General features: G+C 69.1%; 53 protein-coding genes, 1 tRNA gene and 1 pseudogene (1 of these 55 cut by a window edge). 23 read left to right on the forward strand and 32 right to left on the reverse strand.

What is annotated here, in order from left to right; translation table 11 throughout:
- Positions 1-495 (forward strand): annotated as a pseudogene (locus ON26_RS22830) (hypothetical protein); the annotation flags it as partial.
- Between the two features lie 165 nt (positions 496-660).
- Here ON26_RS22830 and ON26_RS22835 read toward each other — a convergent pair.
- Entirely contained in the window at positions 661-1518 is an 858-nt protein-coding gene (locus tag ON26_RS22835; protein WP_040798404.1) for an alpha/beta fold hydrolase, read from the reverse strand.
- A gap of 53 nt (positions 1519-1571) precedes the next feature.
- Between ON26_RS22835 and ON26_RS22840 the strand changes: the two genes are divergently transcribed.
- A complete protein-coding gene (locus tag ON26_RS22840; protein WP_245545985.1) occupies positions 1572-2180 on the forward strand; it encodes a TetR/AcrR family transcriptional regulator in 609 nt (202 codons plus the stop codon).
- Positions 2181-2267: 87 nt separating this feature from the next.
- On the opposite strand, the gene ON26_RS22845 is transcribed toward ON26_RS22840, so the two are convergent.
- From ON26_RS22845 to ON26_RS22900, 12 genes are all read right to left on the reverse strand, one after another.
- Positions 2268-4103, reverse strand: a complete 1836-nt coding sequence (locus tag ON26_RS22845; protein WP_040798407.1) for an ATP-binding cassette domain-containing protein — start codon at positions 4101-4103, stop codon at positions 2268-2270.
- Between the two features lie 39 nt (positions 4104-4142).
- Entirely contained in the window at positions 4143-5339 is a 1197-nt protein-coding gene (locus ON26_RS22850) for a type III polyketide synthase (RefSeq protein WP_040798410.1), read from the reverse strand.
- A gap of 79 nt (positions 5340-5418) precedes the next feature.
- Positions 5419-6888, reverse strand: a complete 1470-nt coding sequence (locus ON26_RS22855; protein WP_040798413.1) for a fatty acid desaturase — start codon at positions 6886-6888, stop codon at positions 5419-5421.
- Between the two features lie 414 nt (positions 6889-7302).
- Positions 7303-8130 (reverse strand): LppX_LprAFG lipoprotein, encoded by an 828-nt coding sequence (locus tag ON26_RS22860; protein WP_040798525.1) that lies wholly within the window; start codon positions 8128-8130, stop codon positions 7303-7305.
- A 468-nt stretch (positions 8131-8598) separates the two neighbouring features.
- Positions 8599-9606, reverse strand: a complete 1008-nt coding sequence (locus ON26_RS22865; RefSeq protein WP_040798416.1) for a DUF5914 domain-containing protein — start codon at positions 9604-9606, stop codon at positions 8599-8601.
- A complete protein-coding gene (locus ON26_RS22870; protein WP_040798418.1) occupies positions 9603-11180 on the reverse strand; it encodes an FAD-dependent oxidoreductase in 1578 nt (525 codons plus the stop codon). The genes ON26_RS22865 and ON26_RS22870 overlap by 4 nt, the downstream gene beginning before the upstream one ends.
- Complete coding sequence (locus ON26_RS22875) at positions 11180-11893, reverse strand: class I SAM-dependent DNA methyltransferase (RefSeq protein ID WP_040798419.1); 714 nt, start codon at positions 11891-11893, stop codon at positions 11180-11182. Before ON26_RS22875 ends, ON26_RS22870 begins: the two co-directional genes overlap by 1 nt.
- A gap of 409 nt (positions 11894-12302) precedes the next feature.
- Positions 12303-12375 (reverse strand) — tRNA-Ala (locus ON26_RS22880).
- Positions 12376-12455: 80 nt separating this feature from the next.
- Positions 12456-13988, reverse strand: coding sequence for a divisome protein SepX/GlpR (gene sepX / locus ON26_RS31785; RefSeq protein ID WP_051027395.1), 1533 nt, complete (start codon positions 13986-13988; stop codon positions 12456-12458).
- 244 nt (positions 13989-14232) lie between these two features.
- A complete protein-coding gene (locus ON26_RS22890) occupies positions 14233-14883 on the reverse strand; it encodes a GNAT family N-acetyltransferase (RefSeq protein ID WP_040798529.1) in 651 nt (216 codons plus the stop codon).
- Between the two features lie 40 nt (positions 14884-14923).
- A complete protein-coding gene (glp, locus tag ON26_RS22895; protein WP_040798420.1) occupies positions 14924-16180 on the reverse strand; it encodes a molybdotransferase-like divisome protein Glp in 1257 nt (418 codons plus the stop codon).
- A gap of 106 nt (positions 16181-16286) precedes the next feature.
- Positions 16287-17252 carry a UTP--glucose-1-phosphate uridylyltransferase gene (locus ON26_RS22900; protein ID WP_040798421.1) on the reverse strand — a complete coding sequence of 322 codons (966 nt, stop codon included), beginning with the start codon at positions 17250-17252 and terminating at the stop codon, positions 16287-16289.
- Positions 17253-17333: 81 nt separating this feature from the next.
- On the opposite strand from ON26_RS22900, the gene ON26_RS22905 reads away from it, so the two are divergent.
- From ON26_RS22905 to mscL, 4 genes are all read left to right on the forward strand, one after another.
- Positions 17334-17930, forward strand: coding sequence for a 5-formyltetrahydrofolate cyclo-ligase (locus ON26_RS22905; protein ID WP_040798422.1), 597 nt, complete (start codon positions 17334-17336; stop codon positions 17928-17930).
- Positions 17931-17999: 69 nt separating this feature from the next.
- Positions 18000-18320 (forward strand): FmdB family zinc ribbon protein, encoded by a 321-nt coding sequence (locus tag ON26_RS32530; protein WP_083884303.1) that lies wholly within the window; start codon positions 18000-18002, stop codon positions 18318-18320.
- 124 nt (positions 18321-18444) lie between these two features.
- Positions 18445-19089, forward strand: a complete 645-nt coding sequence (locus ON26_RS22915) for an SAF domain-containing protein (protein WP_040798425.1) — start codon at positions 18445-18447, stop codon at positions 19087-19089.
- A 112-nt stretch (positions 19090-19201) separates the two neighbouring features.
- Positions 19202-19609: a large conductance mechanosensitive channel protein MscL gene (gene mscL, locus ON26_RS22920; RefSeq protein WP_040798427.1), complete on the forward strand. Its 408-nt coding sequence runs from the start codon at positions 19202-19204 to the stop codon at positions 19607-19609.
- A 79-nt stretch (positions 19610-19688) separates the two neighbouring features.
- Here mscL and ON26_RS22925 read toward each other — a convergent pair whose 3' ends face one another.
- The 7 genes from ON26_RS22925 to ON26_RS22955 form a co-directional block, all read right to left on the reverse strand.
- Positions 19689-20363, reverse strand: coding sequence for an MspA family porin (locus ON26_RS22925; RefSeq protein WP_040798429.1), 675 nt, complete (start codon positions 20361-20363; stop codon positions 19689-19691).
- Positions 20364-20448: 85 nt separating this feature from the next.
- Positions 20449-21123, reverse strand: coding sequence for an MspA family porin (locus ON26_RS22930; RefSeq protein ID WP_040798430.1), 675 nt, complete (start codon positions 21121-21123; stop codon positions 20449-20451).
- A gap of 511 nt (positions 21124-21634) precedes the next feature.
- Positions 21635-21823, reverse strand: a complete 189-nt coding sequence (locus ON26_RS22935) for a hypothetical protein (RefSeq protein WP_040798431.1) — start codon at positions 21821-21823, stop codon at positions 21635-21637.
- The gene (locus ON26_RS22940; protein WP_218000622.1) at positions 21820-22314 is read right to left on the reverse strand and encodes a MogA/MoaB family molybdenum cofactor biosynthesis protein; all 495 of its coding nucleotides are present in this window, start codon (positions 22312-22314) and stop codon (positions 21820-21822) included. Before ON26_RS22940 ends, ON26_RS22935 begins: the two co-directional genes overlap by 4 nt.
- A 107-nt stretch (positions 22315-22421) precedes the next feature.
- Positions 22422-23813: a S1C family serine protease gene (locus ON26_RS22945; protein WP_040798433.1), complete on the reverse strand. Its 1392-nt coding sequence runs from the start codon at positions 23811-23813 to the stop codon at positions 22422-22424.
- 138 nt (positions 23814-23951) lie between these two features.
- Entirely contained in the window at positions 23952-25421 is a 1470-nt protein-coding gene (locus tag ON26_RS22950) for a HAMP domain-containing sensor histidine kinase (RefSeq protein WP_040798435.1), read from the reverse strand.
- Between the two features lie 12 nt (positions 25422-25433).
- Positions 25434-26120, reverse strand: coding sequence for a response regulator transcription factor (locus ON26_RS22955; protein ID WP_040798438.1), 687 nt, complete (start codon positions 26118-26120; stop codon positions 25434-25436).
- A gap of 436 nt (positions 26121-26556) precedes the next feature.
- Between ON26_RS22955 and ON26_RS22960 the strand changes: the two genes are divergently transcribed.
- From ON26_RS22960 to ON26_RS22985, 6 genes are all read left to right on the forward strand, one after another.
- Positions 26557-29406: a sensor histidine kinase gene (locus ON26_RS22960; RefSeq protein WP_245545989.1), complete on the forward strand. Its 2850-nt coding sequence runs from the start codon at positions 26557-26559 to the stop codon at positions 29404-29406.
- A complete protein-coding gene (locus ON26_RS22965) occupies positions 29403-29813 on the forward strand; it encodes a roadblock/LC7 domain-containing protein (protein ID WP_040798443.1) in 411 nt (136 codons plus the stop codon). Before ON26_RS22960 ends, ON26_RS22965 begins: the two co-directional genes overlap by 4 nt.
- Positions 29814-29820: 7 nt before the next feature.
- Positions 29821-30195: a DUF742 domain-containing protein gene (locus tag ON26_RS22970; protein WP_051027397.1), complete on the forward strand. Its 375-nt coding sequence runs from the start codon at positions 29821-29823 to the stop codon at positions 30193-30195.
- A complete protein-coding gene (locus ON26_RS22975; protein ID WP_174375436.1) occupies positions 30176-30808 on the forward strand; it encodes a GTP-binding protein in 633 nt (210 codons plus the stop codon). The genes ON26_RS22970 and ON26_RS22975 overlap by 20 nt, the downstream gene beginning before the upstream one ends.
- A 13-nt stretch (positions 30809-30821) precedes the next feature.
- Positions 30822-31631, forward strand: coding sequence for an MHYT domain-containing protein (locus ON26_RS22980; protein WP_051027399.1), 810 nt, complete (start codon positions 30822-30824; stop codon positions 31629-31631).
- Between the two features lie 62 nt (positions 31632-31693).
- Positions 31694-32116 (forward strand): hypothetical protein, encoded by a 423-nt coding sequence (locus ON26_RS22985; RefSeq protein ID WP_040798447.1) that lies wholly within the window; start codon positions 31694-31696, stop codon positions 32114-32116.
- 30 nt (positions 32117-32146) lie between these two features.
- Here the strand turns inward: ON26_RS22985 and ON26_RS22990 are convergent, their stop codons facing one another.
- From ON26_RS22990 to mrf, 3 genes are all read right to left on the reverse strand, one after another.
- On the reverse strand, positions 32147-32347 hold the full coding sequence (locus tag ON26_RS22990; RefSeq protein ID WP_040798449.1) for a hypothetical protein: 201 nt from the start codon (positions 32345-32347) through the stop codon (positions 32147-32149).
- Positions 32348-32538: 191 nt separating this feature from the next.
- Positions 32539-32712 (reverse strand): 50S ribosomal protein L32, encoded by a 174-nt coding sequence (gene rpmF / locus ON26_RS32535; protein ID WP_083884304.1) that lies wholly within the window; start codon positions 32710-32712, stop codon positions 32539-32541.
- Between the two features lie 51 nt (positions 32713-32763).
- Entirely contained in the window at positions 32764-34194 is a 1431-nt protein-coding gene (gene mrf, locus ON26_RS22995; protein ID WP_051027416.1) for a ribosome hibernation factor-recruiting GTPase MRF, read from the reverse strand.
- A 102-nt stretch (positions 34195-34296) separates the two neighbouring features.
- Here mrf and rpmB point away from each other — a divergent pair, with 102 nt between their 5' ends.
- The 9 genes from rpmB to ON26_RS23040 all read left to right on the forward strand — a co-directional run bounded on the left by rpmB (position 34297) and on the right by ON26_RS23040 (position 43018).
- Entirely contained in the window at positions 34297-34533 is a 237-nt protein-coding gene (rpmB, locus tag ON26_RS23000) for a 50S ribosomal protein L28 (RefSeq protein ID WP_040798451.1), read from the forward strand.
- A gap of 11 nt (positions 34534-34544) precedes the next feature.
- Positions 34545-34715, forward strand: a complete 171-nt coding sequence (rpmG, locus tag ON26_RS23005; RefSeq protein ID WP_040798453.1) for a 50S ribosomal protein L33 — start codon at positions 34545-34547, stop codon at positions 34713-34715.
- A complete protein-coding gene (rpsN, locus tag ON26_RS23010; RefSeq protein WP_040798455.1) occupies positions 34715-35020 on the forward strand; it encodes a 30S ribosomal protein S14 in 306 nt (101 codons plus the stop codon). Before rpmG ends, rpsN begins: the two co-directional genes overlap by 1 nt.
- Positions 35021-35050: 30 nt before the next feature.
- Positions 35051-35305 (forward strand): 30S ribosomal protein S18, encoded by a 255-nt coding sequence (gene rpsR, locus ON26_RS23015; protein ID WP_011211513.1) that lies wholly within the window; start codon positions 35051-35053, stop codon positions 35303-35305.
- A 405-nt stretch (positions 35306-35710) separates the two neighbouring features.
- Positions 35711-36685 (forward strand): beta-ketoacyl-ACP synthase III, encoded by a 975-nt coding sequence (locus ON26_RS23020; protein WP_281032407.1) that lies wholly within the window; start codon positions 35711-35713, stop codon positions 36683-36685.
- 35 nt (positions 36686-36720) lie between these two features.
- Complete coding sequence (locus ON26_RS23025) at positions 36721-37710, forward strand: AvrD family protein (protein ID WP_040798459.1); 990 nt, start codon at positions 36721-36723, stop codon at positions 37708-37710.
- A 7-nt stretch (positions 37711-37717) separates the two neighbouring features.
- Entirely contained in the window at positions 37718-38347 is a 630-nt protein-coding gene (locus tag ON26_RS23030; RefSeq protein ID WP_040798461.1) for a nucleoside/nucleotide kinase family protein, read from the forward strand.
- Between the two features lie 36 nt (positions 38348-38383).
- On the forward strand, positions 38384-42205 hold the full coding sequence (locus ON26_RS32960; protein WP_085999073.1) for a DHA2 family efflux MFS transporter permease subunit: 3822 nt from the start codon (positions 38384-38386) through the stop codon (positions 42203-42205).
- Positions 42206-42229: 24 nt separating this feature from the next.
- Complete coding sequence (locus tag ON26_RS23040) at positions 42230-43018, forward strand: AAA family ATPase (protein ID WP_040798462.1); 789 nt, start codon at positions 42230-42232, stop codon at positions 43016-43018.
- A gap of 78 nt (positions 43019-43096) precedes the next feature.
- Here the strand turns inward: ON26_RS23040 and ON26_RS23045 are convergent, their stop codons facing one another.
- Positions 43097-43675 (reverse strand): LysM peptidoglycan-binding domain-containing protein, encoded by a 579-nt coding sequence (locus ON26_RS23045; protein WP_040798463.1) that lies wholly within the window; start codon positions 43673-43675, stop codon positions 43097-43099.
- 233 nt (positions 43676-43908) lie between these two features.
- Here ON26_RS23045 and ON26_RS23050 point away from each other — a divergent pair, with 233 nt between their 5' ends.
- Entirely contained in the window at positions 43909-44382 is a 474-nt protein-coding gene (locus tag ON26_RS23050; protein WP_051027401.1) for a hypothetical protein, read from the forward strand.
- Positions 44383-44526: 144 nt separating this feature from the next.
- On the opposite strand, the gene purH is transcribed toward ON26_RS23050, so the two are convergent.
- From purH to sucC, 6 genes are all read right to left on the reverse strand, one after another.
- Positions 44527-46104, reverse strand: a complete 1578-nt coding sequence (purH, locus tag ON26_RS23055; protein WP_040798464.1) for a bifunctional phosphoribosylaminoimidazolecarboxamide formyltransferase/IMP cyclohydrolase — start codon at positions 46102-46104, stop codon at positions 44527-44529.
- On the reverse strand, positions 46101-46775 hold the full coding sequence (purN, locus tag ON26_RS23060) for a phosphoribosylglycinamide formyltransferase (RefSeq protein ID WP_040798466.1): 675 nt from the start codon (positions 46773-46775) through the stop codon (positions 46101-46103). The genes purH and purN overlap by 4 nt, the downstream gene beginning before the upstream one ends.
- A 135-nt stretch (positions 46776-46910) precedes the next feature.
- Positions 46911-48680, reverse strand: a complete 1770-nt coding sequence (locus ON26_RS33555) for a cell division protein PerM (RefSeq protein ID WP_040798468.1) — start codon at positions 48678-48680, stop codon at positions 46911-46913.
- 145 nt (positions 48681-48825) lie between these two features.
- On the reverse strand, positions 48826-49908 hold the full coding sequence (locus tag ON26_RS23070) for a DUF5336 domain-containing protein (protein WP_040798469.1): 1083 nt from the start codon (positions 49906-49908) through the stop codon (positions 48826-48828).
- Between the two features lie 272 nt (positions 49909-50180).
- Positions 50181-51095 carry a succinate--CoA ligase subunit alpha gene (gene sucD, locus ON26_RS23075; RefSeq protein WP_040798471.1) on the reverse strand — a complete coding sequence of 305 codons (915 nt, stop codon included), beginning with the start codon at positions 51093-51095 and terminating at the stop codon, positions 50181-50183.
- 25 nt (positions 51096-51120) lie between these two features.
- Entirely contained in the window at positions 51121-52287 is a 1167-nt protein-coding gene (gene sucC, locus ON26_RS23080; protein WP_040798474.1) for an ADP-forming succinate--CoA ligase subunit beta, read from the reverse strand.
- An 849-nt stretch (positions 52288-53136) separates the two neighbouring features.
- Here sucC and ON26_RS35110 point away from each other — a divergent pair.
- Positions 53137-54267 carry a M23 family metallopeptidase gene (locus tag ON26_RS35110; protein WP_373280957.1) on the forward strand — a complete coding sequence of 377 codons (1131 nt, stop codon included), beginning with the start codon at positions 53137-53139 and terminating at the stop codon, positions 54265-54267.
- Between the two features lie 142 nt (positions 54268-54409).
- Here the strand turns inward: ON26_RS35110 and ON26_RS23090 are convergent, their stop codons facing one another.
- Both ON26_RS23090 and ON26_RS23095 read right to left on the reverse strand, forming a co-directional pair.
- Positions 54410-54838: a hypothetical protein gene (locus tag ON26_RS23090; protein ID WP_040798477.1), complete on the reverse strand. Its 429-nt coding sequence runs from the start codon at positions 54836-54838 to the stop codon at positions 54410-54412.
- An 82-nt stretch (positions 54839-54920) separates the two neighbouring features.
- Positions 54921-57034 carry the 3' portion of a UvrD-helicase domain-containing protein gene (locus ON26_RS23095; RefSeq protein WP_040798479.1) on the reverse strand. 475 nt of this gene lie beyond the right edge of the window, so the window shows 2114 of its 2589 coding nt (coding positions 476-2589); its start codon lies off the right edge, out of view — the gene reads right to left on this strand; its stop codon occupies positions 54921-54923.

Here is a 57034-nt window from a genome sequence, read left to right on the forward strand (position 1 = left end):
CTCGCCGCAGCGGTGGTACCCGCCGTCGATCCGGTCGCCGACGCGCCGGCGACCGCGGAGCAGATCCGCATCGGCAGGGTCGAACTCGCCCGTCCCGGCATCGTCACGCCGGAACAGGCCGCCGAGATCAACGGCGGCGCCGCCGGTTTCGAGAACGCGCTCTCGGATGTCCTGGACAGCACCGGTGTGGAACCCCGGCGTTCGGATGTGATCGCCGAACACGTGATCGGTGATGCCGCGATGGGCGCGGTCATCGGGGGCGTGGCGATCGCCCCGGTGGCGAGCCTGGCCGCGGTCGCGGGCGGCGCGGTCGGGTTCCTCTTCGGGATCCCGTTCCTGCCGACCGGTCTCGTCATCGGCCCCGCGGTCGGCGCGGCCATGGGCTACGCCTTCGCCACCGGACCCGGCATCGTCACCGGCGCGGTCATCGGCGCGGCCGTGGGCGCGGTGGAGGGCTCGCAGATCCCACTCGATCCCGGGCCGCCGGCCGCCTGATCCGCCGGCACCGAGTACGGCTCCGGCCGGTCCGCGTCATCGCGCGGACCGGCCGGAACTCTGTGCGCACCCTCGCCGCCGCGAGCGACGGCGACATGCGGCCGATCGCGAGCACGGCGGGCAGCCCGACTCGCCGGGCAATCGAGGCCTGCGGCGGGTGAGCCCTCAGCGGCGAGCGACGGTGTCGACGAGAAACGACGACATGGCCGCCGCCACCGCGTCGGGACGGTCGATCATCGACAACACCGCGGCGTCCTCGACGACGACCGATCGGGCGCCCTCGATCGTTTTCGCGAGAGCGTGCGCGTGCGCCAGCGGCATCACCCGGTCGTCGGACGACCAGAGAATCAGTGCCGGACCGGAAAAAGCCCGCAGCGCTTCGGTGTTCGCGATCAGCGCGCGGGCGTCGACCTCGCCGCGCAGGTAGGTGCGCAGGTAACTCAGCACATCGCGCCGGATGGCCGGATCGCGCAGGCCGGGCTCGGTCCAGCCGCGGACCATGTCGTCGGAGAGTCCGCGTCTGGTCATCCAGCCGAACAGCAGCGGCGTGCGGCGCAGCCATCGCACCCGCAGTTGCCGCAATGCCAGCACCACGCCGCCGGGCAACCGCGCGGCCAGGGTCGCCGTCCGCCCCGGCAGGCCGGGCGGGAAGTTGTCGAACGCCTCGCACGGCAGCACGATCAAGCTGCCTACCCGCGCGTCGAGGCCATAGGCGGTGAGGAACAGCCCACCGCCCCAGTCGCTGTGCACGAGGGTCACCTCCCGCAGATCGAGCGCGGCGAGGAATTCGGCGATCAACTCGTTCAGCCCGCGCAGGCTCAGATCGGCGCCGGGCTTCATCGGTTCGGGGTGCGCGCCGAGCGGTAGATCGGGCAGCAGGTAGCGGAAACCGGCGGGCAGCCGGTCGATCACCTCGTCCCACACCGTGTGGTTCATCAACAGCCCGTGCAGCAGGACGACCGCGGGGCCGGAACCCCGGTCCACGTAGTGCATCCGTCCTGCGGTGAGATCGACGGTCGGCATCGACGGCCTCCATTCGAGCGATCGCTCTAGAGTGATTGCTCTAGTCTGGAACGGTGAGCGAGAAGATGTCAACGGGTACGCGGGACCGGCTGGTGACCGCGATGACCGAGCAACTACGCACCCGCGGCTATCACGGCAGTCCCGTCAAACAGATCACCGTGGCGGCGAACGCCCCCATGGGCTCGCTCTATCACCATTTCCCGGAGGGCAAGCCGCAGCTCGCGGCCGCCGCGCTGCGCACCGCCGGCGCTGCCTACCTGCAATTGATCCCGCTGCTGCTGGACGAACACGACGACCTGGGCACGGGCATTCCGGCGGTGTTCGCGACCGCCGCCGAGCAGATCGAGCAGTCCGGGTGGATCAATATGTGCCCGGTCGTCACGGTCGCGGGCGAGATCGCCGACAGCGAACCGGAATTGCGCGAGGTGACCGCCGAGATCGTCACCACGTGGATCGAGGAGGGCATCGCCTGCTTCCGCAAGCGCGGCGTTTCGGAGGAGGAAGCTCGCGAACTGATCCTGGCCGTGCTCACCGCGCTCGAAGGCGCGTTCATCCTGTCCAGGACCCTGCGCAGCGGTGATCCGCTGCGCGCGGCCGGGCGGGCGCTCGGGCCCCGATTCGCGCGGATCCCCGTCCGGGCGCCCCGATCGACAGCCGGATAGCGCGCTCCGCCGGGCGGTCCGCGCCCCGCGCAAATGCCGAATGCCCGGCGACACACGGGGTGTCACCGGGCATAGGGCGAACAGTGCTCAGCTCTCGACGGCCACCGGCTCGACCACTCGACCGAGTTCCAGCTTCACCAGCCGGTCGGCGCAATCGAAGTACCGGTCGTCGTGGGTGATCACGATGACCGTCTTGCCGCGCCGCTTGAGCCCGTCGAGGATCTCCTTGTAGAAGACCTCGCGGAACTTGGGTTCCTGGTCGGCGGCCCACTCGTCGAAGACATAGATCGGGCGGTCTTCCAGCAGCGCGGTCAGCAGAGCCAGGCGCTTGCGCTGCCCCTGGGACAGCGCGAGCGTCGTCAGCGTGCCGTCGCGGACATCGACCTTGTCGTCGAGCCGCAGTTCCCGCAGGTACCGGCGGACCTCCTCGTCGATGCCCGGCCGGTCGAACCCCAGATAGTCCTCGAACAGATGGAAATCGGTGAAGACCGCCGAGGTGTTCTGCCGGAACCATTCGATGTTGTTGTGGTCGATCGCCTCGCCGTTGAGCGACACGGTGCCGGTGCGCGCCACGTACAGGCCGGTGATCAGCTTGGCCAGCGTCGATTTGCCGCTGCCGTTGCCACCGACCACGAAGGTGATCTCCCCCGGCTCGAAGACCAGATCCAGCGGGCCGAGCACGAACCCACCGTCCTCGCCGGGCGGGGGGCCGACCGGCCCGCCCGGCGGCGGACCGAGCGGGACGGGCTTGCCGTCGACACCGGCGTGACTGACCGTGCGCTTGCCGTTGACATCCGGCACACCCTGGCGTGGCCCGCCCCCGTGGCCCGGAGGCGGCAGCGGCGGATGCCCGCCCCCGGGATGCCTGTGCGCGCCGGGCGGACCGGGCGGCAGCGCCGAGGGCGCGTCCTGCCGGTAGTGGTAGCTCACCCCGGACAGTTCCAGCCGCGCCGACTCGACGGCCGGTCGCTCGACATAGGGCAGCTGGTCCTCGTCGTGCAGCGTCTCCAGTGACAGGTTCATCGCCCGGATCTTGGCCAGCGCCACATCGCCGCGCAGCAGGTCGGGAATGCGGTGCATGAAGTTCTGCATCGGCATCGCCAGGAAGGTCGTCACCAGGATGTAGCCGACCATGACCTCGCGCGGCATCTCCATCGCCTTGGCCACGCCGAACAGGATCAACGCCATGGTGCCCAGCTGCAGCAGCTGCCCGAGGCTCTGGGCCACCGAGAATTTCGAGCCCGCGTCCACGTTCTGCGCGCGCAGCTGCCCGGCGGTGCCGAGCAGATGCCGATCCATGAAGTCACGCCGCCTGCCGCGATGCAGCTTCAGCTCCTTGATGCCCAGGGTCACCGACTGGAAGGAGCGCAGCAGGGCGTCCTCGTTCTCGCGCGCCGCGTGGTAGATGCGGCGCACCCGGCCGAGGAACGCCTCGACGCAGGCGACGCCGATCAGTGTGCCCGCGATGGTGATCGCGAAGATCGGCCCCGACACGGTGGCCAGGTAGACGAAGCAGCCGACGATGGTCGCGACGTCGATGCAGATCGCCGGGATCGCGGTCACCGCCTGCGACAGCGAGCGCACATCCTCGGTCAGGGTGGCCACCAGCCGGTGCATGCCGAGTCGTTCCAGGTGCTCGAGCGGCGCCGCGACGACGCTCGAGCTCAGGTCCGAGCGCAGCCGGAAGATGGCGTCCTGCGCCAGCCTGATCAGCAGCACCTGCGAGAGCAGGCCGCTGATCAGGACCACCGCGATGGTGAGCAGGAACTGCTCCACGGTGGCCCGCGGCTGCGGGGCGGGCGAGACCACCGCGTTGATCAGGGTGACCAGATAGGTGTTGGCCGCGCCGCAGACCAGGCCGGTGACGATCACCGCGACGATGCGCGTCCAGGAGATCGAGACCAGGAATTTGATGAGTTGCATGATCAGGTGCTCTCTCGAGAGAAGCGATGGGTCGCGAGATCAGCGACGGATGATGTCGAAGATCAGACCTTCGAGCGTGACCCCGGGCGCGAAGGAGAAGGCCACACCGGTCGAGATGGACTCGCCCGCCGTGGACTGCCGGATCATCTGTTCCAGCACGAAGATCAGGGAAACCGAGAGCATGTTGCCGTAGCGGGCCAGCACATCCCAGCTGGGTGCGGCCTGCTCGGGATCGAGTCCGAGCGAGCGCACCGATTCCTCGATGATCTTCGGACCGCCCGGGTGGATCGCCCACAGGTCGACATCGGCCTTGGTCAGCCCGTTGCGGGCGAGCACCTCGCGCACCACCGGATCGACACCGCGATAGATGTACTGCGGCAGGTTCTCCGACAGTTCGCAGGTGATGCCGTTGTGGTTCACCCCGAGCACGATGCCGTCCTCGGCGCCGGCGAACAGGTGGCTGAAGCTGTCGCGCACCACGATCTTGCCCGCGGCCAGCGGCTGGCGGGCCTGCCTGGCACCGACCACCACCGCGCCGCAACCGTCGCCGAAGAGGCTGTGGATGATGACGTCGTTGACGTCGTCGGCGAACACGGCGTTCACCGAGCTCAGCTCCAGGCAGACGACCAGCGCCTTCTTGTCCGGATGCGCCCGCACGTAATCGGTCGCGGTGCGGATGCCGTTCATCGCGGCCGCGCAGCCCATGAAGTTGACCACCACCCGGCCGACGGTCGGCGCGAGCCCGAGCTCGGTGAGCACCGCGACATCGACGCCGGGAGCGATGAATCCGGTGCTGGTGACGAACACCAGCTGCCCGATCTCCTCGGCCGCGCAGCCCGAATCGGCCAGCGCGCGCCCGGCGACATCCACCGCGAGCGGCGCGGCGTGCCGGTAGTACAGGTTCATCCGCTCGCGGAGATTGCCCGGCTGTCTGCTGAATTCGAGGAATTCCGGGTCGGTCGGGTCGACGGCCATCCGGCGGGTGTCGATCCTGGTCTTGTCGTAGATCCGGGCGATGCGGGCCTGCTGGCGAGGATCGGAGAACAACCCGGCGACCTGTTCGGCGGCCCCGGCCTGATCGACGCTGCGCTCCGGCGAGCCGGTCGCGATGCCCTCGATGACGCCGATGGTGACCGGTGGTGCGGGCGGCATCGGCGAGTGGCCGGTGACCGGCGCGATGCGGTGGCGGGGCTCGGTAGCAGGACGGGCGCCGCCCTGGTCGACGGTGATGGACATGGTCTTTCTTCCCTTCGAGGAATGTGGTGGTCGGCGGCGCTGCCTCCGGTGGTGTTCGGTGCGGTCAGCGGAAATCGGGTCAGACGGTGCCGATTCCGGTGAAGCCCTGGACCGTGTAGGTCGCGCAGGTCTTGAGCGCCGTCGGTGAAAGGTGTTCGCGTACGAAGCCCCAGTTCTTTTCCTCGGCCTCCCGGGAGGGAGCCAACAGGTAGGTGCTTATCTGCTTCGGGAAGCGATCGGTGAAAAAGCTCTTGGCGGGCAGCCATTCGACGCCGAACTCCGCGGATTCCTCGCGCAGGATGTCTTCGGTGGCGATATTGGCGAAGCCGCTGCGCTGGTAGGGCAGCACATGGTGGACACGGTGCGAGCTCAGGCCCGCGGCGAGGAAGCAGTCGACATAGCGGTTGCCGATGACCTTCAGGTCGTAGGCCTGCTCGATCTGGTTGACCGCCCAGTCCTCGGTGTCGGATTCGGGCAGCGCGTCGGTCTCCACTTCGAAGTCGTGGCTGGCCACCACCAGGAAGGTGCTGATCCACAGCGTGACCACGAACTGCAGCGCCCAGGCCCAGAAGTCGCCCGCCACGGTGAACACGATCAGCTCGCCGAGCAGCAGCGCGCGCATCCCGAACGAGCCGATGAAGTGCGGTAGCGCGCCGCGCATGCTGCCGTACATCTCCTTGACGCCCACCTTCCGGGTGAGCCGGACGACGTCGAGCAACCGGATCGTCATACCGGTGACGGTGTGACCGAACTTGTGCAGCGTGTGGATCGGCACCCGGTACAGCCGCGGCACCCGCATCATCATCGTGAAGACGTTCTTCTTGATGTCGACTTCACTCTGCGTGTGCGGATGGTGCAGCAGCGCGTGGCCGTCCGCGGTGACGAAAGCCAGTGCGACATAGTTGATGTCGAAGGCATTCGTGAAGATCTTGTTCATGCCCTTCTGGGCCCGGTGGATGGCGTAGTGCCCGAACCCGGCCAGCGAGCTGCGCAGCAGCACCATGGCGAGCACGAACACCGGCAGCGGCATCCAGGCCGGCTCCGCGAGGCGCACGCCCTGCACCGCGAAGTACGCGATGGCCAGCACGATCACGACGAGGTCGAAGATCCGGTCCATCCGCTTCATGCGGGCCGCGACCTCGGGATCCTTCAACCGCGCCTTGACCTTGTGCAGCAGGTCGTTCTTGTTGTCGAAGCGGTACTTCGGGGTGTCGCGCCAGCTATCGAAGCCCTCCTTGAACAGGAAGTCCGGCGCGTTGGCCTTGGGGTGGATGTCCTCGGGGCGGGCGTCGCGATCCAGCGAGTAGCGCGCCAGCATGCGCTCGATACGCTCCGGATCCTTGTGGTAGGAACCGATGATCGAGGTGATGTCGCGGTTCTTGGTGCGCCCGATGAAGAACTCGCCGCCGGGATGCTTGGAGATCCAATCCGACAAGTCGTAGGCTTTGCCGTTGTACACCCAGACGTTGGAGACAGGCGGCGGGCCGGAAGGCGCGGGGGGGCGACGGAAGTCCCGCTCCTCGACTTCCGGGCGGTCACTTGTCGTCATGTCAATCCTCCGTGTCCGAACGGCGTTTCCTGGTGCCGATCAGGTCGCCGGCGCTGTCGTCGAGAGTGAATGCTCCCCGCGGCGCCTTGTACTTCACTGAACAATCTCTTAAGCGGTCGCCGAGATGCCCGCGCGAGGCGGGGCGAGAGGCGGACCGGCATCGCCGAACCTCGTTGCGCGGCGAACGGAATCGCCGTGCCCGGCGATGTCGCGACAATGGCAGTTCGCAGGCCGGCCTCCCCACCCGGCCTGCGAACTGCGTTGTCGGAATGTATTTTTCGCGTACACGCCCACCGCCCTGACTGAGCGGGGACGGCGGGTCAGATGAAAGCGCTGGGAAAGCAGCCGGTCCGGAAACGCGAGCGGCTGTGCCGCCTCACGCTCCGGACCGGGTGTCCTATCGCCTGCCCGGCGTCAGCTCGCGGGCTTGATGACGTTGACCGGCTCGGCCCACTTGGACAGGGTCACCTCGACGGTGCCACCGTCCTTGTCGACGACGGCGCGCACCAGGTTCGGGCCGTCACCGGTGGAGGCGGCGTCCGACGGGCGGGTCGACGCCGAGCCGCCGTCGCTGGGCGGCGGCACGTCGGCGATCCACAGCGTGATCGGCAGGGTGCCCGCACCCTCGCCCAGACGCGGCACGACCGGGTCGATGACCGAACCGTCGATGGTGCCGGTGACCTTGACGACGGCGATGCCCTCGACGGTCTCGCGGCCCTCCGCCTTCGGGTTCTGCACCTGCGCGATCACATTGGCCAAGCCCTTGTCCTTGTCCAGGATCACGCCCGGATCGTAGACCTGCTCGGCCGGCCCGACGGGCGCGTAGCTGGAGCTGTTGACCGCGGTGTAGAGCGTCTTGTCGACCACGATGAACTTCGTGTCGATGAACGGCTCCTCGGGTGCGGTCCTGACCTTGGCCTCCCCCATGGCCTGCCCTGCGCCCTGCGGCTGGTTGGTCACATCCGCGGAGACGCTCTCCACCGGCAGATTCGGCACATCGGTCACCTCGAGATCGAGATGCACCGACTGCAGGGTCTGGGTGGTCCGCGAGGACTCCTGGATGATCTGCGCGGCGTCGGGCAGCGGCCCGGTCACCGGCGCGGCCTTGGTGTCGCCGCCGTCGTCGGACGACGAGCAGCCCGCCACCAGAGCCGCGATCAGCGACGCCGCCAGCAGCGCGGGCGCGGCACCGCCCAGCCGCGCGCGGCGGGATCGCTTGTTGCGCAGGGCAGAGCCCCGCATGGTCTTGTCGGTCACGTGTACCCCCGGAGAGTTTCCGTGGCGCCGGCGTGTTCCGGCGCCTATGTACAAGGCAGCGACGCTGCCCCGCACAGAGTATGCAAGCACATCGGAGTACGCGCGAGTGATCGGGCGGAACCTTTTCCCGACAAGGGCTCGTGGCCACCGTCGGCGGGCACGGCGGAGGGCAGGGACTGGTGTCAGGGCGATCACCCCTCGTCCATGATCGCCCTGACACGACCCGCATGATGAACAGCGGCGTCCACCGTATCAGCGGCAGATCACGGAGGGGCGCCGACCAGTGCGATCACGAAGGTGACGGTTCCAGGCGCGGACCGCAGCCCGCGCAGGCACACCTCCCGCACATCGGCTCTGCGATAGCCGCAGTCGCTGAGAGCTGATCATTGTTGTTCCGCGATACCACGCATGACCGGGCTCCCGTCCACTATGAGCGCGGTTGAGCGTTCGCGACTATCGCTTGCGCTGTTGGTAGCGACGTTCGGCGTAGGCCAGGTCGTCGCGCCACAGTCGGGCCGCGGCGCGGGTCATCATCGGCCGTAGGAAGCGTGTGGCGTGGTGGGCGTGGGCGAAGCCGGGGCGGGTGGAGTCGGCGATGACTGCCTCGATGACGGCGGTTCGTGGTCGTCCGTCGGGTCCGGGGCCGAGTGGTGTGGCGTGGGTTTCGACGACGCTGCCGGATCCTTCGCCGTCGACGATGCGCATGGTGACGGTCCGGGGTTCCGGACTGGTGAACTCGGCTCGCACGGGGACGCCGAGCCATCGGCCGACTCGGAAGGTGACCGCGACGAGGAACCGGTCGTCGCGTTCGGTCGAGTCCTGGTGAAGGGGCGGGGTTTCGAGTACTTCGAGGTGGGTGAAGGAGTAGGGGTGGAACCAGGCGCCGTGCCAGGGGTCGAGCCGGTTGGCGACGATATCGGTGGGTTCGCACACGCCGCTGACGGTCGCTACCGCGGAGATGGCGCGGTGCGCGGGCGGGCGGGCGCCGATCACGGGTGTTTCGAGGGAACTGCCGTCGTCGACAGGATCGAGGCGGACCCAGGCCAGGACGCCGTCGTCGTGGCAGGGTAGCGGTGTCCAGCCAGGCGCGCCGCTGCGATCCAGGCGCAGTCCGTGCCATCGGCACACGAGTGTGCCGCAGTCGATGTGTGCCTGCGCCAGCGGCGCACCCAGGTGCGGGCATGCTCCCGGCCCCACGGCGAGTCGCTGTTGTCGGTCGCGCCACGCGACGAGTTCGGTTCCGGCGACAGTGAATCCGAACGGCCGATCGGTGCGGATGTCTCGGCTGGCCGCGAAGACATACCAATTTCCGGACGGGCGTCGTTGGGCACGTTCGAGCGCGGCGGCGATGATGGCGGGTTTCGCCGCGTGGTAGGTCGGTTGCTGGTCTGTCCAGCGGCCGGGATCGAGGGGTTGCAGTGGCCATCGGCCGGGCCACCGCCGAACCAGGATGTTGTTCATCGGGAGTCCTCAGCACGCGCGGTCGCCGATCCGTAGCGGGTGGCGAGTCGGCGGAGCAGGGCGTTGCGGCCGCTGGTCGGCACGGTATCCAGGTCGTGACCGGGTAGTCCCCATTGGGTGAGCAACGCGTTCGCCGCTGCCCATCCGGTGGTGGCGGCACGTTCCATCAACGCGACGGGCAGGTCGATGCGGATGCCGTCGCCGGCCAGCACGACTTGGTTGTGTGGTGTGCGGACGGGGGGCCGGTGCGCGTGGTCGCCGGCTCCGAACAGGGGGCAGTCCTGGTTCCATTGCAGGTGTTCGCCGAGGATCCGGGCGTCGGTGGTTTCCGGGTAGAGGTGGTTCAACCGAGCGCGGAGCTGAGCGCGGATATCGTGCTCCTGGGCCGGCGTGAGCTGCTGGGGCAGGGCGTAGGCGTGGAGTTCCAGCACGGCGCCGCCGTGGCGATCGGCCCACGTGCGGGCTTGTTGCTCGTAGTGGTTCACCACACTGATGTTGTCGAGCGGGGGGAGCCCTCCGGTAGCCAGGAACGCCGGCCGATGCGGCGCGACCGGCTTGTTCAGCCAGAGCCTGTACACCAGAAACGGGGGCGCGCTGCGTAAGCGCCCGATCGATGCACGCCAGGCGTCATCGCCCAGCTGCGGCGAGTTCTCGACGATGCGACGCAAACCGCCGACATCTGTGGCGATAACCACGGCGTCGGCGGCGATATCGCTACCGTCTCGTTCGTATACCCGGACAGTGCGGTCGCCACCGGGTTCCACGGCGGTGACCGTGGCTCCGGTGCGGATCCGGACGTCGCGCGATATGAGGTATTCGCGTAGCGGCGACCACAAGGCGGTGTCGTAATTCGAGGTGGGGACGTCGAACAGCAGGCCTTCGCTGGAGCCGAGGAAGTATATGTGGAACATGGTCGCCAGCTCGGCCGCCGACAGCTGAGTGGGTGGCGCGAAGAAGCTGCGGGAGAACACCTCGAAGGCGAGATGGCGAGCGGTCGCGGGGAAGTTGATCCGCTGCAGGAAGGTTTCGGCGTCGAGGTGGTCGAGCAGATCGTAGATCGCGGGCACGGACACGGCCGCGAGCGGCGCCGCGGCGCGCGCATCGATGCGGCGCAAGTCCTGTAGCGAGAAGGTCCGGCTGCGGGCGGCGAATGCGAGGGCGTTCCACGGCGGGGTCCGTGGCAGACCTCGGAAGGTGTCCTGTCGTCCGTGCCCGTCGACGAGGGGGTAGTCGTCGACGGCGACGAGTCGGCGCAGCTCCGGATCGGTGCGGCGCAGTAGTGCGCGCAGGTTGTAATACTGCCGGAAGAAGGCGTGGAACCCACGGTTGACCGAGATCGCGGTGCCGTCGGGCAAGTTGTCGGTCCAGCCGCCGGCCCGGCCGCCGAGGTAGGACCGGCACTCGATGATTTCCACCGCGATGTCACGTTCGGCGAGCCCCGTGGCCGCGGTGAGCCCGGCGATGCCGGCGCCGACAACCACGACGCGTGGGCGGCTGCCGGGGCGGCTGCGTCCGGAGGCCTGTGCGGCGCGATGGTGGACGACACGTCGGTCGCGGCCGGGGCGGTCACGCATTACGGTGTCCCTTCGGTGTCAGCGCCGGGCCGCGGCACGGTCGCGGTGAGGGTGTGCACGATGCCGTGCTGCCACCCGGGCACAGTCGTCGCCCGGATTGCGGTGAAGCCGTTGTCACGCAACCGCGCCCGGAGCTGGGGCACGCTGTCGAACGAAGTCACGCTGCGGCGCAGATGCCGGTACAGGCCGGCGTCGCCGGTGAGCAGCGCGCCGGCCGGAATGATCACTGCGCCGCATACTGCGTTCCAGACCAGACGGGCCGCCAGTGATCCGCGCACCGAGTATTCGTGCACGGCGAGTGGGGCACCGGGATGCAGCAGCGCCGCGAACGCGCGCAGTTGTGCGTCGGGGTCGGCGAGGTTGCGGAGCAGGTACGCGGCGAAGATACCGTCGAAACGGCCGATGCCCGCCGCGTCGAGGTCTTCGATGCGGCTGTGGTGGAACCGCACTGTCGCGGGCCAGGGTTTCGCTCGTGCGCGGGCGAGCATCTGCGCCGATGCGTCGACGGCGAGAATCTCGGCCTTCGGGGCGACCGACAGCAGCGCAGCGGTCGAGGCGCCGGTACCACAGCCGGCGTCGAGCAGCCGGAGTCCGGCGCCGTTCCCGGGTAGCTGCATACGTCGCGCGGACAGACGCAGATGCTTGTGATAGCCGGGGTTGAATCCGACCAGCCGGTCGTAATAGGCAGCGCCACGATCGAATGTGGCCGGCACCTGGTCCCGTGGAAGTCCGGTCGGGCCGAGTCGGGCGCGACTCACGACGCCACCCGGTGTTCGTTCCGGCGGCGGTGTTCCCGCCACAGCAGGACCGGAGCCAGCCGGTGCCATAGCACGGACTGTGGCTCGACACATCGGCGGCGATCGCGATCGCGTCCCACACCAGCAGTATGCCCGCGCCCGGTAACACAGTGCGGACAAGACGCGCCGGGTGCAGGTCGGACCGAGGCCGGCACCGTCGTCGCGACGCCTACGGCGCTCCGCCCACGCATCAACAATCGGAGACAAGCTCAACCAAAACGAACGGGACCGCACCTCGATGAGGCAACGGTCCCGCAGCTGTGGATCATGTAGGGCTCTACTTCAGGACGTTATGTCCGCCCATCTTTCAGTAAGCCCGCCAGGGTGGAGCTAAGGGGAATCGAACCCCTGACCTTCTCGATGCGAACGAGACGCGCTACCAACTGCGCTATAGCCCCGTGCGGCTCTTGCGAACCGCGCTGTGACACTGTATCAGGCGGGCGGCCCGGATACCGAATCGCCCGCCTGAACTGCGGTTTTATTCGCCCGCAGCCTGCCTGCGCGGGTCGGTGCCGGTGCGCCGGCGCAGCGCGCGGGCGGTGGCCGGATCGAAGGCTTCGAGGTGCTCGAAGAGCGGATCCTCGTCGTCCACGTCCAGCAGCGACGAGCGGCGGCGCAGGGCGCGGGCGGTGGCGCGGTCCATGCCGCCGGTGGCGATCCTGACCCGTTCGTCGGCGTCGAGGACCTGCTCCTCGAACTCGTCGTCGTCCGCGGACTCCCGGCGACGGCGGCCCAGGCGCGCGGCCCGACGCCTGCGGATCTCCTCCTCCATCCGCACCTGCTTGCGCAGGTAGGCGAGATAGGTGCCGAGCACCACGATCGACAGGCCGCTGCCCCACCAGAACATCGGGCTGATGATCAGGCCGAGCGCTCCGGTCATCAGCGCGGTCAGCATGAGCGCCAGCACGGCGCGCTGGCGGAAGGTGTAGCGAGCGGCACGGGCGATCGCGTCGGCCTCGGGGTCGTAACCACCACGACCGCGCCTGTTCGGCACGAATTCCGATTCGGCGCCGCCGGATTCGGTATCGCCTGTTCCGGAATCGCCGTCCGCGTCGGTGGCGGCATCACCGGATTCGGGATTCCGGCGGTCGGATTTCCGACGCTCCGAGCCACGGCGACCCTTGCGACGTCCGTCGGTCCCGCGGCGATCGGAATCACGCTGCGTGTCGGCGGAATCCCGCCCGCCGTTCTCGTCGTCGGCGTCCGCGTACTCACCGTCGCCGAACTCGTCCTCGTCGTCGGAATCCACGGACACGCCGTAGCCCGGATCCGGCGCCCGCACGGGCGCCGTCGAGCGTGCCGGTGGAATGCGAGCCGTGATCTGCCTGGTCTCGGTGCGTTCGGGCCGGCTCTCCGCTCCGGTGTCCGTCCCGGCGTCGGCGCGGCCGGACTCGACGAGCTCCGCGTCCGCGGCCTCGCCGGTGTCCTTGTCGTCGCCGGCGGCGTCCTCGTCGTCGGCGGAGACATCGGCGGGGACGTCGGCGTCCCCGGGCCGAGCGGTCTCGGCGACGGGCCTTTCGGCCTCGTCGTCATCGAGATCGGCGGCCCCGGGGGCGGTTCGGCGGGCGCCACCGCGTCGGATGGTGCGCTCGCGGCGCGGTCCTTCGTCGGTGTCGTCGATATCGGCCGGAAGGCGATCCCGCCTCTCGTCGGACGAATCCGTTTCGCGCGGTGGAGCATCGGCGCGAGCGGAGCGCGGCGAGGCGACCCGTTTGCCCCGCCGCTCGTCGGTGGCCTCGTCGAGCAATTCGGCGAGGTCGTCGATCTCGGAAACTTTCTCGTCGGCCGGTATGGTCATCCGGTCCTCCGCATCATCGCTGTGGAAACGCTTTCTCCGCACTCGGTTCGGTCGATAGCGCAGCCGCCGTTTGGAGCCGCCGCGATGCAACACTCTGGTCGCGAGCGCGGCGTCGGTCGTCTGCCGGATTCTGGGGTGCCGGTCGGCGAGAATGGGGAACAGGACGAAGACCCAGAGCACGACCAAGCCGATCCACAGGATCGAATTCGGCATCAGGCCGTCACCTCCGTCCCCACCAGTTCAATCCTTTCGGGCTGTCCGTTCAGCAGTGGCGTCGCTCGCGAACGGCACACCTCCGACGTCGGTAGGTTAATTCGCGCAGAGCTGCGGGCTCGGCAGGCGCGCCGTGCACATCGGCCACACCTGTCACAATGCCACCATCACGAGAGTAGGCGCGGATGCTGATCCGGCGCGAGCCGGAATATCGACCTTCGATTTCGGGCGCAAAGATATCGGCTCAGGGCAGAACGATACGGCCCGCCCGAGCCAGCCGCTCGACAACGGTGCCGCTCAATTCCTCCGCGGTGATTCCCACCAGCAGATGATCACGCCAGGCACCGTCGACGTCGAGATAGCGCTTCAGCAATCCCTCTTCGCGGAATCCACAGTGCCGCAGCACCGCCTGGCTCGCCAGGTTCTCCGGTCGCACGGTGGCTTCCACTCGATGTAATCCGACCGGTCCGAAACAGTGGTCCAGACCGAGCGCGAGCGCCGCGGTGGCCACGCCCTGTCCGCTGCGATCCTTGGCCACCCAATAGCCGATCCAGGCCGAACGCAGCGCGCCGCGCACGATGTTGCCGACGGTCAACTGACCGACGAACACGCCGTCGACCTCGATGGCGAATGGGATCATCGCGCCCCGGCGCGCCTCGGCCTTGAGGCTCGACCACAACGACGGCCAGTTCGAGGCGTGGTTGCGCGCCTCCCAGCTACCGCGCCCGGTGGGCTCCCACGGCTCGAGATGCTCGCGGTCGCGCAGCCGCAGCCGGCTCCACGCGGCGGCGTCGCGGAATCGCACCGGCCGCAGGGTCACCGCACCGGCGGCCACCTGCACCGGACCGAGCCGGGCGGGCCATCCCGGATGCTGCGTGGCCCGGAATACGTTCATGCTCTCCATATTTCAGCCGTGCTCCATCGCTGCCCGCACGTCAGCCACGTTGGGACAGGAAGGCGACCTGCACCTCGTCGCCGGTCCGGAAATCGGTGTCGTCCGGTTCGACGATGATGAGACTGTTCGCTTCGGCGAGGGTGGCCAGCAGGTGCGAGGATCCGGCCGCGCCGCCCAGCGGCTGCACCAGATAGTCGCCGGTCGCCTCGTCCCGCATGAGCTGGGCCCGCAGGTAGCCCTTGCGTCCCTCCATCGAACTGATGGGGGTGATGGTCCTGGCCCGCACGATCCGGCGCATCGGATGCCTGCGCCCGAGCGCGATCCGGATCAGCGGCCGCACCATCACCTCGAAGACCACCAGCGCGCCCACCGGGTTCGAGGGCAACAGGAAGGTCGGCACCTCGTCCCGGCCGAGTCTGCCGAATCCCTGGACCGAACCCGGATGCATGGCGACCCGTGCGATCTCGAGTTCGCCGAGCCCCTCGAGCGCCTCGCGCACCTGCTCGGACGCCCACCCGCCGACCGCGCCCGCGATCACCACGACCTCCGAGCGCACCAGCTGACCCTCGACCACATCGCGCAGCCTGCGCGGATCGGTGCTGACGATGCCGACCCGGTTCACATCCGCGCCGGCGTCCCTGGCCGCGGCGGCGAGAGCATAGGAGTTGACGTCGTAGACCTGGCCGGGGCCGGGGGTGCGGTCGATGTCGATCAACTCTCCGCCGACCGCGATCACCGACAGCCGGGGACGCGGATGCACCAGGACCTTGTCCTGCCCCACCGCGGCGAGCAGGCCGACCTGGGCCGGGCCGATGATGGTGCCCGCGCGCACGGCCACATCCCCGGGCTGCACGTCGTCGCCCACGCGGCGGACGTAGTCCCCGGAGCGCACCGGTTCGTAGACCTTGATCCTGGCGCGGCCGCCGTCGGTGAAATCCAGCGGCAGCACGGCGTCGGCGAGCGTCGGCAGCGGTGCACCGGTGTCCACGCGCACCGTCTGGCGCGGTTGCAGCCGGATGGGCTGGCGCGAACCCGCCACCACCTCGCCCACCACGGGCAGGGTGAGGTCGACGAGTTCGCCGTTCTCGTCACGGATCTCGGTGCCCGCCGCGGCCACATCGACGCTGCGCACGGCGTATCCGTCGATCGCGGCCTGGTCGAAACCGGGCAGCGGACGCTCGGTGACGATGTCCTCGGCGCACAACAGCCCCTGCGCTTCGGAGATCGCGACCCGGACCGGCCGCGGTGCGACCGCCGCCGCGGTCACCTTGATCTGCTGATCCTCAACCGAGCGCATCCAGCCCTTCCTGATCCTCTCCGCACCTGTTCACGGTCGCCCTTCCGGACCGGCCGTGATCGCCCTGCACATTGTGGTACCCGACCGCAGGCGCGCCAGGCGCGGCCTACTCGTCGGTCGTCAGTTGCGGATCCCAGTCCGCACTGAGCCGATGATGCAGCCACTCCCGGAGGGCGGGGCCGTATTCCTCCCGTTCGAGGGCGAAATCCACCGCTGCTCGAAGATAACCGCCCGGGTTGCCCAAATCGTGGCGCGACCCACGGTGGACGACCACATGCACCGGATGTCCCTCCGCGATCAGCAACGCGATGGCGTCGGTGAGTTGCAGCTCACCACCGGCGCCGGGCTCGATGCGCCGCAGCGCGTCGAAGATCGCCCGGTCGAGCAGGTACCGGCCGGCGGCCGCGTAGGTCGAGGGCGCGTCGGCCAGTTCGGGCTTCTCCACCATGCCCTTGACCCGCAGCACATTCGGGTTGACGGCATCGGGTACCGGGGCGACATCGAAGACGCCGTAGGCGCTGACCTGGTCCTTGGGCACGTCGATCGCGCACAGCACGGTGCCGCCACGCTTGCGCCGCACCCGGCTCATCACGTCGAGCACACCGCAGGGCAGCACCAGGTCGTCCGGCAGGAGTACGGCGATGGCGTCCTCGTCGTCGTCGAGCACCTTCTCGGCCTGCGCCACGGCATGCCCGAGCCCGAGCGGCTCCTCCTGGACCACCGAGGTGACATCGAGCAGTGCGGGCGCCTTGCGCACCTTTTCCAACAGGTGGAACTTGCCGCGCTCGGCCAGCGTGCCCTCGAGCACGAGATCCTCGACGAAGTGCGCGACCACGCCGTCCTTGCCCGGCGAAGTGACGATCACCAGGCGCTGGGCGCCGGAATCGGCGGCCTCGGAGGCGACCAGTTCGATGCCGGGGGTGTCGACCACCGGCAGCAGCTCCTTGGGCACCGTCTTCGTCGCGGGCAGGAACCGGGTTCCCAGCCCTGCCGCCGGCACGACGGCCGTGCGGAAGCACGACGCCGCCCCGTGCGGCGCGCCCTGCGCGGACTGTCCGGCCTTTGCTGTCATACGCATACCCTATCCATCCATGACACCGCCGTTGAACGTCGTCGCGACGTTGCGGCTGCGGCTGAGCTTAAGGTGATCCCCATGGGGATGCCCCGTCAGCGCGACAAACAGACATGGCGTGCAGAAATTCTCGCCAGCCGCGCGAACCTGGACCCGATGCGGCACGAGGCCGAGGCCGAGGCCTTGGCCTCGGCGGTGCGCGAACTCGATGGTTCGGGCGTCACCTGCGCGTACGTGCCGGTCCGCGGCGAACCCGGTTCCACGGCCATGCTGGACGAGCTGCGCGCGGGCGGCGCACGCGTGCTGCTGCCCTTGACCGGCGCGCCGGGTGCGCTGGCCTGGGGCGAGTACACCGGCGCCGGGGATCTGCGCCCCGCGCGCTACGGGCTGCTCGAGCCGGCCGGGCCCGCGCTCGGCCCGGAGGTGGTCGCCGAAGCCGAGCTGATCCTGATACCCGCGCTGGCGGTGGACCGGCGCGGAGTCCGGCTCGGCCGCGGCGCCGGGTACTACGACCGCACCCTCGGCGCCGCCCGGCCGAACGCCAGGCTCGTGGCGGTGGTGCGCGACGAGGAGTTCGTGGCGCGACTACCCGAAGAGGCGCACGATGTGCGGGTGGGCTGGGTACTCACCCCCGGTGGCGGGCCGGTGCGGCTCGGCCGTGCGGAATGCGGGGAATGACACACCGACTGGCGACGTTGGCACTGTCGGCGGTAGAGTGCTAGATCGACGAAACTCGCGGAGGATGCTGTGCCAACTTACTCGTATGCGTGCACCGAGTGTGACAACCGGTTCGACATCGTTCAGTCGTTCTCCGACGATGCCCTGACGGTATGCGAACAGTGCTCCGGAAAGCTGCGCAAGCTGTTCAATTCGGTCGGCATCGTCTTCAAGGGCAGCGGCTTCTATCGCACCGACAGCCGGGGCGGCGCGGTTCCCGCGGGTGATTCCGCCAAGTCCGACAGCGGCTCGTCGTCCGGCAGCTCGGATTCGTCCTCGTCGAGTTCCACCGCGTCGAGCACCGCGTCGTCGAGCACCGCGTCGAGCTCGGCGAGCACCTCGGTCGCCTGAACCGACCGGCCCGGCCCCGGGTTGCCGAGCGGTCCGCCCGGTGATCCGTCCCCAGCCTCGTAGTTGTCCACAATCGGCGGTTGCGCCGGTGCGCGAGGCGGATTCGCGGCGATAGCGTCGCCGCATGACTCGCCTGTTCAGCGATCTCGGCAACGACTCGGCACTGCGCGCGGCCTGGTGGAACCGGCCGTCGTGGGCCGACGCCACCCTCGCCCGTCGCGTTCTGGCCGCCGCACTCGTCGTCGCGGCGGCCTTCCTTCTGGTGCGCGGCGACCCGGACTCCGCTCGTGTCCGGGTCGTCGTGGCGAGCCGTGATCTGCCGCCCGGCACCTCCCTCACCGCCGCCGACCTCACCTCGGCGCCGTTCGAAGCGGGTTCCCTGCCGTCGGGCGCCGTGCGCGAGCACGGCGATCTGCTCGGCGCGACCCTCACCGCCGCGATGCGCACCGGCGAGGTGTTCACCGATCTGCGGGTGGTCGGCCCACGACTGGCCGAGGTCGCCACCGGTGCCGCGGAGTCGAGAATCGTGCCGATCCGGCTGGCCGACACGGCGGTCGCGGGCATTCTGCGCGCGGGAGACCGGGTGGATGTGGTCGGCGCCGAAGAACGCGCGCGCACGCTGGCCACCGATGCCGCGGTCGTGCTCGTAGCCGGATCCGGCGAGCGCGAAAGAAGCGGGCCGGTGGTATTGGTGGCGATGGATGCCGAACACGCCGTGGCGGTCGCGGCGGCCTCGCTGCATACCGCACTTACCGTCGTATTTCATTGACAAGCCGAGTTCGCCCATGGATTGCGAAGAATGTGATCTACGATCCCGATACGGCGGAGAGTGAATTCGCCGAGCGCGACCGTTGGATTCATCCCGAAGAGGAGAACTCGGCATGCTCAAAGGTTTCAAGGATTTCCTGCTCCGCGGAAACGTCGTCGACCTGGCAGTTGCCGTGGTCATCGGTACCGCCTTCGTGGCGATCGTCACGACGTTCACCGAAGGAATCATCAATCCGCTGCTCGCGGTATTCGGTGAAGCCAACGAAATCGGCCTCGGTTTCCGCCTGGTTGCCGACAATCCGGCTACTTTCATCGCGGTCGGCCCGATCATCACCGCTGTGATCAACTTCCTGCTCATCGCGGCCATTCTGTACTTCGTGTTGGTCCTGCCCTCGATCCATATGAAGAACCGTCGGGGCGGTGACGTGGCGGAACCGCTCAGCGATACCGACCTGCTCATGCAGATCCGCGATCTGCTCGCCGAAGGCCAGAAGAGCGCCGGCGGTCGTCACGAGTTCTGAACTCGCGCAGAGGATTCGGCGCACAGCGAACGGGCCCGCCACCTTGCGGTGACGGGCCCGTTCGAGTGGTTCGTGCGGATCAGCCGATGCTGAACGGCTGGCCCCACAGGGTCACCGAGGTGATGACGTTGGCGGTCTCGACCTCGACGCTCACGAAGGCGCGAGCCTGCGCGTAGCCACCGCAGCCCGACAGGCCGATGGTGGAGTCGGCCCAGGTGACCGAGCCGCTGTTGCCCTTGAACTTGTTGCGGGCGGCATGCGATTCGCTGCCGAAGTCATCGGCTTCCTCGATGTCGAGGATGTAGAACGACTGCGCTTGGCCGGGGCCGAGCGTGAGGTCGCCACCACCGGAGGCACCGACGCCACCGGTGACCGACTCGCCGCTCCAGTCCGCGCTGCCGTCGACGCCGCCGCCGACGCCGCCACCGGCGATGTTGACCTGGCAGCCGACCACATAACCGGGCTTGATCTTGCCGCCGATGTCCTCGCCGCCGCTGATCTCGACCTGGGCGCTACCGGAGACCCAGGCATTGCGGTGCACCGGGGTGGAGCCGAGAGACGGGCTGATGGTGGCGGATTCGCCGACCAGACGCACGGTCACGACAGTGCCGTCGGACAGCGTCTTGACGATCTCGCCGCCGGGCAGAGGAACAAAGGTGTCGGCATTGGCCGCACCCGTGGACAGCAGGCCGAGGCCGATGGCCGCGGCGGCCCCGGCCCCGGCCACCCGCGCCACATTCTTACGGTTGATCATGTGTGCAATACCCTTCGAGGGTCTACTCGCTTGCGCGAGAAGATGTTTCGGTCTTGTTCGTGAGATGGGTTGGGAGGCGCGGGAATCAGCCGATGCTGAACGGCTGGCCGTAGAGCGTGGTCTTGGAGTAGTGGTCGCCGATGATCTCGACCACCGTGTACGCACGCGCCTGGGCGTAGCCCGCGCAACCCTGAATCTCGATCTCGACGTCCTGGTACTCGACCGAGTAGACGCCGGGCTCGGTGATGTTCTTGTAGTTGATCTGCACGAACTTGACTTCGCCAGGGCCGAGGGCCAACCCGAAGGAGCCGCCGAGGGCGCCGTCGGTGAGGGTCACGGAACCCGACAGGCCGAGGCCGATGGCGTCGTCGCCGATGGCGACCTGGCAACCGACGATGTAGCCCGTGTTCAGCTGCGAGACACCGTGGGTCGAGGAGTTGTTGGTTCCCGAGTCGCCGGTCGGACCGTTGGTCGGGCCCGCCTCGCCTTCCGGCGTGACGGTGACATCGGCGGTGGCATTACCGGAAACCCAGACCACACGGCCGGCGCCGTTGGCAGCCAGCGACGGCGAAACGATGGCGGACTCACCGGTGCGGGTGATGGTGACGCCGGGTCCCACCTTCTCGCCGTCCGGCAACGGCACGAAGGTGTCGGCGTTGGCAGCGCCGGTGGAAAACAGGCCAAGGGCAACGGCCGCCGCCGCGCCGACGCCCACGGCGCGGGCGCCGTGACGCAGACCGTTGATGCGGTTCTCGCTCATTCTTCCCCTCATCAGGTTCTAACAGTCCGACCTCGACCATCGAGGTGGACAAGTGGTCCTCACAGGCCCAGCCCAGTCTGTCGCCTATTTGTTGCCGGTACGTAACCGGTTGTTATTTCGGCGCTACGTGGTTCGGTCCGGTGAGAAACCTGGGCCAGCGCTCGTTCACCCCCGGGAAAACGTGCTCCCGGTGGCGAATACGGCATCTTTCGAGCGTTGTTCCGAGCGGAAGGTTAAACGCTGGGTTAAGCGGCGGCAACGGTTGAAGATAAACCCGGGTCGTGTGACTTGAAACACATCATGTCGCATGCCGATATCGCTTGACGTGCATAAATGCAGCATGCAGAAGGGCGCGAGGGCACGAATAGTTACTCGGCGCCGAGCGGGCAGGCGCCGACCTCAGCGTCCGCGACCAGCGACGATGAGATAGATCACAGCTTTATACCGGAATTGGCGAAGAGTTCCCGACGGGAAGAAATCACGGGAAAGAAGGATCGGGCGCGGGGACGCGTCAACCGTGATGCGGAGGCACCTGGGAGCGTAGCCAGTCGTCGCCGGACTCCATTCGCTCGCGCGGATCGTCGTCGCGCTCGTCGGCGGTGGTGTCGGGCAGTGTGTCGCCGAAGATGCGCGCCAGACGCGCGGCGTCTCCCGCCCGGCGGCGCGCCGGGCGGGAGTCGTCGGATTGCTTCCCGGTCATTCCGCCAGACCGGACAATTCGCCGATGACCTTGCCTGCCAGCGGCGTCAGCGTCGCCATCGCGTCGCGCACCGCGGCGCGGGTGCCGGGCAGGTTCACCACCAGTGTCGAACCGGAGATCCCGGCCAGGCCGCGGGACAGGCCGGCGTCCAGGGAGCCTGCGACCCGGCCGGAGGCGCGCAGGGCCTCGCTGATTCCGGGCAGTTCCCGATCGAGCACCTGGGAGGTGGCTTCGGGGGTCACATCGCGCGGGGACATTCCGGTGCCGCCGACGGAAACCACCAGATCGACGCCGCCGATGACCGCGGTGTTGAGCGCGTTGCGGATCTCCACTTCGTCGGCCTGCACCGACACCGAGGCGTCGACCAGGAATCCGGCCTCGGTGAGCAGTTCGGTGACCAGCGGACCGATCGAGTCCACGCCGCCGTGGGCGGTCCGATCGTCGACGACAACCACGAGTGCGCGACCTGCCACAGGAGCATCGATATCCATAGTGCTCACCGTAGCGTCTGGGCCGAGCAAGTCGGCGGCGGCGCTGGACAATTCCGGGCTCAGCCCGTCGGCCGCGATCATCCGCAGCCGGCCGATGCGCGGGCCCGTCATCGGACGCCCTCACTGGGTGCGGCGGTGAGGGTCACCTCGACCGTGGTGGGGTTGTTGCCTTTGTCGTCGGTATAGGTGACCTTCACCTTGTCTCCTGGTTGCTTGGAACGGACGGCCGCGATCAGCGCCTCGCCCGATTCGATGGTCCGATCATCGAGCTTGGTGATGACCACACCGGCGGGTATACCCGCTTGCGCCGCCGGTCCACCCGGTGTGGCCTCCAACACGAGAGCGACGTTGTCCTGTGGGCGCAGCTTGATGCCGATCTGGGCGTAGGTGGCCCGTCCGGTGTCGATCAACTCCTGGGCCACCCGGCGCGCCTGATCGACCGGGATGGCGAAGCCGAGGCCGATCGAACCGCTCTGCTGGCCGCCGAGCCCGCCGGAACCGAGCGTGGCGATGGCGGTGTTGATGCCGATCAGCCTGCCCTCGTAGTCGACCAGGGCGCCGCCGGAATTACCGGGATTGATCGCGGCGTCGGTCTGGACGGCGTCGATGACCGGCTGCGGCGCGTTCGGATTGTCGGTGCCCTCGCCGCTGGTGGAGACCGGGCGGTTGAGCGCCGAGACGATGCCCGTGGTCACCGTGCCGGCCAGCCCGAGCGGGGAGCCGACAGCGATCACCGGCTGCCCCACCTGCAGGTTCGCCGAGGCGCCCATCTCGATCGGGGTCAGGTCGGTGCGGCCCTCCACCTTGATCACCGCGAGATCGGAGACCGGGTCGGCGCCGATGACGCGCGCGGGCGCGCTGCTGCCGTCGGAGAACCGCACCACGATGCTGGCGCCGGTGCCACCGCCGGAGGCGACATGGTTGTTGGTCAGGATCAGGCCGTCGGAGGACAGTACGACCCCCGAGCCCTCACCCTCGGCGCGGTTGCTGGCCACCTCGATCATCACCACGCTGGGCAGCACCTTCTGCGCGACCGCCTGGGTCGAGCCGGCCGGCGCGTTGGCCACGGTGCTGACATCGGGCCGCGGCGCGTCCAGCGCGTTGGTCACCGCCGCCCGGCCGTCGTCGCGGGTGACCACCACGCCGACCGCGCCGCCGACGCCACCGCTCACCAGGGCCAGCGCCACCGCACCCGCGATCAGCCCGGCACGGGCGGAGCGGGCCGGGCGCTGCTGGACCGGTGGCGCGGGATGAGCGGCCGGGCCGGGCACCCCCTGGGCCGGGCCGGCGAACGGCTGCGTCGGATAGTGCCCGTATCCCTGACCGGGAAAGCCTCCCTGTCCGGGATGGGACGCGGCTCCGGAACCGGGCTGTGCGCCCGGGTGCCCGGTCGCTCCCGGATAGTCGGTCGAGCCCGGGCTCGCGGCCTGATGCGGCTGCGCGGTCGGGTCGGGCTGGTGGGCAGGCTGGGAACCCCCGGCCTGGAAATCCTCCGTCATGGCGTACTCGTTTCTCCTCACGTCCACCCTCGAGACGTCCACCCTCGAGACTGGCCGCGACGGCTTAGAGCGAACTGAGACCGTGCTTGCAGTTCTCCGAGAGTGACCATCCTGTCCGGTTCCATGCAATCGTCGGTGTCATTCCGGCCGGCCCGCTTGGCCGGCCGGCGTACCAGCCTCGCCGGGCAGCACGATCCGGATGGACACGCCGCCGCGCTCGGAGTTCTCGATGGTGATGGTGCCGCCGTGCTTGGTGACCACCTGCTTGACGATGGCCAACCCCAGCCCGGAACCGGGCATCGAGCGCGAGGCGGTGGTGCGGTAGAACCGCTCGAACACCAGCTCCCTCTCCTCCGGCGCGATGCCCGGCCCCGCGTCGTCGACATTCAGCTCGAGCAGCCCGCGCCCGGTCTCGCGCATGCTCACCCGCACCTGCTCCCCCGCTGGACTCCACTTGGCGGCGTTGTCCAGCACATTGAGAATGGCGCGCTCGAGCGCGGAATCGTGGCCGTAGACGAACCACGGGCGCAGTTCGGCGACGAACTCCACATCCGCGCGACGACGCCTGGCCCGTTCCAGCGCCCGCTCGGTCACCTCCCCGAGATCCACGCGGTCGTAGACCGTTTCCGGGGCGTCCTCGCGGGCCAGGTCGACCAGGTCCCCGACCAGGGTGGACAGCTCCTCGATCTGGGCGATCACGTCGGCGCGCAGGTCGGCCATGTCCTGCTCGGGCAACGTCGGCGCGTCGGGGCGGCCCGCGGCGATGAGCAGTTCCATATTGGTGCGCAACGACGTCAGCGGCGTGCGCAGTTCGTGGCCCGCGTCGGCGACGAGTCTGCGCTGGCGATCCCGGGATTCGGCGAGGGCGCGCAGCATGGTGTTGAAACTCTCGGTCAGCCGGGCCAATTCGTCGTCCCCGCTGACCGGGATCGGCGTGAGGTCGTCGGTGCGGGCGATGCGCTCGGTGGCGGCCGTCAGCCGGGCGATGGGCCGCAACCCGGTCCGGCCGACCGCGGTGCCCGCCGCGGCGGCGAGCACGACCCCGCACCCGCCCACCACGAACAACAGCCAGGCCAGCCGGTCGAGCACCTCCCTGGTCGGTTCGAGGCGCTGGGAGATCACCAGCGTGGCCCCGGAATTGGTATGCACCGCGAGCACCCGCTGATTGCTGACCGTCCGCAGCGAGGTGGCCAGCTCGCCGTCGGCCACCGCCAGCTCCTGCTCGCCCACCGGCGGGATGGTCTGTTGCGGCGGCATGTAGGGCTTGTGGTCGGCGAAGATCAGCGCGACGCCGACATCGTTGGAGTACAGCCCGGCCAGGATGATCGACTGGAAGCCGAGGCTCTCGAAGTTGTTGTCGATCATGGTGGCCGCGCGCGCCCGCAGGGCCTCGTCCACATCGGCGTAGAGCGCGCGCGCCACCATCGCGTAGGCGGCGATCGAGGTGACCGCCACCGCGATGGCCACCACCGAGGCGGCCAGCAGGGTGACCCGCCAGCGCAGCGAGACCGAACTCGTCAGCGGCATCGGCGGTCGCATGGCGGCGGGCTCGGGAACCGGCAGGCCGACAGGGGCGAGCGCGGGACGTCTGGGATTGCTGCGTGCCATGATCGCGGCGGCCTACGGTGGCGTCTCGCGCAGCACGTAGCCGACCCCGCGCACGGTGTGGATCAGCCGCGCCTCGCCCTCGGCCTCGGTCTTGCGGCGCAGGTAGCCGATGTAGACCTCGAGCGCGTTGCCCGAGGTCGGGAAGTCGTAGCCCCACACCTCCTCGAGGATGCGGCTGCGGGTGAGCACCCGGCGTGGGTTGGCCATGAGCATCTCCAGCAAGGAGAACTCGGTGCGGGTGAGGCTGATCGAGCGGTCTCCCCGGGAGACTTCGCGGGTCACCGGATCCAGGGAGAGATCGGCGAAGTGCATTGCCTCCGAGATCTCCCCGGGATCTGCGGCACGGCGGCGCAGCAACGCGCGCAAACGGGCCAGCAATTCCTCGAGCGCGAAAGGCTTGGGCAGATAATCATCGGCGCCCGCGTCGAGCCCCGCTACCCTTTCGGACACCGAATCCCGCGCTGTCAAAACCAGAATCGGAAGATCGTCTCCGGTACTGCGCAATCTCCGGCAAACTTCCAGTCCGTCCAGGCGGGGCATCATCACGTCCAGCACCAGCGCGTCGGGGCGCTGCGCCGAGGCTTTCTCCAGGGCGTCGATCCCGTCCACGGCGAGATCCACGGTGTAGCCGTTGAAGGTCAACGACCGGCGCAGCGATTCCCGGACGGCGCGATCGTCGTCGACTACCAGAATCCGCATGCGACCAGTCTGACCGCAGCGACTGAGAGCCGACTGAGAGGGTCCGTGCGACACGCCGCAGAGCCGGTCCCGTCGGCGACACGCCGACTCGGACGGGTGACCAGCACCTTTCCCGCGATCCGGCCGCGCCTCGCCGGAGGTCTGTCCGTTTCGCTGCGAAAGCCGTTAGCGGCGGGCATATTAGAGAATAATCGAGCCGCATGCCCCGGATTGCCGTTACAAGTCAGGCACGGTATGTTCCCTGCGGTAAAAACAAGACCTCGAGTTGGTTCTCAACGGGTTGGTTCACGGGTTGGTTCCGAGACTTATGTTGAACAGCCGCTAACCTTCCCGGGGAACCCGCGCGGAGTGGAGGCGACGGAAGCGGATGGATGCAGCACCGCGTTCCCGGCAATTCAGCTTGTCGAACTGGCCAGTCACCCGCAAGGTCGGGATCGTGCTCCTGCTCCCCGTGGTGCTGGCGTCGACCTTCGCGGCGCTGCGGATCAACGATGAGCTGAGCCTGATCTCCCAGCTCGACGCCGCGACCGGGCAGGCGCAGCTCCTGCGGCCGATGCTCGAATACGGTTCGTCCGCAGAGCAGTTGGCGATCACCGCGATCACCGCCGACCCGGCGAGCAATCCCGATCCGGCCACCGACGCCGCCGCGGCCGAGTTCGACCAGGCCGCCGCCGACCTCGAGACGGCCATGCGCTCGGTCGACGCCGAGAACGTGGTCGAGGAGCTCAACGCGGCGATCGCCGCGGGCCGGGTGATGCGCAACGGCCTGCGCGGCAGCTCGCCGGTGACGATCGCCGAGCAGGTCGGCGAGGTCGACAACCGCATCATCGCGGCCACCTCGGTGTCCTCCTCCATCGAGGAGATCACCATTCAGCGCTACTTCCTGCAGCTGGGCCTGATCGCCAACGCGCGGCGCCTGCTGACCCAGGAACACCTGATGGTGGCCACCGCCGACGCCGCGGCCAATCCGGCCATGCGCGCCAACATCCTCACCACGCTGGGCGCGGAGATCGTGCTCATCAACGTCTACGCGCAGCTGAGCCCGGAGACCGCGGCCAACGCGGGCACCCTCGTCGAAGCGGTGCAGACCCGTATCGGCACGATGGCGCAGAACACCGGCAGCCTGTCGAGCAACCCGGTCATCTTCGACTCGCTGCGCTCCAATGCCGACGAGTACAACGAGGCCACCTCCTCGCTGCTCGACATCATCGACCGCAAGCTGGCCGACCGGACCGCCGAACTGCGCGGCGTGGTGCTGCGCGATATCGCGATCGTGGTCACGACCCTGCTGGCCGGCCTCGCGCTCGCGCTCGCGGTCGCCCGCTCGCTGGTGCTCCCGATCCGCCGCCTGCGCCACGGCGCACTGCAGGTCGCCCACGTCGACCTGCCCAACGAGCTCGAGGTGGTGCGCTCCGGCGGCGCCACCCCGGAACCGACGCGCGTCGAGGTGCACACCACAGAAGAGATCGGCCAGCTGGCCCGGGCCGTCGACGACATCCACGGCGCCGCGCTCCACCTGGCCGCCGAACAGGCCCGCCTGCGCCTGCAGATCGGCAGCATGTTCGAGACCCTCTCGCGGCGCAGCCAGTCCCTCGTCGAACAGCAACTCTCGCTGATCGAGGAACTCGAGCACGACGAGGACGATTCCGGCCGCCTGCAGAGCCTGTTCCGCCTCGACCACCTCGCCACCCGCATGCGCCGCAACGGCGACAACCTGCTCGTGCTGGCCGGCACCGCGCTGCGCCGCGGCCACCTGCCGCCGGTGCCGCTGTCGGACATGCTCTGGAGCGCGGTCTCCCAGGTCGAGGACTATCAGCGCGTCGAGATCGGCGCCGCTCCCGACGGTGTGGTGCCCGGCGAGCCCGCCGTCGACATCGAGCACCTGCTCGCCGAGCTGATCGACAACGCGCTGCGCTACTCCCCGCCGACCACCTCGGTGGCGGTGTCGGTGGCCCGCTCGGTCGACGGCGGCTACCTGATCGAGATCATGGACCGCGGCCTCGGCATGTCGGCCGAGGACCTGCAGACCGTCAACAGCCATCTGGCCTCCGGTGGTGAGGTCACGGTCGAAACCGCGCGCCGCATGGGTCTGTTCGTGGTCGGCCGCCTGGCCAAGCGCCACAACATCACCGTGAACCTGCGCCGCACGTCGGCGATGACCCAGCAGCCTGGCATCACCGCCAGCGTGCACCTGCCCGGGTCGCTGGTGACCGCGCTGCCGCCGAACGACAAGCACCCGAAGGAACTGCTCTCCCCGACTCCGTCGAAGCCCGAGCAGACCTCCTCCTTCGAACTGCCCGGCGCGCCGCCGCCGCGGATCCTGCAGCCGGTGCCCAGCCCGGCCTCGGCCGATCTCGGTTCCGCGCCGGAACCGGGTTCGCACGGCACCAACGGCGGCACCGGCAACGGCCTGCCGCAGCGCCGACCGGCCATCCGGGTCGCACCCGCACCCGATCGCGGCGCAGACCGGCCCGCGTTCACCGGGGAGTCGCCGAAGGTCGACGTGTGGGCCGAGCCGGAGAACTACGCGGACACCCCCGCCCCCGATTCGTTCCCCGCGGAGTCGCTCGCCCAGGACTCCTACTCCTCGGAGACCTATTCCTCGGGTACCTATTCCTCCGAGGCGTACTCCTCGCCGTCCTACCCGACCGAGACCTACGAGCCCGCCGCGAGCGGCGCGCAGTCCTCCGGCGCCGGATCGCGCGGCGCCGCCGACTCGCATCCGACGGAGGTCTACTCCAGTTCGCCGGCGCGTTCCTTCGAGGGCTACCAGGGCGATCCGTACGTCACCGACGTCTATGTCCCCGGTGACCCGGTTCCGCAGCAGGTCCCGATCCCCCGGCGCGAACCGGCCGGCCAGCAGGCGGCCGCCCCGCAGAGCACGGCCGCACAGACCACCTCGACCGGATTGCGTCCGGTCACCACCGAGTCACCGACGCCGATCTACCAGCGGATGGTGTCGGAGTGGCTGGTGGAGCCCGCGTCCTCGGGCTCGGAGGGCGAGGACGACAAGGACAACAGTGCGGGCGGCGGCGAGTGGTCCGCGCCGGGCGACACCGGCTGGGCGGCCGCGGCCGAAGCCAGCAAGCCCACGGTGTCCGGCCGGACCAACGGTGGTCTGCCGATCCGCCGCCCCGGCGCCCAACTGGTGCCGGGCGGTCTCGCACCGGCCAACGAATCGAACGCGCGCGATCCGGAAGAGATCCGCAACAGTTTGACCAGGCATCTCAGCGGGGTCCGCAGTGGGCGGGCCGACGCCCAGTACAACGACGGAGGGCTCGAGTGACCGAGAAACCAAGCACCACAACGGACGAGAACCTGAACTGGCTGGTCACCCGCTTCACCAGGGACGTGCCCGGGGTCACCCACGCGGTGCTGGTTTCCGCCGACGGGTTGCTCCAGGCCACCAGCCCGCATCTGCCCGCCGACCGCGCCGAGCAGCTGTCCGCGGTGACCGCCGGCCTGGCCAGCCTGTCCGCGGGCGCCGCCCAGCTGTTCAACGGCGGCAAGGTGATGCAGTCCATCGTGGACATGCAGCGCGGGTATCTGCTGGTGATGACCGTCGGCAATGGTTCGCACCTGGCGGTGCTGGCCAACAAGACCCACGACATCGGACGCATCGGCTACGAGATGGCGCTGCTCGTCGACCGGGTCGGCTCGGTGGTCCAGGCGACCGCGCGTAGTGCCGTCTGAGAGTGGAATGTCCACCCCATCCGGCGGGGGGCCGGGTATTCCGCCTACCCGAGTCCGCCCCTACGCGTTGACCTCGGGCCGGACCGAACCCGCGGTCGACCTTCCCCTGGAGGCGGTCATCGAGACCATCTCCTACACTGCCCATCTCGAATGGCCGGTCGGCGATATCCGCACCGATATCGTCAGGCTGGGCACCGCGCGTCTGTCGGTCGCCGAGATCACCGCCAAACTTCAGCGTCCGCTGGGTCTGGTGCGCGTCGTGATCGGAGATCTCGTCGTCGCTGGAACGTTGCGTGTGCATTGGACCCTGAGTGACCAGGCGAGCTATGACGAGCGCCTGTCCCTGATGGAGAGGACATTGCGTGGACTCCGCGCCCTATAACCCCACGCCGTTCGGCGGCACGGCGCCGCAGGACAACCGCACCGCCTCGACCAAGATCGTCGTCGCCGGTGGTTTCGGTGCGGGCAAGACCACCTTCGTCGGCGCCGTCTCGGAGATCGTGCCGTTGCGGACCGAGGCGATGGTGACCGGGTTCTCCGATGGCATCGACGACCTCGCCGCCACCCCCGGCAAGGAAACGACCACGGTCGCCATGGATTTCGGTCGCATCATGCTGCCGGGCAACCTGACGCTGTACCTGTTCGGCACGCCGGGTCAGCGCCGGTTCTGGTTCATGTGGGACGACCTGATCCGCGGCGCCATCGGCGCGGTGGTGCTCGTCGACACCCGGCGCATCGAGGACAGCTTCGCGGCGGTCGACTTCTTCGAGGCCCGCGGCCTGCCGTTCCTGGTGGCGGTCAACAGATTCCCCGACGCCCCCCGCTTCCCGGTGGCCGAATTGCGTGAGGCCCTGTCGGTTCGCCCGATCGTGCCGATCGTCGACATCGACGCGCGCAACGCCATGGAGGTGCGCCAGTCGCTGGCGGCGGTGACCGAGTACGCGATCCAGCGTCTCGCCGCGCAGCAGCGGGAACAGCCGGTCGGACAGGCGTGAGGGTGCTGCCGCGGTGAGCTACTTCTCCATGGGCTACTGGGTCGTCGGCCTGGCGGCACTGGTCTCGACGGTCGGCGCCCTGGTCGGCCTGATCTGCGTACGGCAGTCGACCGAATCGGTGACCCAGAAGTTCCGCCTGGTCTGGCAGGTCGCGGCCGCGGTGTGCCTGGGAGGCGTCGGCACCTGGTTGGCTGTCTTCGTCTCGATGCTCGGCGTGGCCCCGACCGACGACGGTGTGATCCGCTACGAATCCACCCGCCTGGTGACCGCAGGCGTGATCGCGGTCGTCGCCGTGCTCGGCGCGCTGCTGATATTGGGGACGAAGGCGGATCTGCCGCGCCTGGGCGCCGCGGGCCTGACCATGGGCCTCGGCACCACGATCATGCTGTTCGTGGCGATGAACGGCGTGCATGTGCGCGGGTCGGTGCGGACCGCGTGGTGGGCGGTGGTGGTGGCCGCGCTGATCGCCATCGCCATCGCCACGGCGACCCTGTGGTTCGTGCTGCGGCGCACGCCCATCCGGGTGCTGGTCGCGGCCTCCGTGTTGTTCGCGGTGGGCACGCTGGGCATGCACTACGTGCGGCTGGCCGGAATGGCGATCGAGCTCGACGAGAGCATCGCCCGTCCGCTCGGCGACGATCTGTTCGGCTTCCTGGTTCCCATGTTCGTGCTCGGCATGCTCTCGCTGGCGGTGCCGATCACCGCGGTGCTGGTGGCCCCCGACCGCAGGCTGCGGTCCACACCCACACCGACCCCCGCCACCGCACAGGCGCAGGCCTTCGATGCGGGCGAGACGATGGTGATCGGCGCGTCCCGCTTCTAGTTCCCGGGCCTGACCGTCACCGGGGACCGAGCGCAGGCCTTGCCCTACAGAGAGGAACGGATGTGACGCCGGAGCAGGATGCCGTGCTGCGCGACATCCAGGTGCAGCTGCGCGGCCCCAGCCTGGCGGGCTGGCCGCAGCTGGGTGTCGACGCCGAGGGCAGGGCGCGCTCGCTGGTCGACGGCTTGGCGGCCGCCCTGCGCCGTATCGAGGACCTGACCGCCGAAACCGCCGAACTGCGTGCGCAGATCGGCGAACTCCGGACCGAGATCAGCGAGTTGGAGGCGGGCACCGCCGATCTCGCCGATCAGGTGCAGCGCGCACAGGGCAAGGGCTTGCCGTGGCCGCTGTCGCTGATCGAGGGGCCGGTGGAGGTGATCGTGAACCAGCTGGCACGTCTGGAAGCGTTGCTCGCCGAACGGTCGTCGGCACCCCAGCAATTGAGCCTGCCCTGCCGTCCCGGCGACCGCGACGGATCACGCTGACGAGAAGGGGAATGCACCCGGCACCGAAGATCATTCGGTGAGCGACCGGAACGGCAGAGGGTTCTTCCGGGAATCCCGGGTGATCGCCAGAAGTTTGGCGATGAGCGGGTTCTCCCAGAACAGGAGAACCCGCCCTCGATGGATGAATGTACTCCGTTGCGGCGCGGAAAGCAGCGGTTCTCCGAGAAATTCTTCCGCGAAACCGGGTCCGCCCGAGCGCTTTTCGATCATGAGCTAATCGCGGGCAATCTTGTCCGCGACATCGCGACCGGTGCGCCGTCACAGTCGAATTGCCATTCGTTTGCCTGAAAACCTGCCGGTCCGTAGGACAGATATACGAGTGGGGTGGGTTCCGGCGAACCCACCCCACTCCCCCTCATCGAACGACCGGGCGATTCCCGGACATCGGCGATTTCCGGACCTCAGAGCCGTTCCGGATCGAGCAATCCCCGGCGCACCGCGGCCACCAACCGGCGCGGCACACGGTGGGATACCCCGGCCACGGTCACCGTAACCAGCTCCGGCGCTTTCGCTTTCCACTGCGACCGGCGGCTGCGCGTATTCGACCGCGACATCCTCCGCTTCGGCACCGCCATCTCAGTCCTCCTTCCCGGCGCGCACCCGGCGACCGTATCCGCGTCCAGACGTCACTGCGTTTCTCCCGTCCATCCGTTGCTTCCCAGCGCCGTGCCGCGGAAGACATCCTCGATTCCTTCGTCCATGTCCACGCAGGGGTCGGCATGCCACTCACCGAAGGGGTCCGCCCAGCGCGCCACCCGCTCCGGTGCGCTCTGCACCGTGCGCAGCTCGTCGTCGTCGACCAGCGCCCAGTGCAGCGCGGCGCGGATCTCGCCGGGGTCGGCGCCGCAGGCCAGCACGACCACTTCGACGTGGCGGTCACCGAATCGCTCGTCCCAGCCGATCGCGGCCATCGCCCGCCGGTCCGGCTCGGCCGCGGCGTAGTCAGCGGCGCTCATCGCGGCCAGCCACGCACCGGCGCCGCCGACCCGCAGCCCACCGCCCGCGGACTCCAGCCACACCACTTCCTCGGGCTGGGTCGCCAGCCACACCCGGCCGCGCGCGCAGATCACGCCGTCGAGCAGGACATCGAGGGCCTCGTGCAAGCGCACGGGATGGAAGGGCCTGCGCGCGGAGAACTCCACGATCGTGACGCCGTGCTCGGCGGTCAGCGGCGGCTGTCCGCGCAGCAGCGGCGCGTGCGCGTCGAAGACCCGGCCACGCCGGGCATCTCCCGGAATGCGCGCGCACAGATCACCGACGAGCGTGCCGAGATCCGCCGCATCGACGTCCACGGCACCGGAATCGACAGGGCCGATATCGCCCGCGCCGGCAGCACCGTGCCCATCGGCCCCATCGCCCGCCCGGCCGTACCCGTCCAGCCAGACGACCGGTGCGGTGGGCGCGAGCCGGTCCAGCACCGCCGCCATCCGGCCGCGTGCGAGCGGGTCCATCGGCGGCTCGGCGACCAGCACCGCGTCGGCGACCTGCGCGGCCCCGACGGCCAACTGGGCGACAGTGCGATCGTCGTCGCCGACGACGGCCAGACCACGCTCGGCGACGGTCTCGTCGCCGAGGGCGTCTACCATCCAGTGCTCACCGTCCAGGCAGGCGAGCACGGCCTCGATGCGGACGCTGCGGCCCGCCGGGCCGTCCACACGCCCGTGCACTCCGGTCACCACCGTGTCGACGACGGCGCCGCAGATCGCCTCGGCCTCGAAAGCCGGATCAAGGGCGAGCACGATCCGACGCACCGAATCGCGGGCGGCGAGCGTGCACAGCAGCGGGAGCAGATCCGCGCGCAGCGTGCAGGACAGGCAGCAATGCGCCAGTTCGAGCACGACGTGGTCGTCGCGACCAGCACTCGTCAGCGTGCGGCGCACCACTCCCTCACGTAGCTCGCGCAGGTCGTAGCGGACGACGAGCGTCCCCTGCGCTCGCTCCAGGGTGGCGGCCAGCCGGCGCACGACCGCCTCGGCACGGCCGGGCGGGCTGGTGAGCACCAGCACCGGGGTACGGCGATCGAGATCGCCGGGCGGGGCGGAATCGAGCGGCACCAGATGCCCCTTTCGATAATGATTGTCATTTCGGTCGCCGTCAGCGTACAGTCCCCTGCGGCCATTGTCGAAAATGATTACCAACAACAAGGAGGAGGCCCGGACATGTCCGCCCACTGCCAGGTCACCGGGCGCAAGCCCGGCTTCGGCAAGTCCGTCTCGCACTCGCACGTTCGTACCGGCCGGCGCTGGGATCCCAACATCCAACGCAAGACGTACTTCCTGCCCAGCGAAGGAAGGCGCGTCACGCTGACCGTGTCCACCAAGGGCATCAAGACCATCGATCGCGACGGGATCGAGGCCGTGATCGCACGCCTGCGCGCCCGCGGCGAGAAGATCTGAGGAGCGCCGACGTGGCATCGAAATCCACCGAGACGAGGCCCATCGTCAAGCTGAAATCCACGGCGGGCACGGGCTATACCTATGTCACCCGCAAGAACCGCCGCAACGATCCCGACCGCATGATGTTGCGCAAGTACGACCCGGTCGTGCGCAGACACGTCGACTTCCGCGAGGAGCGCTGATGGCGAAGAAATCCAAGATCGCCCGCAACGAGCAACGCAGGCAGATCGTCGCCCGCTACGCGGCGCGCCGGGCGGAGCTGAAGGAATTGCTCCGCCGCCCCACCACACCGGCGGCCGAGCGCGCGGCCGCGCGGGCCGCCCTGCAGCGGCTGCCACGCGATGCCAGTCCGGTAAGATTGCGCAATCGGGACACCGCGGACGGACGTCCGCGCGGTCACCTCCGGAAGTTCGGCCTGTCCCGCGTGCGCGTGCGCGAGATGGCCCACCGCGGAGAACTTCCCGGTGTGCACAAATCGAGCTGGTAAAACCACCGATACCGCAGAAGGAACCCTGACATGGCAGTCAAGCGAGCACCGTCGAAGAAGGTTCGCGCGGAGCAGGCCCGCCGCCCGAAGAAGAACCCGCTCATCGCCGCGGGCATCGAGACAGTGGACTACAAGGACGTGAATCTGTTGCGTACCTTCATCTCCGACCGCGGCAAGATCCGCAGCAGGCGCGTCACCGGCCTGACCCCGCAACAGCAGCGGCAGGTCGCGGTCGCGGTGAAGAACGCTCGCGAGATGGCGCTGCTGCCGTTCACCAGCCGCTGACACAAGCCCAAGGAATCGAGGGCGGGCCCGATCGCGCGATCGGGCCCGCCCTCGTCGTATCTCCTCTAACGTTGTCCTGACCAGGCTGTTTCCCGCGAACGCGGACGACGAAGAACAGAACTGTTCGAGTTTCGAATTGCCCGAAACAACGCGAACATTGGCGTTCGTCAAATTGCGAACTGATCAGTAGCTTCGGTTATGTCAATGCCGCATCAAAAAACGTGACCTTCGTCACTGCGCCCTGTTATGCACGTGTTATAGCCGTGTGATCTGATACCAGCACTTCGGCCCGGTGCTAGGTTGATTCACAAGTGATTCACTTCATAAACACGCAGGGGGGTGAGCTTTATGACGACACTGCGAGAAAAGGCTACACGACGAGATATGACAGTCCAGCGAGCCGGAATGCTCATGATCGGATCGTATCGCCCTCACCGAATTATCTCCAATTCGGAGCTCGCCGATCGCCTGGGCGTGGACGAAGAATGGATTCGCACCCGGACCGGAATCAGTGAACGTCGTTTCGCCGGCCCCGAGGAGACGGTGATATCGATGTCGGTGCACGCCGCCGACAGCGCACTGAGCGCCGCGGGCATCTCCGCGCGCGAGATCGATGTCGTCCTGCTGGCCACCTCCACCCACATGAATCAGACCCCCGCCGCCGCGCCCATCATCGCCTCCGAACTCGGATGCGCAGGCCCGGCGGCGTTCGACATTTCGGCCGGCTGCTCCGGGCTGGCGCACGGTGTCGGGCAGGCCACCGCGCTGATCAACTCCGGCCAGGCGGGCAACGTGCTGGTCATCGGTGCCGAAAAGCTCAGCCACGTAGTCGATCCCGACGATCGTGGGGTGGCGCCGATCTTCGGTGACGGCGCGGGCGCGGTGCTGATCGGACCGACCGAGAACGGCCACATCCGCAGAACCGTCTGGGGCAGCGACGGTTCGCATGCCCGGCTGATCCGCCAGGAACCGACCTGGGAGGCGCTGCGCGTCGCGCCAACCACCACCGCGACCCCGATGCTGCGCATGGAGGGCACCGAGGTATTCCGTTGGGCCACCGGCGCGGTGCCGCAGATCGTGGAACAGATCGCGATCGCGGGCGAGATCGGTCTCGACGAGGTCGAGGTCTTCATCCCGCACCAGGCCAACCTGCGGATCATCGACAGTGTGGTCCGCAAACTCGGCTGGCGCGACGAGTCGGTGGTGGTCGCCGACGATGTGCGTCACACCGGAAACACGTCCGCGGCGGCGCTGCCGCTGGCGATCGACGACCTGATTTCTTCGGGTCGAGCCAAACCGGGTCAGCTCGCTCTCCAGGTTTCGTTCGGAGCGGGTCTGTCGTACGCGGGACAAGTTTTCGAGCTGCCTCGCGTCGCCTGAATACCGGATTATTTCGCTGTTCAAAGGTTGTACGTATGAGTGTTCACTTCTCCAGCTACGACGAACCCCTCGGGCCGCGTGCCACCCGATATTTCGGTGAGGGCTACCGGAAGGTCGGGCCGGAATTGTCCGCGTTGCGACTCGGAAATACCGCCCGGCCCGGCGCCCGCCATTCCGCAGTCGCCCGGCTGGAATATCCGGCGGCCTGGTCGACGAAAAAGCATCGGGAACTCGTTCCGCATGTCAGCAGCGTGGACACCGTCATGCTCGCCGCGACGCTCTGCGATGCCGCGGTCACCCGCGCCCGCGGGCTGAACCCCGAACAGTCGGCACGCACCTGGGTCCGCCACGGTGCGGTCCGGGCGGGCGCCGCCCCGCACGAAGATCTCGAACACATCCCCGTCACGGCCGAGGTCACCGCACTGGCCGAGGACGGTGACAGCGCGGAGACCACCTTCAAGTTCCAGGTCGGTAATCTCGCGGGCACGCTCACCCTCGTCCACGAGCTCGGTGCGGGCAGCGGTCCCGAAGTCGAGGGCATCGAGCCCTTCGACAGCCTGGCCGAGATCTTCGGCCCCGCACCGCACTACTACCTCACCGGCGTCAAGGACCACAGCCTGACCGCGACCGAGCTGAGCGTCGACGCCGAGGCCAGCCGTGTCACCGGCAGGCAGACCGTGCGCCCGGGCGCCGAGAACGAATATGTCGGTGCGGAATCGGCCTACTGGGACTCGGTGTCCCCGATCGACGCCATCGTCGGAGCCGCCCAGCTCTCGCAGATCCTGCTGTACCAGATGGATTCGCTGGACCGCACCAACAGCGACACCCTGTGGATGCGCAAGCTGGAGTTCTTCTCCGAGGCGCCGCCCCGGCCCTCGGCCGAGGAATTCGACGGCACCGTGGAAATCAAGCGGGCCTCGATCATCGATCGCGGCGGCCAGCGCTGGCGCAGCGCCGATCTGCTGATCAAGGAATTCCAAGGCGTGACCGGTTCGTGCCTGCTGGCTCATCGGCTCCCGGACTGAGCCGCCGATGACCGACGACCTACCCACCGTCCGTATCGCCGTGACCGGCGCCCCAGGCACCGGTCGCACCACCGTGTGCACCGCGCTGGCACTGGCCACCGGACTGGACTGCGCGACCGTCTCCGAGGATCTGATCGCCCCACGCACCGGCGGGCGCCTCGCGCCCACCGTGGAAGCGGCGGTTCGCGGCTTCGAATATCGCGTCGACGGCGAATCCCGCTTGCCGGGCAGTTTCGTCTCCGACGGTTCGGTGCTGCACGAATGGGCGTTGGCCGAAGCCGTCCGGCGCACCACGCCGCGGCGGCACTGGCTGCTCGATCCGCTCGACCTGCCGTACCGGATCTTCGAAGAGCGCTTCCTGCTCGCGCACCATCGCATCGTCGCCCGGCGCGCGAACGCGACCTACGACGGATTCGTCCATCTCCGTGTTCCCGACGACGCGGACGCCAACGGTGACAATGCTCTCCGCGAACTCGTCGACCGCCTGTTGCTCGACACTTTGCAAGATTCCAATTTGCCGTATCTCGTAATCGGTGGTTCGCTCGAGCAGATTGTCACCCAGGTGGCCGGAATGTATGCGTTGCCGCAACGCATTCCGGTCGGCGACGCGGTGTCGGCGGCTCTCGAAGCCGCCTGACGCCGCGCCGCGGCGTCAACTTCGAAGGGAATCTTCATGGCAACCGGTGCCGAGACCGGAACACAGCGGTCCCCGGGCGCGATCTGGACCCTCGTGGTCGTCGCGCTCGCGACCTTCATGCTGATGCTCGATCTGACGGTCGTGAATGTCGCGCTACCCGACATTCGCGCCGCATTCGGTTCCAGCTTCTCGTCACTGCAGTGGATTCTCGACGCCTATGCGCTCGGTCTGGCGGGCGTCCTGCTGGCGGCGGGCTCGCTGGCCGACCGGCTCGGGCGCAAGCGGGTTTTCGATGTCGGTCTGGTCGTATTCGTGCTGTCGTCGCTGGCCTGCGGTCTGGCGCCGAACGATCTGGTGCTGATCATCGCGCGGTTCGTGCAGGGCCTCGGCGGCGCGATTCTGTTCGCGGTCGGCCCGGCGCTGCTCGGACACGAATTCCGCGGCAAGGACCGGGGTATGGCGTTCGGCGTGTTCGGCGCCGTCACCGGTCTGGCGATCGCCTTCGGTCCGCTGATCGGCGGCGGCCTGACCGAATCCGCGGGCTGGCGCTGGATCTTCCTCGTCAACGTGCCGCTCACGATCGCCGCGATCGTCATCGGCATGCTGAAGATGCGCGAATCCCGCAGCGAGACACCGCCACCGGTGGACTGGCCGGGTATGGCCACCTTCTCGGCCGGCCTGTTCCTGCTGGTGCTCGGCTTCATGCGCGGCGAGGCCGACGGCTGGACCAGCGTCACCGTGCTGGGCTGCTTCGGTCTGGCCGTGGTCCTGCTCGGAGTCTTCACCTGGTTGCAGTTCTCTCGACCGGACCAGGCGATGTTCGATCTCACGCTGTTCGGCAATCGCACCTTCAACGGCCTGTCCGCGGTCACGGCGCTGTGCGCCATCACCGTGATGCCCGCGTTGTTCCTGCTCATCGCCTACGTCCAGAACATGCTCGGCCATTCGGCTTTCGCCAGTGGCCTGCGCTTCCTGCCACTGACACTGCTGCTGTTCGTCGCCGCGGCGCTGGCGGGCGCGCTGGTGACCAAGGTCAGGCCCGGCCTGCTCGTCGGCGCCTCGCAGTTGCTGATCGCGGCGGGCCTGGCGGCGGTGCTGCTGGTGGACTCGGAGTCGTCGTGGACCGCGCTCATCCCGGCGATGATCCTGATCGGCCTCGGCATGGGCGTGTTCAGCCCGCCGCGCGCCGCCTTCTCGATCGCGGTGACCACCCCCGACAAGTCCGGCATGGCCTCCGGCATCAACGAGACCTTCCAGCAGGCGGGCGTGGCGATCGGCATCGCCGCGGTCGGCGCCTTCTTCCAGAACCGGGTGTCCGGCGCGTTCACCGAAAGCGATGTGGCCCAAGGAGTCTTCGACGAGCAGGTGCACACCGCGGGCGACGCCGTCGCCGCGGCGGGCCCGTCGGCCGTGCTGGAAGGCCTGCCGGGTTCGGTGGCGGGCACGGTGCGCGCGGCCGCCGAGTCCGCCTTCGTCGACGGCCTGCACAGCACGATGCTGCTGGTCGCGGTGCTCGCCGCGATCTCCGGCGTCATCGCCCTGGCCACCATGCGCTGGTCGGACCTCGACGAGGCCGCCCTGGACAGTCCCGGCGTACCCGCCGACGACTCGGGTGACCCCGCGGCCGACACCGTCCCGGTGCCCGGCCGCCGCGCGACCGGCCGCACCAGCGCTCTGGCCGCCCAGCGCGCCGCCGAGATCATCGCCCAGGCCAAGGCCGACGCGCAGCGGGATGAGTCCGATCCCGCCACGCTCACGAAAGCCACTGCCGCTCCGGCCGGCAGCACGAGCCGGCGCCGGGCCACCGGGTCCGCCGGCGCGCAGCGGGCCGCAGGCGACCCCGCCCGGCCGGGCGCCACCACGACTCGCACGACCACCCCCGGATCGCGCGCAACCGGCGACAGGAAGTCCGGCACCTCCGGCGGCTCCACCGAGACCCGCCCGGGCACAGGCACCCGCAAGCAGCGTCCGGCCGGTACCCCGAGCGCCGAAGGCCCCACCGACATCCTCGAGCGGCCCACACCACCGTCCGAGGCCGACGCCACCGGCCGTTCCGCGACCGCCGGACGCCCCACCGAGAGCACAACGCGCAAGCCCGCCACCTCGAGCCGATCGGCGCAGAAAGCCGCGGGCTCGGCCACTTCCACTCGATCCACCGGCGCCGACGGCGTCCCGAGCCCGGCCTCCACGTCCTCTCGCACCACCTCGAGCCGCTCCACCGAGGCGAATGGCGCCCCCACGTCGAGCCTCCCGGCCACGTCGGGATCTGCCACCGCATCCGGCTCCCCCACCGCGTCTGGCTCGCCGACCACATCCGGATCGACGGGCAAGTCCGACTCGCCGACCACATCCGGATCGACGGGCAAGTCCGATTCGCGCACGACATCCGGCTCGGCCGGCAAGTCCGACTCGCCCACGACATCCGGCTCGCCGACCACATCCGGCTCTGCCGACAAGTCCGGCTCGTTGATCGATTCGGCCGAGCGCCCGGCCGGCGTCAGCGCGCTGTCCGGCACCCCGAAAGGATCCGGTACCGCCGCCGCGTCGGAGTTCGCCTCCGACTTCGGCACCGCCTCCCCGCAGCCGATCGACCCAGCCACGGCCACGCCCGGCGTGCTCGACGAAACGACCATCCGCCGGATCGCCGGCGGCTCGGATCGGCCGGCGGGCGGCAAGAAGTCCGCCGGGAAGCCGAAGCGCACCGAAACCGCGGGCAAACACCGCCTCACCGAGCCGGAGCCGCCGACCGGCAGGCCCGCGGGCAGGCATCGCCTCGGCACTGCGGCTTCCGACAGCACAGCTCCGCCCCGCTCCCGCCACTCGAGCACCAGCGGAGCAACCGGCACCGCCGGCTCCGGTACATCCGTCGGCGCGGCCGGGCATTCGGACACCGGCACCTCCGCGCGTACCTCGCCGAGCACGGCGGGCACGACCGCGCCCAGCGCGAGCGCCACCACCCGCACCGGCCCCACCCCGAGCGCCACCACCGGCGCGGGTGCCCGCACGGCGACGGTCGCGGCCAGAGCCGTCATCACCGACGTCATCCCGCAACCCACCACGGAGCACACGGTCACCAAGCGGGCAGCATCGACGCGCGCCACCGCCCCCGACAAGGCCGACCGCCCGACGAGCCCCGCCACCCCGTCCCCCACGACAACCGAGGACGAATCCGCGGCCGCTACGCCCTCCGCCACCGCGACGACGGTGAACCGCTCGACCGCTCCCGAACAGGCGCCCACCGAAACAACTGCAGCCTCGTCCACCGACACGACGGTGAACAGCTCGACCGCCCCGGAACAGGCCTCGGCCGAAGTGACCTCCACCATCGACACGACGGCGAGCACCTCGACCTCCCCCGAACAGGCACCCGCCGAAACGGCCGCGGCACAGTCCACGAACGAATCGGACACCGCCCAGCCCGCACCCCGTCGCTCGACCAGCAGGCAGCGGACGAGGACCACCGCTCGCACCGCGAAGCAGGCCGCAGGGCAGCAGGCCGAGCCGGGCAGCAACTCCCGTCCCGCGCGCGCGGCGGAACAGCCGAAGGCCGACGAGCAGCCCGCCGACGCGGCCGAGCAGCCCGCGAAGACCACCCGCAGGCCCGCGAAGAAGGCGACCTCGGGCGGCGCCACCCGGCGCACCGCGGCGAAGAAGGCCGCGACCCCAGCCGCCGAATCCGCCTCGTCGTCGACCCGCACACGCCAGGCGAAGGCCGGGGCGGAGGCGGCGAAGACCGGCGCCGCGGCGAAGCGGGCGACCCCGCGCACGGCCGCGTCGAAGGCGGCGGCCGCGAAGAAGGCGGCGAGCAAGCCGGCGGCGACCTCGGCGCCCGAAGCAGGCCCGGCGGCGGAGAACTGAGTTCGGACAAGGATCGGAGCGCACATGTACCTGGTCGGCGGACAGCGACGCGAGAGCATCAAACTCGCGATATCGGGCACCTACGGCACGGGCAAGTCCACCACCACCGAGGCGCTGTCGATCGCCACCGGCATCCCGCGCACGCACGCCATGACCGCGCGGGAACTGCTGATGGACATCGCTCCCGGCAAGACGCTCAACGAACTGAACTCCATCGAACTGTTGCAGCTGGGCATGCGCCGGTTCGAGGAGCGGGTGTACAACGAGTCCTGCGTGGAGTCGTTCGTCTCCGACGGTTCGGTGGTGCACGAGTGGGTGTACGGCACGGCCCGCCTGCAGGTCGGCATCAATCCCGGTGCTGGACTGCTCGTTCGGTCGATGAAGGCGATCACCGGCATCGGGCGTAAGGCGCCGCTACGCGACTACACCGACCTGTTCGGTCAGATCGTCAAGGAACGGGCGGCCGGGCTGTACGACGCCTATGTGCATCTGCCGGTGGAGTTCCCGCTGAAAGCCGATGGGCATCGGCCGGTTTCGGAGGAGTTCCGCAAGGTCTCCGACGAGACGCTGCTCGGGGTCATCCGTGATCTGGGCGTGCACTACGAGGTGGTCGGCGGCACGGTGGCCGAGCGGATCACCAAGATCATCGAGTTGTTCGGCCTCGACACCGTGATGCCGGTGGAGGAGGCGATCGCCGAAGCCCAACGGCGCGTGGACACCTCGATCAAGGTGATCCAGGAAGACGAGCGCTACAAGGAGGCCCAGCGCAAGAAGTCGATCGCGCGACGGGTGTCCTACGCGATGCGCTACTGACCGGCACGACGAAGGCGAAGGGCCTCCGGGAGATTCCCGGAGGCCCTTCGTCTGTTCATGTTCACGCGTGCGCGCGGATCACGGGATGGTGAGCACCTGGCCCGGGTGGATCAGATCCGGGTTCGCCACGCCGCTGGCGTCGGCGATCTGCTGGTAGCGGTTGCCGTCACCGTAGAAGCGCTCGGAGATCGCCCACAGGGTGTCGCCGGGCTCGACGGTGTAGGTGCGCGGCGCGGGCGGCGGCGGGGGGACGTCGGCAGGCGCGGCGTGCTGGGCCTGCTCGGCGACCGGCTCCGGCTCCGGGGCGGGCGCGGGCAGCGGGTTGTCGGTGTGGGTACCCGAGGCCCACGCGGCTTCGCTGCCGCCGTAGAGCACGACGTTGCGGTCGGCCTGCACCACCAGGCGGTCGACGTTCTTGCCGTTGGTCTCGGTGGACCAGGCGGCCGCACCGTCGCCCTTGTACAGAACGAAGTTGCCGTCGTCCTGCAGAACCGCCCTGGCGACGCCCTGGCCGTGAGTCTGGGTGGCCCACACGACCTCTCCGCCCGGCTCGGACAACACCAGGTTGCCATCCGACTGCAGGGTCAGGGTGTAGGCGCCTCCGGTCAGAGACTGGCCGAGTCCGAGTTCTTCGCCTACGCGCAGCGTGTCGCCCACGTTGTTCCTTTCGAATAATTCACAGCAGAGCATTCGACGAGCGATACGCGACGAAAGCTGGTGGCGCGCATCGACGCCGAATCTACAGTCCGGAAGCGATCACCGGAGCCTTTACGCGCACGGTTCGCGGAAAGTTCACTGTGGGCTTTCTCGCACCACGATGAGTGGCGACAATCCCGGTCCCGGCGTGGTATCACGGACAGCGCTGAGCGGGGCCCGGCTAGGCTGCAGACATGAATCGGAGGTCGAGTACTCGCCCCGTCCCGGCGCTGGTGGCCGCCGCCGTCACGCTCGTCCTCGTGACGACCGGATGCGGCTCCGGCGACGAATCCGGGCACGCCCCCGAACATTCGGGCACCGGTGCGGCGACGACGACGCGGAACGTCCCCACCGAGATACCCGAACCGCAGACAGCCACGGTCTTCACCCCGGATCCGACGATCGTCGACGCGCACCCGATCCCGTTCACCTCGTGGTCGCGGCTGGCACCCGACCGCATCGCGGTGAACATCCAGACCGGCACCCCGGAATGCTTCGGCGTGGACGTCAGCACCACCGAGACCGACAGCACCGTGACGGTCGAAGTGCGCTCGGGCAGGCGCGCGGACGCGGTCGACAAGATGTGCGTGATGATCGCCGTTTTCGGCTCGGTGGAGATCCCCCTGGACGCGCCGCTGGGTGATCGCCAGGTGCTCAGCGCGGCCTGAGAAAACAGCCGCGGGCCGACGGCGCGGGCCCTCTCCGGCGGCTACCGCCGCCCAGACGGCGAGTGGGGCGGTTCCCTCGGGAACCGCCCCACTCGTCGGGTCTTGCCGCGCGCCGCGGCTGATTCCGCGGCGTAGTGCTCCGGCTCAGTGCGCGAAGTGCCGCGAACCGGTCAGATACAGGGTGACCCCCGCTTCCTTGGCCAGATCGATGGTCTCCTGGTCGCGCACCGACCCGCCGGGCTGCACGATCGCGCGCACACCGGCCTGGATCAGTTGCTGCGGGCCGTCCGGAAACGGGAAGAACGCGTCCGACGCGGCGACCGAGCCCTTGGCGCGATCCCCGGCCCTGCGCACGGCCAGCTGCACCGCGTCGACCCGGTTGACCTGCCCCATGCCCACGCCCACCGACGCGCCGTCGGCGGCCAGCAGGATGGCATTGGACTTCACCGCGCGGCAGGCCACCCAGGCGAACGCGAGATCGGCGAGGGTCTGCTCGTCGGCGGCCTCGCCGGCCACCAGGGTCCAGTTCGCCGGGTCGTCGCCCTCGGCGTCGAGGATGTCGCGCTGCTGCAGCAGCGCGCCGCCGCTGATCGGGCGCAGCTCCACGCCCGCGCGCTGCGGCGGTTCGGCGATCAGGATGCGCACGTTCTTCTTGCGCTGCAGCACCTCCACCGCGCCGTGCGCGTACGAAGGGGCCACGATGACCTCGGTGAAGATGTCGGCGACCTGTTCGGCCAGCTCGACGGTGACCTCGCGGTTGACCGCGATGACGCCGCCGAAGGCACTCACCGGATCACAGGCGTGCGCCTTGCGGTGCGCCTCGGCCACATCGGCGCCGATCGCGATGCCACAGGGATTGGCGTGCTTGATGATCGCGACCGCGGGGCTGCTGTGGTCATAGGCGGCACGCCAGGCGGCATCGGCGTCGGTGTAGTTGTTGTACGACATCTCCTTGCCGTGCAACTGCTTCGCCTGCGCCAGGCCCGGCTGCCCGTCGGCGGTGTAGAGCGCCGCGGACTGGTGCGGATTCTCGCCGTAGCGCAGCACCGCCGCGCGCTCCCAGCTGCCGCCGATCCACGCCGGGTACGGGGTGCCGGGCGCCTCGCCCGCGGCCTCGGCCACGGCGGGCGCGCGCACGCCGGTCATCCAGCTCGCGACCGCCACATCGTAGGCGGCCGTGTGCTGGAAAGCCTTGGCCGCCAAGGCCGTGCGCTGAGCGAGCGTGAAACCGCCCGCGGTCACCGCCGACAGCACGTCGGCGTAATCACCGGAGTCGACGACCACGGCCACCGACGGGTGATTCTTCGCGGCCGCACGCACCATCGACGGGCCGCCGATATCGATCTGCTCGACGCACTCGTCCTCGCTCGCCCCGCTCGCCACGGTCTGGGTGAACGGGTAGAGGTTCACCACCACCAGCTCGAACGCCTCGACGCCCAGCTCGGTGAGCTGGTCCAGGTGCTCCTGCTTGCGGGTGTCGGCGAGGATGCCCGCGTGCACCCGCGGGTGCAGCGTCTTGACCCGGCCGTCCAGGGTCTCGGGGAAGCCGGTCAGCTCCTCGACCTTGGTCACGGGGACGCCGGCCTCCGCGATCTTGCCCGCGGTCGAACCGGTCGAGACCAGTTCCACGCCGGCGGCGTGCAGACCGGTCGCGAGCTCGACGAGCCCGGTCTTGTCGTAGACGCTCACCAGCGCCCTGCGGATCGGCTTGCGTTCAGTCACCGGTGCACCCGCTCATCTGGAATTACTGCCTTTCGTCCGTCGGAGACAATGCCTCGCGTGGCGACGGCGGCGACGACTTCCGCCAGCAACCGTCGTTCGACAACCTTGATGCGCTCGTGCAGGGTGCCCTCGTCGTCGCCGGGCAGCACCGGTACCGGTTCCTGCGCCAGGATCGGGCCGGTGTCGACACCCGCGTCGACCAGATGCACCGTCGAGCCGGTGACCCGCACTCCGTAGGCGAGCGCGTCGCGTACCCCGTGCGCGCCGGGGAAGGACGGCAGCAGCGCGGGATGGGTGTTGATGATGCGGCCGCCGAACCGGGTCAGGAAGGCCGGGCCGAGCAGCTTCATGAAGCCCGCGGACACCACCAGATCCGGATGGAAGGCGTCGACCTGCTCGGTCAGCGCGATATCCCAGGCGGCGCGATCGGCGTAATCGGGCAGCGCGACCCGGAAATGCGGCACGCCCGCGTCCTCGGCGTGACCGGTGGCCGCGCACTCGCGATCCACGCCGACGGCGACGATCTTCGCCGGATACCCGGGTTCGCCGGCCGCGTCGAGCAGGGAGCGCAGCAGCGATCCGGTGCCCGAGGCGAGCACTACGACGGTGGCCGGGGCCGCGGTCGGCACCCATGTGGCATACGAAGTCGTCAGGGGTCCACTCCTGCGTATCGATCGGGCGGCGGGGGAACGTCACCGCCGGTGATCAGCGTAGTCGGTGGCATGGACGGTCCCGACGACCGGTCCGCGGCGTGCCCCGGCGCGCGGTGGGGGCGGCGGGCAGCCCGCGCGTGCTCGACCGGGGGGCTACCGCGTGGCGTCGGGATCGACTACTTCGGCGTCGACGATATCGGCGTCCGGCTCCCGGCGCGGGCGGCTGACGGCGGGCGGATCATCGAGGACCTCGGCATCGATGGCGTCGGGATGGTCGCGGTCGGCGACCACGTCCCGCGCGGCGCGGCTGACAGCGCGGTCGTCCTCGGCGCCGCCGTCGTGCCCGTGCTCGTCGTACTCCTCGCCGCTGCGCGCATGGTCGTGGTCGTGCGCTTCGTCCTGGTCGTCGCGGTAGCGCTCGTCGTCGTAGTCGGCCTCGTAGTCGTCGTGCTCGTCGTCGTAGCGGTCCTCGTCGTCGTAGTGATCGTCATCCTCGTAATCGTCGTCGTAGTGCTCGTCCGCGTTGTCGTCGTCGTAGCGATCGTCGTCGTAGCGATCGTCGTCGTAGCGATCGTCGTCGTAGTGATCGTCGTCGTAGTGATCGTCGTCGTGGTCGGCCTCGCCGTCGCGGGCCCCGCCACCACGCCGGTCGTACTCGTCGTGATCGTCGAAGTAGTTGTCCCGGCCCGCGTGCGCGGCGCGGCGGTCCAGGAACAGCCGGGCCGCGATCAGTCCGATCCAGCCGGCGACCGAGAGGACGAGGAACGACGCGGCGGCCAGGGTGGACAGGCCGATGCCCACGTGTCCGAAGCCGCCCAGTTCGCCGCCCGCCAGGAGCGCGGCGCCGAGCACGACGAGCGTCGTCCCGCCGGCGCAGACGAGCACCGACCAGGGACGGGGGATCTCGTCGTCGCCGGTGCGCGCCAGGTCCAGACCCGTGATCACGCCGACAGCGGCGGGCACCGCCATCAGCAGCGGCCACCAGGCAACGGCCGGGCCGACCGGCAGCGCGGCCAGGACGGGCACCGCGGGCACCGGTCCGCCGGTCACCTCGAACAGACTGATGGAGGCCTCGCCGAACTGGACGGAGGCACCGAGCAGCATCGCGAGTGCGCCGACCACGACATTGGGCAGATAGACCAGCGAGAGCACCGTCAGGCCGAGTACGCCCCAGGCATCTCCCGCGCTCGCGTAGCCCTCACCCATGGCCGACCAGTGCGCGAGCAGCGACACCACGGTCACCGCCGTCGCGCAGGCGAGCAGTCGCAGCGCGGTGCGCCCGGAGCAGCGCAGACCGGTCACCACCCAATCGGGCAGCCGCAACAGATCGATTACGCGCGGGACCTCGCGGCTCACGATCCCCGCGGCCGCCGCCACCAGATGCAGCGCGAGCACCCAGCCGAAGGCGGCCAGCGCGTTCGGCGACCGCACCGGCAGGATCCCGGACGCGTCCTCGACCACCGCCAGGCAGACCGCGGTCACCAGCAGCGGCCCGCCGAGCGCCGCGCCGACCAGCCAGCCCAGATCGGCGCGAGAACTGTCCGGCAGCATGGCGCGGGCGCATTCGCGCGCTGCCGCCCACATCAGGACGAGAGTGGGCAGCAGTGGCAGCAGGCCGAGCGTGGTCTTGCCGATCACCAGCGGAACCTGATGCATCGCAAGCCAGCTCGCGGCGATCGCCGCGGAGGTGCCCGCCATGCCGTCACCGGAAGTGAGCAGAGTGAGCAGCACCAACACCGCGATCACCAGCATCGCCTGCGCCGCCGGGCGCACCGCGACGAGCAGCAGCACCCGGGCCCGTTCGGGGGTCAGCGACAGGAATCCCGGCTCGTAGATCTCCTCCCGCCCGCTACGCACGGGCTGCTCCGGCTTCCCGGGAGGTTCCCCGGTCCAGCGGACGAGCGAGTTTCTGGGTGAGCTCATGGGAATTCAGCGTGGCAGCCTTCGCGACGGGATCGGGGCAGGCGCGCCGCGAGCACCCGCCCTGGGAACGGGCCGGGTGCTCGCGGTGTACTTCTTCGACCGATCTGGTTCGGTACCAGGTATTTCGGGGGTGTACTCCGACGACCTACTTGTTGTTGTCGTCGGAGGGCCGGAACGCCGTGGTGGCGTCCTGAGCCGGGTCGCTGCCGGTCTCACCGCCGAACGGCTGGCCCTGCTGCTGACCGGCCTGCGGGGCCGAGGGCTGCTGACCGTAACCTGCGCCGTACTGCTGCCCCGGCTGGCCGCCGTAGTGCTGGGTCGCGCTCTCGTCGGGACGCGGCTGCGCACCGCTGGCGTACGGCGAGGACTGCTGCGGCGCACCGTATCCCGGCTGCTGGCCGTAGCCGGCCTGCTGCCCGGGCTGCCCCTGCTGGCCGTAGCCCGGCTGACCGTACGGCGAGGCGGCCTGCTGGCCGGGCTGGCTCTGACCATAGGGCGACTGCTGCGCCGGGTACTGCGCGCCGGAGGCGTAACCGGGCTGCTGCTGACCGTAGCCCTGCTGGCCGTAGCCCTGCTGGCCGTACTGGCTCTGCTGACCGTACTGCTGGCCCTGCTGACCGTAGGACGGCGAACCGTAACCACCCTGCTGGCCGGGGAAGCCACTTTGCTGGCCTGCGGGCTGAGCGGGCTTGGGAGCGGGCGGCTTCAGAATGCCGGCATCGAAGAGGACCACCGCGACCGCGAGCGCGGTCTGCACCAACGCCAGGAAGATCAGCACCCAGGCGCCGAACTTCGTGCCGTAGCCCTCCGGCAGCGAGATCACCTGGAACACCAGCGCCAGGAAACCGGCGGCCGCGGCCGCGGCGGCCACGCCCTTCCAATCATGCTTCGGCAGCAGCGAAAGCCCGGCGAGCAGACCGGCGAACAGAAGCAGGGCGAGCAGACCGGCCATGCCCATCGCGAAGGCGGACTGCGAGTCACCGGTGATGGTGGCGCCGTTGAACGAATTGGTGATCTCCGGCTGAGCGAACGGCAGGAAACCGAGCAGGAAGTTGAGGACACCCAGCGCGGCGACTCCGACCAGCAGGAAGAACGGAAGCCCCTTGGCCGCCGCGCCGGCGGCGCTCGCACCGGCGCCTGCACCGGTCGGCTGGCCGGGGCCGGGTGCGGAAGGTGCGGAGGGCGTCCCGGGTGTGTTGTACCCGGAGCCCCCGGTCGGGTAGGACATGTCGTCGTCTCCTCGGTCGAGTCGTGTACTTCGGCTGGATTTCTTTTGACGCTACTGCACGAGCCCGCGCCGGTCATCCTCACCTGAGCGGGTCGCGACCGTGTACCGAAGCGGAAGGACCGCCTTCCGGTTACCCGAAAAGCGGTCCCTCAACGTTGTTCATCCGATCGAGTCCGATCGGTTCTCGACTGTAGATCAGGCGGTGTCCGATGTGCCTGATCGCGGCGGCCTGCGGGGTGACGCTTCGCTACCGCCTCCGGCCGCTGACCCGATCAGGCGGTGATCGACGCCTGCTCCAGGATCTCGCGCGCCAGGGCGGCGGTCTCCGAAGGAGTCTTGCCGACCTTGACGCCCGCGGCCTCGAGCGCGTCCTTCTTGGCCTGGGCGGTGCCCGAGGAGCCGGACACGATGGCGCCCGCGTGGCCCATGGTCTTGCCCTCCGGCGCGGTGAAGCCCGCGACGTAGCCGACGACCGGCTTGGTGACGTTGGCCTGGATGTAGGCCGCGGCCCGCTCCTCGGCGTCGCCGCCGATCTCGCCGATCATGACGATGAGCTTGGTCTCGGGGTCCTTCTCGAACGCCTCGATGGCATCGATGTGGGTGGTGCCGATGACCGGGTCGCCGCCGATGCCGATGGAGGTCGAGAAGCCGAAATCGCGCAGCTCGTACATCATCTGGTAGGTCAGCGTGCCCGACTTCGAGACCAGGCCGATCGGGCCCTTGCCGGTGATGTTGGCCGGGGTGATGCCGACCAGCGCCTCGCCGGGGGTGATGATGCCGGGGCAGTTGGGGCCGATGATCCGGGTCTTGTTGCCCTTCTCGACGTTGTAGGCCCAGGCGTAGGCGGTGTCCTGCACCGGGATGCCCTCGGTGATCACCACGAGCAGCGGGATCTCCGCGTCGATGGCCTCGATGATGGCGTCCTTGGCGAACTTCGGCGGCACGAACGCGATGGACACATCGGCGCCGGTCTCCTTGATGGCCTCGGCGACGGTGCCGAACACCGGCAGCTCGACGGCGTTGCCGTCCTTGTCGGTGTGCGACACGGTGGTGCCGGCCTTGCGGGCGTTGACGCCACCGACGACCTGGGTGCCGGCCTTGAGCATGAGGGCGGTGTGCTTGGTGCCCTCACCGCCGGTGATGCCCTGGACGATGACCTTGGAGTCCTTGTTCAGGAAGATAGACATGAGATTCGGTCCTTACTCGTCCGCGTCAGCGGGCGGCTGCCAGTTCGGCGGCCTTGTCGGCGCCTTCGTCCATTGTCTGAGCCAGCGTCACCAGCGGGTGCGCGGCGTCGGCCAGAATCTGCCTGCCTTCGTCGACGCGGTTGCCGTCGAGACGCACGACCAGGGGCTTGTTCGCGTCGTCGCCCAGGATCTCGAGCGCCTTGACGATGCCGTTGGCGACGGCGTCACACGCGGTGATGCCACCGAAGACGTTCACGAACACGCTCTTGACCTGCGCGTCGTTGAGGATGACGTCGAGACCGGCGGCCATCACCTCGGCCGAGGCGCCGCCACCGATGTCGAGGAAGTTGGCCGGCTTCACGCCGCCGTGGTTCTCACCGGCGTAGGCGACGACGTCCAGGGTCGACATGACCAGGCCCGCGCCGTTGCCGATGATGCCGACCTCGCCGTCGAGCTTGACGTAGTTGAGGTCGTTCTGCTTGGCCTTGAGCTCCAGCGGATCGGTGGCGTCGATGTCCGCGAACTCGTCGTGCTCCGGATGCCGGAACGAGGCGTTCTCGTCCAGCGTCACCTTGCCGTCGAGGGCGAGGATCTCGTCCTGCGGGGTGCGCACCAGCGGGTTGACCTCGACCAGGGTGGCGTCTTCGGCGACGAAGACCTCCCACAGCTTCTGGATGGTCACCGCGGCGGAGTCGAGCACCTCGGCGGGCAGGTGGCCCTGCTCGGCGATGGAGCGGGCGAACGCCAGGTCGACACCCTTGACGGCGTCCACGGCGACCTTGGCCAGGCGGTCCGGCTTGGTGGCGGCGACCTCTTCGATCTCCATGCCGCCCTCGACCGAGCACATGGCCAGGTAGGTGCGGTTGGCGCGATCGAGCAGGAAGGAGATGTAGTACTCCTCGGCGATGTCCTTCGCCTCGGCAACCAGGATCTTCTTCGTGACGTGGCCCTTGATGTCCAGGCCGATGATGTTCTGCGCGTGGGTGAACGCGTCCTCCGGGGTGGCGGCGTACTTCACGCCACCGGCCTTACCGCGGCCACCGACCTTGACCTGGGACTTGATCATCACCGGCTTGCCGATTTCCTCCGCGATGGCGCGGGCGTCCTCGGCCGTGTCCGTGACGCGGCCTTCGGACGAAGGCACTCCGTGCTTAACGAAGAGCTCCTTCGCCTGATATTCGAAGAGATCCATGTACTCACCATCTCGTCTGCGTTGCTATGACAACGTCTTTGTTGGCGGCCCGACGTCGGAAGCGGGTCGGGTCGGACTCTAACCAGTCACATGGAGGGCCAATCGGCCACGTTCATCCTAAGTGGCGCAGGTCACGAACCATGGGCCGGGGGCGATAAAACCGCTGGCCAACACTACTGACGAGTAGCTTGTCGGCGTGCGGCCAGGTAGAGCGGCTCTACCGGAGGCCCGAGCGAAACCCCGGCGTGGGGGTGGCGGGCATTCTCACGACAATGCCCGAAACGCCGTGAGATATTCCGTTGCGATACGGTGATGAATCTCACATGCCGGGAGAGAAACGGCGCAGCGCTTGCGACCGACGCAATTGCTTCGTTACCGTCATGCAGTCGATGTCACAACTAGGTCACGACTCCCCTGTTCCAGAGGATGAGGAGGACGGCAAGCCTTGATGCAGCACAGCGCTCCGCAAGCGGTGAGCCGTCCGATCGAGACACCCCCGACATCGTTCACCTGCCGTTTCATCGGCACAGTGACCAACTCCCGCTTCACGATGTGGTACTGCCGATGAGTAATCGCTCGACCCTTACCGAACTCGCAGCGGGCGCTTTCGCCTCCGGTCCACGCTCGCGCTCCGGTCACCGCTATCGCGACGACGATCAGCCCTTCATGCCTGCTGCCGCACCGTTGCCCCCCTCGACGGACCAGCACCCCGCGAATCACCATGCCGCGCCCGCAGCCGGCGCCGGATTCGGCGCGCACGCCGCGGGCAACGCCGGCTGGGACGAAACCGCGGCCTGGAGCCGGGCGGGCGGCGCGTGGAACGAGGACACCACCTGGGACAACGGCACGGTGTGGCAGCAGGCTTCCGCCCACCGCGGGCCGGAAGCCCCGGATGCCTCCGCGTGGAATCAGGATTCCGAAGCGTGGAACAACGATTCCGCCTGGAACGACGGCGCGGCCTGGAACCAGAACGACGGCGCGACCTGGCACCAGCAGAGTTCCTGGAACAACGGAAGCGCTTGGGGCACAACCGAAACCGCGGATTCCGACGCGGGCTGGAACCAGGGCGAAGCGAGCCAGTGGCAGGGCACCTGCGACAGCGACGCCTGGGCCCGCCAGTCGCAGTGGAACCCCGGGAACGAGAGCGGCTGGACCGACGACGAGGGCGATGACGACCGCTCGGGCAACGCCCCGGCCGCCACCCCCGCCGCGCCCGCTTTCATCCCCGGCCGGGGCACCGCCCGGCGCGGCGGCGCACACCGTGTGCCCGCCCCGCCCGGATCGCTCAAGGGTCGTGCCGCCGTCGTCGCCGTGGCCGCGGGCGCCGTGGTCGCCGCGGGCCAGGCCGCGATGGCCGACCCCGGTCAGCCGTCCCAGACCCTCGACTACGAAGCCGCAGGCCAGATCCACGAGATCGCCGCGCAGTCGATGAGCCTGGAGGACCCGAACAACTCCTCCGCCTCGCCGCAGGTCCTCAACGTCGCCGCGCCCTCGAATCTGTCGCAGTTCAACGAGATCCTGGAGAACGGCCGTAAGTACGCCGAGGAACTGGCTGCCGCCGAGGCCGCCAAACTGCGGCCGCTGTTCGCCCAGTTCACCTACGGCAACTTCACTTCGGGCTACGGCGCCCGCTGGGGCGTCCAGCACCTCGGTGTCGACATCGCCGCGCCCATCGGCACCCCGATCTACGCCGTTGCCGACGGTACCGTGATCGACGCGGGCCCGGCCTCCGGCTTCGGCATGTGGGTGCGGATCAAGCACGAGGACGGTACGGTCACCGTCTACGGCCACGTCGACACCGCGACCGTCTCGGTCGGCGAGTACGTGATGGCGGGCGATCAGATCGCCACGGTCGGCAACCGCGGCTTCTCGACCGGCCCGCACGTGCACTTCGAGGTCTGGCTCAACGGCAACGACAAGGTGGACCCGCTGCCCTGGCTGGCCAGCCGCGGCATCTCCCTCGGCCAGTACCGCGGCTGATCGTCGTAGCCACCACCGGAGACCATCGAACACCCCGGAGCTCACCGAGCCCGGGGTGTTTCGCATCCGGCCGGTGATGCTGCCCTCGGCTCGCCGGAAGCAGCGGCTCACCGCGAACGGTTCGGATCAGGGGCCGTTCACCTCAGGGCGCGGCGACGATCGCGAGCCCGATCAACGCGACGACTTTGACCACCTCGAGCGCCACGTAGTAGTAGTGCACCGTCGAGCGCGGCAGGTCCTCCCCCGCCGCCAGCACCTGGTTCGAGCGCCGGGTCAGCGGCGGCCGGATCACCACGAGCTGGACCGCGAGCACGACCACCGCGACACCGAGCCAGATCCACACCGAGGCCGACGGCCCCAGCACCACGCAGGCGAGCAGGAGCAGCGCCGCCCACACGGTTTCGGCGGTGTTCAAGGCTTGGAACACGATCCGGCCGATACCGAGCCCGAGCGGCACCGTCACCCCCGGCGCCCGGAACTTCAGGGGCGCCTCGAGGAACGAGATGGCCAGCACCATCCCCAGCCACAGCATCGGAAGAAACCAGACCAGATGTTGCGCGAAGCTGTCCACGCCTCGACGCTACCCAGTGGTCCCGTGCGGGGGGAAGAGGCCCGAGACCGGGCCGAACGGCTCTTGCGCCACCCGGCCGGGCTCAGAGCTTGACCAGCGTCCTGCTGTGCTGCGGGATGAGCCGGACCCGGCCCACGTCTCCGCCGAAATCGATGGTCACGGTCTGCATCGTCCCGACATTGTCCACGGCGATCACGCGGCCGAGCCCGTACTTGTCGTCGCTGACCCGATCACCCACGGCGAGAACCAGATTCGAGGTGGCGCGCGACTTGCCCGGCGCGGGCCTGGCCGGTCCACGACGCGTTCCGCCGCGCGACTCCGGCCAGCCGTCACCGCGCGTCCAGTCCCGCTCCATGCCGTCGGTGTCCCCGCGCCGGCGCATCCCGGGTGAGTTCGCGGGTTCCAGCCTGCGCCAGTCCATCAGGTGGCCGGGAATTTCCTGCAGGAACCGCGATTCCGGATTCGACACCGGCTGCCCCCAGCCCGAGCGGACCACCGCGCGGGTCAAGTACAGACGCTGCCTGGCGCGGGTGATGCCCACGTAGGCGAGCCTGCGCTCCTCGGCCAGTTCGGCCGGGTCGCCGAGCGCGCGCATATGCGGGAACTGCCCGTCCTCCCAGCCGGTCACGAAGACCACCGGGAACTCCAGGCCCTTGGCGGTGTGCAGGGTCATCATGGTGACCACGCCGGACCCCTCGTCGGGAATCTGGTCGGCGTCGGCGACCAGCGAGACGCGCTCCAGGAACGCCGCCAGCGACCCTGGATCGGGCTCACCCTCCCCCTGCTCGGGCAGCAGCCCCTCTTCACGCGCCGCGACCGCGTCGTCGTAGGCGCCCGCGCTGAATTCGCGTGCCACGCTGACCAATTCGTTCAGATTGTCCAGGCGAGCGCCGTCCTGCGGGTCGTCGGATGCCTCCAGTTCGGCGCGATAGCCGGTGCGGTCGAGCACCGCTTCCACGACCGCGCCCACATCGGGGAAGTCGGCGTCCGGTTGTTCGCCCGCCGCCCTGATCTCCCCGAGCAGTTCGAGGAATCCGGCGATGGCGCGTTGGGCGCGCGTGTTCAGCAACGCCACCTTGCCCTCGGCGGCATCGCGCAGCGCCGCGGCGAAACTCAGCCCGCGCTGTTCGGCGTGCACGGCCACGCAGGCTTCCGCACGGTCGCCGATGCCGCGGCGGGGGGTGTTGAGGATGCGGCGCATGCTGACCGCGTCGTCGGGGTTCTCCAGCACCCGCAGGTAGGCGACGATGTCGCGGACCTCTTTGCGCTCGTAGAACCGCACGCCACCGACCAGCTTGTACGGCAGGCCCAGGCGGATGAAGGTCTCCTCCAGCGCCCGGGAGTTGTTGTTGGTGCGGTAGAAGACCGCGACATCGTTGTAGCTCGCCTCGCCGGCGTCGACCAGGCGATCGATCTCACGGGCGACGAACGCGGCCTCGTCGTGCTCGTTGTCGGCGACATATCCGACGATCGGCTCGCCTTCGCCCGAATCGGTCCACAGCCGCTTCTCACGCCTGCCCTGATTGCGGGTGATGACCGCGTTGGCGGCGGAGAGAATGTTCTGCGTGGAGCGGTAGTTCTGCTCCAGCAGGATCGTCTCCGCGTCCGGGAAATCGCGCTCGAACTCCTCGATATTGCGGATGGTGGCGCCGCGGAAGGCGTAGATCGACTGGTCGGCGTCGCCCACCACGCACAGTTCACTCGGCGGCACGGTGTGCTCGTCCGCGGCCTGGTCCCCGGTCTTCGGCGCGAGCCCGACCAGTTCCCTGATCAGCACGTACTGCGCGTGATTGGTGTCCTGGTACTCGTCGACGAGCACATGCCGGAAGCGGCGGCGGTAATACTCGGCGACCTGGGGATGGTTCTGCAGCAACGCGACGGTCTCGCCGATGAGGTCGTCGAAGTCCATCGCGTTGGCCGCGCGGAGCCTGGCCTGGTACTCGGCGTAGACACGGGCGACCAGGACGGGCAACTCGGAATCGGCGGACCCGGCGGCCTCGGCGGCGGCCCGGTCCGGGTCGATCAGCTCGTTCTTGAGGTTGGAGATGGCGGTGGCCAGCAGGCGCGCGGAGTACTTCTTGGCGTCGATCTCGAGGTCGCGGCTGATCATGGTCAGCAGACGGCGCGAATCGTCGGCGTCGTAGATCGAGAAGTTGGAGTTCAGGCCGGGCAGCAGGGCGGCCTGGGTGCGCAGGA

This window comes from Nocardia higoensis NBRC 100133, from assembly GCF_000308595.1.
Classification (GTDB): domain Bacteria; phylum Actinomycetota; class Actinomycetes; order Mycobacteriales; family Mycobacteriaceae; genus Nocardia; species Nocardia higoensis.

What these genes read in the sequence shown, in the direction of transcription:
- ON26_RS22835 (WP_040798404.1), bottom strand. Translation starts at nt 1,518, where the DNA reads ATGCCGACCGTCGATCTCACCGCAGGACGGATGCACTACGTGGACCGG.
- ON26_RS22845 (WP_040798407.1), bottom strand. Translation starts at nt 4,103, where the DNA reads ATGCAACTCATCAAATTCCTGGTCTCGATCTCCTGGACGCGCATCGTC.
- ON26_RS22850 (WP_040798410.1), bottom strand. Translation starts at nt 5,339, where the DNA reads ATGTCCATCACCGTCGACCAGGGCGGCGCCCGTCCTGCTACCGAGCCC.
- ON26_RS22855 (WP_040798413.1), bottom strand. Translation starts at nt 6,888, where the DNA reads ATGACGACAAGTGACCGCCCGGAAGTCGAGGAGCGGGACTTCCGTCGC.
- ON26_RS22860 (WP_040798525.1), bottom strand. Translation starts at nt 8,130, where the DNA reads ATGCGGGGCTCTGCCCTGCGCAACAAGCGATCCCGCCGCGCGCGGCTG.
- ON26_RS22865 (WP_040798416.1), bottom strand. Translation starts at nt 9,606, where the DNA reads ATGAACAACATCCTGGTTCGGCGGTGGCCCGGCCGATGGCCACTGCAA.
- ON26_RS22870 (WP_040798418.1), bottom strand. Translation starts at nt 11,180, where the DNA reads ATGCGTGACCGCCCCGGCCGCGACCGACGTGTCGTCCACCATCGCGCC.
- sepX (WP_051027395.1), bottom strand. Translation starts at nt 13,988, where the DNA reads ATGCCGAATTCGATCCTGTGGATCGGCTTGGTCGTGCTCTGGGTCTTC.
- ON26_RS22890 (WP_040798529.1), bottom strand. Translation starts at nt 14,883, where the DNA reads ATGAACGTATTCCGGGCCACGCAGCATCCGGGATGGCCCGCCCGGCTC.
- glp (WP_040798420.1), bottom strand. Translation starts at nt 16,180, where the DNA reads ATGCGCTCGGTTGAGGATCAGCAGATCAAGGTGACCGCGGCGGCGGTC.
- ON26_RS22900 (WP_040798421.1), bottom strand. Translation starts at nt 17,252, where the DNA reads ATGACAGCAAAGGCCGGACAGTCCGCGCAGGGCGCGCCGCACGGGGCG.
- ON26_RS22905 (WP_040798422.1), top strand. Translation starts at nt 17,334, where the DNA reads ATGGGGATGCCCCGTCAGCGCGACAAACAGACATGGCGTGCAGAAATT.
- ON26_RS22915 (WP_040798425.1), top strand. Translation starts at nt 18,445, where the DNA reads ATGACTCGCCTGTTCAGCGATCTCGGCAACGACTCGGCACTGCGCGCG.
- mscL (WP_040798427.1), top strand. Translation starts at nt 19,202, where the DNA reads ATGCTCAAAGGTTTCAAGGATTTCCTGCTCCGCGGAAACGTCGTCGAC.
- ON26_RS22925 (WP_040798429.1), bottom strand. Translation starts at nt 20,363, where the DNA reads ATGATCAACCGTAAGAATGTGGCGCGGGTGGCCGGGGCCGGGGCCGCC.
- ON26_RS22930 (WP_040798430.1), bottom strand. Translation starts at nt 21,123, where the DNA reads ATGAGCGAGAACCGCATCAACGGTCTGCGTCACGGCGCCCGCGCCGTG.
- ON26_RS22935 (WP_040798431.1), bottom strand. Translation starts at nt 21,823, where the DNA reads ATGACCGGGAAGCAATCCGACGACTCCCGCCCGGCGCGCCGCCGGGCG.
- ON26_RS22940 (WP_218000622.1), bottom strand. Translation starts at nt 22,314, where the DNA reads ATGGATATCGATGCTCCTGTGGCAGGTCGCGCACTCGTGGTTGTCGTC.
- ON26_RS22945 (WP_040798433.1), bottom strand. Translation starts at nt 23,813, where the DNA reads ATGACGGAGGATTTCCAGGCCGGGGGTTCCCAGCCTGCCCACCAGCCC.
- ON26_RS22950 (WP_040798435.1), bottom strand. Translation starts at nt 25,421, where the DNA reads ATGGCACGCAGCAATCCCAGACGTCCCGCGCTCGCCCCTGTCGGCCTG.
- ON26_RS22955 (WP_040798438.1), bottom strand. Translation starts at nt 26,120, where the DNA reads ATGCGGATTCTGGTAGTCGACGACGATCGCGCCGTCCGGGAATCGCTG.
- ON26_RS22970 (WP_051027397.1), top strand. Translation starts at nt 29,821, where the DNA reads ATGTCCACCCCATCCGGCGGGGGGCCGGGTATTCCGCCTACCCGAGTC.
- ON26_RS22990 (WP_040798449.1), bottom strand. Translation starts at nt 32,347, where the DNA reads ATGATCGAAAAGCGCTCGGGCGGACCCGGTTTCGCGGAAGAATTTCTC.
- rpmF (WP_083884304.1), bottom strand. Translation starts at nt 32,712, where the DNA reads ATGGCGGTGCCGAAGCGGAGGATGTCGCGGTCGAATACGCGCAGCCGC.
- rpmB (WP_040798451.1), top strand. Translation starts at nt 34,297, where the DNA reads ATGTCCGCCCACTGCCAGGTCACCGGGCGCAAGCCCGGCTTCGGCAAG.
- rpsN (WP_040798455.1), top strand. Translation starts at nt 34,715, where the DNA reads ATGGCGAAGAAATCCAAGATCGCCCGCAACGAGCAACGCAGGCAGATC.
- rpsR (WP_011211513.1), top strand. Translation starts at nt 35,051, where the DNA reads ATGGCAGTCAAGCGAGCACCGTCGAAGAAGGTTCGCGCGGAGCAGGCC.
- ON26_RS23020 (WP_281032407.1), top strand. Translation starts at nt 35,711, where the DNA reads ATGCTCATGATCGGATCGTATCGCCCTCACCGAATTATCTCCAATTCG.
- ON26_RS23025 (WP_040798459.1), top strand. Translation starts at nt 36,721, where the DNA reads ATGAGTGTTCACTTCTCCAGCTACGACGAACCCCTCGGGCCGCGTGCC.
- ON26_RS23030 (WP_040798461.1), top strand. Translation starts at nt 37,718, where the DNA reads ATGACCGACGACCTACCCACCGTCCGTATCGCCGTGACCGGCGCCCCA.
- ON26_RS32960 (WP_085999073.1), top strand. Translation starts at nt 38,384, where the DNA reads ATGGCAACCGGTGCCGAGACCGGAACACAGCGGTCCCCGGGCGCGATC.
- ON26_RS23040 (WP_040798462.1), top strand. Translation starts at nt 42,230, where the DNA reads ATGTACCTGGTCGGCGGACAGCGACGCGAGAGCATCAAACTCGCGATA.
- ON26_RS23050 (WP_051027401.1), top strand. Translation starts at nt 43,909, where the DNA reads ATGAATCGGAGGTCGAGTACTCGCCCCGTCCCGGCGCTGGTGGCCGCC.
- ON26_RS33555 (WP_040798468.1), bottom strand. Translation starts at nt 48,680, where the DNA reads ATGAGCTCACCCAGAAACTCGCTCGTCCGCTGGACCGGGGAACCTCCC.
- ON26_RS23070 (WP_040798469.1), bottom strand. Translation starts at nt 49,908, where the DNA reads ATGTCCTACCCGACCGGGGGCTCCGGGTACAACACACCCGGGACGCCC.
- sucD (WP_040798471.1), bottom strand. Translation starts at nt 51,095, where the DNA reads ATGTCTATCTTCCTGAACAAGGACTCCAAGGTCATCGTCCAGGGCATC.
- sucC (WP_040798474.1), bottom strand. Translation starts at nt 52,287, where the DNA reads ATGGATCTCTTCGAATATCAGGCGAAGGAGCTCTTCGTTAAGCACGGA.